Below are 42,735 nucleotides of genomic sequence, written 5' to 3'. Positions count from 1 at the left end.
AACGCGCAAATGCACCTCGGTCAGCAGCTCGTCGCCGCGAAAAGCGCGCTGGTGCATCCGGACCGAGGCGGCGCGCAAATGCGTGCACGTGCTCAGGATCAGCACATCGTCATCCAGCTTGGCAGGGCGGAGATAGCGGATCTGCAAATCGGCGACCGCGTAGGCCCCCTGCCCCGCTTCAATGGCGGCCCGCTGGTCGATTGCCAGCAACCGCAGCATGTCGGACCGGGCGCGTTCGAACCAGCGCAGGTAATTCGCATGATAAACGACGCCGGACAGATCCGTGTCTTCGTAATACGCCCGCACCGCAAAGTGGTGCAGCGGACCATCGAACCGGCCATCATGGGGGGATAGAAGCATCGTCATAGACGCGCGGGCTGTAGCGTAGGGTGGACTCGCTGGGCAACAAAATCGTGCCATTGCAGTCACAGTTTCGTCCAACCGCCGCTGGTGCGGGATCAACGGCGTCGTTTCCTACCCGCGTGCGAGCATCGGACCGAGTGGTTCGCCGCCGAACAGATGGACGTGGAGATGTGGCACTTCCTGCCCGCCATGCGCTCCGACATTCGCCAGCAGCCGGTAGCCGGGTTCGACAAGTCCGTGGGACCTGGCGACCGTGCCGACGGCGCGGACAAACCCGGCGATTTCCTCCGCCGAAGCGTTCGCCGAGAAATCGTCCCAACTGACATAACGCCCCTTGGGGATCACCAACACATGCAATTTCGCTTGCGGGTTGATGTCGGAAAACGCGTAAGCCCAGTCATCTTCGTAGACCTTGGAAGACGGAATTTCCCCGCGCAGGATCTTGGCGAAGATGTTTTCGTCATCATACGGCTCGATGGCGTCTATCGGCATGGTCGGATCCTGTTCATTCGCTGCGCGACGCCTTTTCCTCGAGACCTGAGGTGCCTTCGCGCCGGTCGAGTTCGGCCATGACTTCACCCATGGGCACACCTTTTTCGGCCAGCATCACAGTCAGGTGGAACAGCAGGTCGGCCGCTTCACCGACCAGGTCTTCCCTCGTGCCGGACAGCGCCGCGACGATCGTTTCCACCGCTTCCTCGCCCAGTTTGCGCGCCATGACCGGCAAGCCCCGCGCATGCAGCTGCGCGACGTAGCTTGACCCCGGATCGGCGACCAACCGTTGCTGGATTGTGGTTTCGAGGCGGGTTAGCGTGTCCATTCCGCAGTCATGGATTGTCAGACTTGCGTGGTCAATCCTTGGGAGCGCGATCATTCCTTGGGCGCTTGCTGCGCGCCGTATGCCGGCCAATGATCAGCCCAACTAGCCCCAACCCCATCAGCGCCATGTTGCTTGGTTCCGGAATCTGGATACCGTCCCCGGCAGCGGCCGGAGCGGCCACAAAGATCAGGGCGAGAATCAACAGGCGAAGGGTCATGCGCCCCGTTCGCTGTCACCGGCGTGGTTCGCAACCGCGAAGATCGCGCGCGTCCCGCTTCGGGACCGCGCGTGGGGCAAAGCTTACCTAACCGCGCGCGGGCAATCCGGCAGCGCGCAAGGCGCCGTGCGCTTCGGCGATGGTGTGGGTGCCGAAGTGGAATATCGAGGCCGCCAGCACCGCACTCGCATGGCCCTTGGTGACGCCTTCCACCAGATGATCGAGCGTGCCGACCCCTCCGCTGGCCACCACCGGCACTGACACGGCATCGGCGATGGTGCGGGTCAATTCGAGGTCGTAGCCAGCCTTGGTCCCGTCCCCGTCCATCGATGTGACCAGCAATTCGCCCGCGCCCAGCCCGGCCAGCCTGATCGCATGTTCGACCGCGTCGATCCCGGTCGCCTTCCTGCCGCCATGGGTGAAAATTTCCCACTTGCCCGGCGCAGTCCTGCGGGCATCAATGCTCGCGACGACACATTGGCTGCCAAACCGCTCGGCAATCTCGGCGACAATTTCCGGCCGCGTCACCGCCGCGCTGTTGACCGCAACCTTGTCCGCGCCCGCCAGCAGCAACGCGCGGGCGTCCTCCGCCGTGCGCACGCCGCCGCCGACAGTGAACGGCATGAAGCACACCTCGGCAGTGCGCCGGACGATATCGAGCAATGTCCCGCGTCCTTCATGGGTGGCGGAAATGTCGAGGAAACACAGCTCGTCCGCGCCCGCCGCATCATAGGCCTGCGCCTGCTCGACCGGGTCGCCCGCATCCTTCAGATCGACGAAATTGACGCCCTTGACCACGCGGCCCTCGGCGACATCGAGGCAAGGTATGACGCGGATACGGACGGTCATCGGACGGTCATCACGCCCGTGCCGCCAGCGCCAGCGCCGCCGCCAGATCCAGCCGCCCATCGTATAGCGCGCGCCCGGTGATCACACCTTCGATCCCGTCACGCGCATGAAGCGACAGCATGTGGATATCGTCGAGCCCCTTGACCCCGCCGCTGGCGATGACCGGCATGTCGATTTGCCGGGCTAGTTCCACCGTCGCGTCGATATTGCAGCCCGTCAGCATCCCGTCGCGGCCAATATCAGTGAACAGCAAGCTGGCGACGCCGGCATCCTCGAACCGGCGGGCCATGTCCGCCACCGGTATGTCCGACACGTCGGCCCAACCGGCTGTCGCGACCATCCCGTCCTTGGCGTCGACTGCAACCACGATGCCGCCTTCGAACTCGCGGGCCATGTCCTTCACAAACTGCGGGTCCTTCAGCGCGGCCGTTCCCATCACCACGCGAGCCACGCCGAGCTCGAACCAGCCCTCGACCGCTTCCGGCGTGCGGATACCGCCGCCGAGTTGGACATAGCCGGGAAACGCTTCGATGATCGCTTCGACAGCTTCGCGGTTTTCTGCCCGGCCTGCGAAACTGCCGTCGAGATCGACGACGTGCAAATGCTCTGCCCCGGCCTCGGCGAACAGCATCGCCTGCGCTGCGGCATCATCGCCATATACCGTGGCCCGGTCCATATCGCCCTCGGCCAAGCGAACGACCTGACCCTGTTTAAGGTCGATTGCGGGGAAAACGATCATGCCAAATCTTCCATCAAGCCAAACCTTCCATCAGGGGCGCCAATCCAGAAAGCGTTCGAGCAAGGCCAGGCCGTAGCCCTGGCTCTTCTCGGGATGGAATTGCACCCCGACGATATTGTCGCGCGCCACCGCCGCAACCAGACCGCCACCGTGGTCGGTCATCGCGGCAATATCCCGGCCGCTGTCGGGCACGAAATGATAGGAATGGAGGAAGTAAGCTTCCCCTTCTTCCAACAGGCGCGAATGGCGTTCGTGCGGGGTCAGGGCAACATCGTTCCAGCCCATGTGCGGTACCTTGATATGGGGGTCGGTAATCTCGATCGCGCGGACTTCGCCGGATATCCAGTCGAGCCCGTCGGTCGCGCCGTGTTCCAGCCCGCGGGTGGCGAGCAATTGCATGCCAACGCAAATGCCGAGGAACGGCACTGCGTCTGCCAGCACCCGCGCCTCCAGCGCCTCGACCATGCCGGTGACCGCGCGCAGTCCGCTCGCGCAGGCACCAAAGGAACCGACGCCCGGTAGGACAATCCGGTCTGCGGCACGCACCACGGCGGGATCGGCGGTGACTTTCACTCCGCGGGCGCCCGCAGCTTTCAGCGCGTTGTGGACCGAGTGGAGATTGCCTGCGCCGTAATCGACCAGCGCAATGATCTCAGCCACCGAGTTGGCCCTTGGTGGACGGAACCGCCCCGCCCTTGCGCGGATCAAGTTCGACCGCCTGCCGCATGGCGCGCGCGAAACCCTTGTAGATCGACTCGCAGATATGGTGGTTGTTCTGGCCGTGGATCAATTCGATATGCAGCGTGATCCCGGCCGCCTGGGCCACGGAATGGAACCAGTGTTCGATCAGTTCGGTGTCCCATTCGCCAAGCCGGTCCTGGCTGAACCCGGCGCGCCATACCAGGTAAGGCCGGCCCGAAATATCCAGCGCGACGCGCGCCAGCGTCTCGTCCATCGGCGAATAGACACTGCCGTACCGGCCGATCCCGGCCTTGTCGCCCATTGCTTCGGACAGGGCCTGACCCAGCGCGATGGCGCTGTCTTCGGTGGTGTGATGCTGATCGATATGGAGGTCGCCATCGACATTCATGACCACGTCGATCAGCGAATGACGGGAAAACTGTTCGACCATATGATCGAGAAACCCGATGCCGGTGGATACGTCATAAATACCCGTCCCATCGAGATTTACCTCGATATGGATCTTCGTTTCGGTCGTATTCCGGACAATTTTGGCGGTGCGCATGGATGGGCGCTATACCGGCGGATGGAGTCGGTGCAACCAAAGACCGCCTTGCCGGGGACTGCTTTGCGCCGGTTTTGGTGCTTTGCGTCTTGACCGCAGGGCCTGCCGACGCCACCTAGCAACCAATATGAGCGATGAAGCACCCGACAGCCTGATCCCCTACGATGAAATCGTGCAGGAGGCCCTGCGCGCGGTCGTGGGCAGGGTTCTGGGCGAAATCCAGGCGAACGGCAGCACGCTGCCGGGCAACCATCATTTCTACATTACTTTCAAGACCGGCGCCCCCGGGGTATCCATTCCGCAGCATCTGCGCGAGCGGTTTCCCGACGAGATGACCATTGTCCTGCAAAACAAGTTCTGGGACCTTGGCGTGGACGAAAACGGGTTCACCGTTGGTCTCAGCTTCAACCAGATGCCGGCCAAGCTGGACATCCCGTTTGCGGCGATCACTGCGTTCGTCGATCCGGCGGTCGACTTCGGATTGCAGTTCCAGGCGACCGTCGCCGACATGGCGCCGGAAGTGCATGACGACGCGCAGAACGACGCGCCGGAACCGCTTGCCGGTGAAGCCGTTGAGAACAAGGAAGACGGCTCTAATGTCGTCACGGTCGATTTCGGCCGAAAGAAGTGATCCGATGGGCCCGCATGGCCGGGTGATCGGCGTGAACAGGCGGGCATTCTGATGGCTAGGAAAATCACCAACAAGGCTCCTACCGACCGGTCGGCGAAGGCATTTCGCAAGGCCGCAGACAAGGTGACCAAGTCCGGGAACGAAATTGCCGGACCGAGCCCCAACCCCAGCACCAACCTAATCATCCACGATATCGCGCTCCGGAGCATGGGCCGATTTGTCCGCCTCACGCTGGAAAAAGGACTGCTCTCGCGCCGCTATGACCGGACGCAGGCCAAGGCGATCGTGGAAAACCGTTCCCTGATCCATACGCTTGCCGCGTACGGCGTGACCAAATTGGCCACGCGCTCGCTACCCGGTGCCGCAATTGTCGGCGGGGGATTGATCGCCAAGACCCTGTACGACCGCAGTAAATCGCGCCGATCAGCCCAACGGGCCGGCGACAAGGCGCTGGCCGAACAGGCCGAAGAGTAAGCCGGGCGACAATTCGCCGCAGCACTTGATTTTCCTGCCCATCTCCGCCCATGAGCGGGCATGACCGCTTCATCACCAGACACACTCCATCGCCGCGGGTTGATGTTTATCCTGTCGTCCCCGTCGGGCGCGGGCAAAACTACCATCGCCCGGCGTATCCTGGCGGAGGACGGGCAAATCCGCCTCTCGGTATCGTACACCACCCGGCCGATGCGGCCCGGCGAAGTGCACGGGCGCGATTACTTTTTCGTCGACGCAGATGAATTCAACAGCAAGGTCGAAGCAGGTGAATTTCTCGAATGGGCAGAAGTCTTCGGGCATCTCTACGGCACTCCCAAGGCTGAAATCAAAGCAGGCCTGAAAGCTGGTCACGACTATCTGTTCGATATCGACTGGCAGGGTACGCAGCAATTGTACCAGCGCATGGAAGTCGACGTGGTCCGGGTTTTCCTGTTGCCGCCGAGCATCGAGGAACTTCAGCGGCGCCTGGCTTCACGCGGCACCGACAGCACCCAGGTGGTCGCGGACCGGATGGCCCGCGCGCGCTCCGAAATCAGCCATTGGGACGGTTACGACTATGTCGTGGTCAACGACGATATCAACGCCTGTTTTGACAAGGTCACCGGCATCCTCAATTCCGAACGCATGCGCCGCGCGCGCCAGACAGGGCTGGTGGATTTCGTCCGTGAACTGATGCGCTGAACGGGCCGGGCTGACCGGCCCGCTCGGACGCGAATTACGGCTGCGCGAAGTGGCTCGGCAGGTGCGCGTTGACCACACCGCCGTCGATCGTCAGCGTATCGCCGATCACATAATCGCCGGCCCGGCTGGCAAGGTAGATCGCCCCGGCCGCCATATCTTCCGCATTGCCCACACGCTTCGCCGGAATACCCGTCGCCGCCGCGTCCTCGTGATCGCGCGCGGCGCGGTTCATCGCGCTTGGGAAAGCCCCCGGCGCGATCGAGGTGACGATGATGTTGTCAGGCACCAGCTCTGCCGCCAGCCGCCGTGTCAGGTGGATCACCGCCGCCTTTGACGCTTGGTAGGGATAGGTCAGCCAAGGGTTGATCCGCTGGCCGTCGATGCTGGAGATATTGATGACCTTGGCCGGACGATCGGCGCTCGCCGCTGCTTTCAACAGACCATGGAGCTTCTGGGTCAGGAAGAACGGGGTCTTGACGTTCAGGTCCATCGTCCGGTCCCAGCCGGCTTCGCTGAACTCCGCGAACGGCTGGCCCCATGCCGCGCCGGCGTTGTTGACCAGGATATCCAGATGGTCTTCGCGCTCGGCAATCTGGTCCGCGAGACGCTGGATACCTTCCATGTTCGAAAGATCCCCGGGCAAGCCGATTACCTTGTCACCAAACTCCTCGATCGTGGCATTGATCTCATCAACCTTGCGCGCGGTGATATAAACCTTCGCGCAGCCCGCGGCGAGGAAGCCCTCGACAATCATCTTGCCGATTCCGCGCGAACCACCGGTGACCAATGCGATACGGCCTTCGAGGCTGAAAAGTTCGGTGATGTTCATTATTGTCTCTCCAAAAGCCTCAATAGCCGCTGATCTGGGCGACCCGTTCGGCGTGGTAATACACGTCGCCGAGGAATTCCTGCAGCGCGCGGTCGCGCTTCATATACAGGCCGATGTCATACTCGTCGGTCATGCCGATGCCGCCATGCATCTGGACACCTTCACGAACAGCAAGGCCCGCCGTCTGGCCGACCTTGGCCTTCGCGACCGAAACCATCAGCGCGGCGCTCGGGGCATCGGCATCGAGAAGTTGCTGCGCCTTGATCACCGCTGCGCGGGAAATCTCGACTTCGGAGTAAAGGTGCGCGGCGCGGTGCTGCAGCGCCTGGAATTCGCCGATCAACTTGCCGAACTGCTTGCGCTGCTTGAGGTAATCGACGGTCATGTCCATCGCGCCCCGGGCAACCCCGACGCCCTCCGCAGCGGCGCCGATGCGGCCCGCGTTGAGCATCCGTTCGAGGATTTCGCGCCCGCCATCGACTTCGCCGATGACTGCTCCGCCGTCCAGCTCTACGCCGTCCAGCACCATATGCGTCGCGATCGAACTGTCGACCAGCTTGACCGCGTCCTGGCTGAGGCCGGCGGCGTCCCGGGGCACAGCGAACAGCGTGACCCCTTCCGCGTCGTCATCCGAACCGGAGGTGCGCGCGGCCACGATGATCATGTCCGCACTGGCGCCGTGGATGACGAAATCCTTCTTGCCGGACAGCTTGAAACCGTTGCCAGATTTTTCGGCGCGGGTCGCGATCCGCTCGGGGCGGTGCTTCGCACCTTCGTCGATTGCGACGGCAAAGACGCTCTCGCCGGTGAGAAGGCCTGGCAGGTAGCGCCCGCGCAGATCGTCACTGGCACGGCCAAGCGCGGTAGCCGCCAGCACGGAACTTGTCAGGAATGGCGACGGAGTAAGGTTACGGCCGATTTCCTCGAGCACGATACCGGCTTCGACGTGGCCCATCCCCAGACCGCCATCGTCCTCGGAGACCAGTATTCCGGTGAACCCCATTTCGCCGAACTGCTTCCACAATTCATGGCCGAAACCATCCTTGCAGCCGGTGTCGCGCCAATGGCGCAGCTGGGTCTTGATCGCGCCTTCTTCAGCCATGAACTGGCTGGCGCTGTCGGCCAGCATCGTCTGATCGTCGTCGTAATACAGTGGCATGTCAGTTTCCTCTCCCGTCGTCCCCGCGGCAAGCGGGCCCCCGCGTTTGCGGGCGTGACGACCGATCAATCAATCTTGCTTCAGGCGCCCGGCAAATCCAGGATGCGCTTGGCGATCACGTTCAGCATCACTTCGCTGGTGCCGCCTTCGATAGAGTTGGCCTTGGTCCGCAGCCAGCCGCGCGATGGCTTGCCGCCGCTCGTTTCCTCGCTGTCCCATTCGAGGCTGCGGCTGCCGCCGGCTGACATCATCAATTCGTGGCGACGCTTGTTAAGCTCCGTCCCGACATATTTCATCATGTTCGGCTGTGCGGGATGCGCTTTGCCGACCTTGATTTCGTCGAGGAATTTCTCGCCCATGGCACCGTAAGCCAGTGCATCGATGTCGAACATCGCCAGTTCGGCGCGTAGCATCGGGTCAAGGTCGCCGCCTTCCTTGGCGGCCTGGCGCAGCATTGCCACACCAATGGCGCTGGTGCGGTCACCGCCGCCCGCGCCGGAGATCATCTCGCGTTCGTGGCCAAGCAGATATTTCGCCACATCCCAGCCGCGATTGATTTCACCGACATGCTGCTCCTTGGGCACCTTCACATCGTCGAAGAAGGTTTCGCAGAACGGGCTGTTGCCGCTGATCAGCAAGATCGGCTTGGTGGAAACGCCGGGCGTTGCCATGTCGAACAGCATGAAGGTGATGCCCTGGTACTTGTCTGCCTTGTCCGTGCGGACGAGGCAGAAAATCCAGTCCGCTTCGTCGGCGTAGGAAGTCCAGATCTTCTGGCCGTTGACGACCCAGTGATCTCCCTTGTCTTCGCCGAACGTCTGCATCGATACCAGGTCGGAGCCGGAGCCCGGTTCCGAATAGCCCTGGCACCAGCGGATTTCGCCGCGGGCGATCTCGCCGAGATAATGGACCTTCTGTTCCTCGGTCCCGAATTTCAGAAGTGCGGGGCCGAGCATCCAGATGCCGAAGCTGCTGAGCGGCGGGCGGGCGTTGATACGTGCCATTTCCTCGCGCAGGATCTTGGCTTCTGCGGGTTCGAGGCCGGCACCGCCATACGCCTTGGGCCATGCAGGCACCGTGTAACCCTTGGCCACGCACGCTTCGAACCAGGATTTCTGCGCTTCGCTCTTGAATTTAGCGTTGCGGCCGCCCCAATAGACGTCTTCTTCGTCGCGTACCGGCTGCCGCATTTCTTCGGGGCAATTCGCCTCCAGCCATGTGCGGGTTTCGCTGCGGAATGTTTCCAGATCAGCCATTGTTCGGGGTCCTCTGCAAATGGGAATCGCGGGCGCCATCTGCGCCTTATTGCCCCCGAAACTAGGGTGATTCGCCCTCTTTACGCAAGCGTAAGCTGATTGTTTAACACACAAGCCACGTTGCCGTAGCGTCATAACGCGCTCGTTGACCTGATCGTCGTTCCGCCTAAGCTGGCGGGGCGTCTTGGAGAGGACCGAAACCCATGCTTGCCCCTACCAGAACCATGCCGGTTACCGCCGCTTGACTGCCGCTGCCGACCCTCGTTCGGCTCCTCTGCCGATGCGCCTGAAGCTCGTCCACGGCTTCGGCGCGATGGCGTTCGGAGTTAAGGACAACGGCTTTTCGGTTTTCCTGCTGCTGTATTACAACCAGGTGCTGGGCATGGATGCCAGCACCGTCAGCCTAGCACTGTTCCTGGCGTTGCTGGTCGATGCTGTAATCGATCCGATCCTCGGCAATCTGGGCGACCGGACCTACACCCGCTGGGGCCGCCGCCTGCCGTGGCTGTACGCCTCCGCATTGCCGCTAGCGGTGGTCTGGGTTGTCCTGTGGTCCCCGCCCACACAGGCCGCACCAAGCTTTGCGGGTCTGCTCGGCATCGCCATCATGGTGCGGCTGCTGCTGTCCGCCTGCGAAGTTCCTTCGGTGGCCCTCGTTCCCGAACTGACCAGCGATTACGACGAACGAACGACGCTGTTCCGCTATCGCTACCTGTTCGGCTGGATCGGCGGGCTCGGCATGATGCTGCTGGCCTACACCGTATTCCTGCCAGGCGACGCGATGTTGCAGCGGGAGGGATATTTCGCGTTCGGCCTGTTCGGTGCGGCAGTGATCTTCGTATCCGTTGTCGGCTCCGCGCTTGGCCAGCATAGCCGCGTCGCCCGGCTTCCGGCGCAGAAACCGCCGCCATTTTCGGTCGGCATCGCGTTCGCCGAAATCAAGGAAGCTTTTTCAGAGCGCGCCTTCCTGATTCTCGCGGCGGGCGCGATGGGGGCTTACGTCAGCCAGGGCATGACCTTTTCCATGACCCTGTATCTCTACAATTTCGTCTGGCAGTTTTCCGAAACCGCGTTCATCGTCTACCCTCTGGTGCTGTTCGCCAGCGTGGTGATCGTGTTCCTGATCCTGGGTCCGTTGCATCGCCGGTACGGCAAGCCTACCACCGCCGTATTCTCCACCATGTTCGCCCTGCTGTTCTGGACCATTCCATACCTGCTGAGGATTGCGGGGATCTGGCCGGAAATCGGGGGAACGCAGTCGACCGCGCTGGTCTATGTCTTCGTGCTGGTCAGCAATGTCTTCGGGGTGATGGTAATGGTATCGGGATCCTCCATGGTCGCCGAGATCGTCGAGGCGTTTCAGGAACGGACCGGCCGCCGGGCGGAGGGATCGTTCTATTCCGGCCACTGGTTCATCCAGAAATGCGCGACCGGCCTTGGCATTTTCCTTGCCGGGCTGATGGTCGATTTGGCAGGTATCCCGGCCAATGCGAAACCGGGCCAAGTGGCCGAGAGCGTGCTCGACAACTTCACCTTGCTGTATATCGGCGCGTCGGTGGTGCTGGCGCTGTTTTCGGCCTATTGGCTGGGAAAATTCCCGATCAACCGGGCCGATCACGAAGCCCGCCTTACCGCCCTTGAAGTGGCCGCCCGAAACGAATTGGCCAGCGGCACGCCCAACCCGTAACAATCTTTCAGTTTTCAAAAGGACCAAAGCACATGGATTTCGATCTTACCGACCGGCAAACGCATTGGCGCGACCAGGTACGCCACTTCATCGAAACGCATGTTCGGCCCCGCCACGGGGAATACATCCAGCAAAAGGCTGAAGGCGAACGCTGGAAAGTCCTGCCGGTAATCGAAGAAGAGAAAGCCCGCGCCAAGGCGCAGGGCATCTGGAACCTGTTCATGCCCCCGCAGGCTGGCCGGAGCCACGTCGACGATACGTTCGAATTCGTCGGCCCGGGCCTGACCAATCTTGAATACGCCCTTTGCGCGGAAGAGATGGGCCGCATCGGCTGGGCCAGCGAAGTCTTCAATTGCTCCGCACCCGACACCGGCAACATGGAAGTGTTCCACCGCTACGGCACCCGCGATCAGAAGGACCGCTATCTTGCGCCCCTGATGAACGGCGAAATCCGCAGTGCATTCCTGATGACCGAGCCGGAAGTCGCATCGTCCGACGCGACCAACATCGAATGCTCGATCGTTCGCGAAGGCGACGAATATGTGATCAACGGCCGCAAATGGTGGTCGTCGGGTGCAGGCGATCCGCGCTGCAAGGTCGCGATCGTGATGGGCAAGACCGATTTCGAGGCCAAGCGTCACCAGCAGCAGAGCATGATCCTGATGGACCTGGACGCCGAAGGCGTGGTGATCGAACGCCACCTGCCGGTGTTCGGATATGACGATGCGCCGCATGGCCACATGGAAATCGCGCTCAACAATGTTCGCGTTCCCGCCAGCAACATGCTGCTGGGCGAAGGTCGCGGGTTCGAGATCGCGCAGGGCCGCCTCGGGCCTGGCCGCATCCATCACTGCATGCGCACCATCGGCGTGGCGGAAGAAGCGATCGCCAAGATGGCCAAGCGCCTGCAATCCCGCGTGGCCTTCGGCAAGACGCTCTACGAACATTCGATCTGGGAACAGCGCATTGCCCAGGCCCGTATCGATATCGAGATGACGAGGCTCCTTTGCCTCAAGGCGGCGGACATGATGGACAAGGTCGGCAACAAGGCCGCGGCGCAGGAAATCGCGATGATCAAAGTGCAAGCTCCCAGTATGGCGCTGCGGATCATCGACGATGCGATCCAGGCCCATGGCGGCGGCGGCGTGTCGGACGATTTCGGCCTTGCCGAAGCGTGGGCACACCAGCGCACGCTGCGCCTCGCCGATGGTCCCGACGAGGTTCACTGCCGCGCCATTGCCCGGATGGAATTCGCCCGCCATGCGCCTAAGCCCGGCGATGACGGCTTCAGCTCCGGTGACGTCGGGGTTTCCCGGTAATCCCCCCGCGAACTGCACGGATGTGATCATACGATGAAAGCTGCAATACTCGATCAGGCGGGCAAACCGCTGGTCATCGGCGAGGTGGATATCGCGGCGCCGGGCCCGCATGAAGTGCTGATCCGGACGGCCGCCTGCGGGCTGTGCCATTCGGACCTGCATTTCATCGACGGCGCTTACCCTCATGCCATGCCCGCCATCCCGGGGCATGAGGCGGCGGGCGTGGTGATCAGCGTAGGTAGCGAGGTGCGCACCGTTCTGCCCGGCGATCACGTGGTAACCTGCCTCAGCGCGTTCTGCGGCCACTGCGAATTCTGCGTCACCGGGCGCATGGCGCTGTGCCTTGGCGGGGACACGCGGCGGCAGAAATTTGGCGGCGCGCGGCTGACTCGCGGGGCCGACAAGGAAGTCGTCAACCAGATGCTCAACCTGTCGGCCTTCGCCGAGAAGATGCTGGTTCACGAACACGCCTGTGTGTCGATCGACAAGGACATGCCGATGGACCGGGCCGCATTGCTCGGATGCGCGGTTACCACGGGCGCCGGGGCGATTTTCAACGCCTGCAAGCTGGTTCCGGGCGAAACCGTTGCCATCATCGGCTGCGGCGGGGTCGGCCTCGCTGCGATCAACGCGGCGCGGATCGCTGGTGCGGGCCAAGTCATTGCTGTCGATCCGGTGCCGGAAAAGCGCGAACTGGCCAAGGTCCTGGGCGCGACCCACGTCGTTGACGCGATGGCGGATGACGCGGCGAAGCAGATTATCGCGATCAGCAGCGGCGGCGTCCATCACGCCATTGAAGCGGTCGGGCGGCAGGCCTCGGCCGATCTGGCGGTCGCTGTCCTGCGGCGCGGCGGGACGGCGACGATCCTCGGCATGATGCCGCTGGATTGCAAGGTCGGCCTCGGGGCAATGGATTTGCTCGGCGGCAAGAAACTGCAAGGCGCGATTATGGGCATGAACCATTTCCCCGTCGACCTGCCGCGCCTGGTGGATTTCTACCTGCGCGGGCTGCTCGATCTCGACACATTGATCGCCGAGCGGATCACGCTCGACCAGATCAACGAAGGTTTCGACAAGATGCGTGCCGGAACCTCCGCACGCTCCGTCATTATCTTCGACACGTAAGGAAAACGCCGCGATGGATTACGAGAAGGAGATGGTCGGCACCGTCGCCGTGCCCGAAAAGGACCGGCTCGACGAAGCGAAACTGACCGAGTGGATGGAAGCCAATGTCGCCGGCTTTGCCGGGCCGATGACCCTGACCAAGTTCAAAGGCGGCCAATCGAATCCGACGTACCGCATAGACACGCCGGGCCAGAGCTATGTGCTGCGCCGCCAGCCATTCGGTAACCTGCTACCCTCCGCCCATGCGGTGGACCGCGAATACACCGCCATGGCGGCCCTGCACCCCACCGGATTCCCCGTCCCCCAACCTTATGGCCTTTGCGAGGACACCGACGTCCTGGGTTCGAAATTCTTCGTCATGAGCCTCGCCGACGGGCGCTCGCTATGGGACGGAGCCTTGCCGAATTCCCGGCCGGACGAGCGCCGGGCGATTTACCACTCGATGATCGACACGATTGCCGATCTGCACTTGCAAAAACCGGATGAAATCGGCCTCTCGGACTTCGGCAAGCCGACCGATTACTGCGCGCGTCAGATCGCCCGATGGTCCAAGCAGTACAAGTTGTCGGAAACCGAAACCATTCCGGAAATGGACCGTCTGATCGAGTGGTTGCCGACCACTATCCCCGCGCAGCACGGCAACAGCATCGCTCACGGTGATTACCGGCTCGACAATTTGATCTTCCACAAGACGGAAGCGAGGATCATCGCGGTGCTCGATTGGGAACTGTCGACCCTGGGCGATCCGATTGCCGATTTTTCCTACCTGATGCTCAACTGGATCAGCCCACCCGACGGACGTGCCGGGATCGGCGGCCTGGACCACGCCGCGCTAGGCATCCCGACCATGGAAGAAGCAGTGACGCGTTATGTCACGCGGACCGGTTTCCCGGTCCCGCCGATGGACTGGTATTTCGCCTTCAACCTATTTCGGCTGGCCGGGATCATCCAGGGTATCAAGAAACGCGTGATCGACGGGACGGCCTCCAGCGCCCATGCGCGGGAAATGTCCGACCGTGTGCTGCCGCTGGTCCAACGCGCCTATGAATACGCGCAGAAAGCCGGCCTGGAATAGCTCCCTAGAAATCCCGCGCCCACGTGACCGCGACGCCGGCATCGTCGGGCGCGGAGGCATAGTGGCCCGGATCCTTGCGGTAGAACACACTGGCGGCGGACCGTCCGTTCCACAGCGTACCGTGCCATGAAAGCTCGCTGATCATCTCGGTTCCGTCTGGCGATAGCGACACGCGGCGCAGGCCGAAGCCAGGAGTTTCGGTGGTGTAATCATAGCTGACCGGCAGGTTGAGATTCAATCCGCCGCTGGTCACCCGGAGCGGCTGCGACACCCTCACCCCGATCGAATCGCCGAACTGGAACGCATCGCGGCGAACCATGTCGATCGACCATGCCCGGCTGGCAAACCGCGAACCGTCGGCCACGAAACCGCTCGACCGCGCGCGGGTGAAGCCCTGCCTGAATTCGCCGCCCAGCCGCCACTGCGGCGCGATATCGATCCCTACGCGGGTGTCCACGAACAACGAATCCGCACCGGTAGCGCCCAACGCATCATGGAAATACGCGCCGAGCACGGTGTCGTTTTCGTCCATCCAGGTGAGGCTCAGAGCCGCTTCGACCGGACCGATGCGGCGATCGGCGGCGAGACCAAAGCTCCGGATTTCTCGCGTGCTGCCGCGGGGCATGTCCGGAATGCCGCGCTTGCCGGGCCGGGCAAACAGGGCCTCACCCGTTTCCGCGCTGGCGGTGAAGCCCCACGCTCCGAACTGCTTGCGGATTGCTGCCGACGTGTCGCTGCGGTGCAGAAAACCGGTATCGCCGCCTGCGCTGCTCGCGATCATGAAGGCTGGGCGGCTGTGGCCCTGCATCTGGACCACCAGCCCTTCCGCACCTTCCGAAAAGGCGAAGCCCAGCTTGGTATCGGGCGCTATCTGCAGCGCGACCCGGGCGGCCAGAACCTGCGCCATGCGCGCGTCCTCCGGTGACAGGCGAAGCGGGTTCGGCTGGGCCGCATCGTTGCCGACCGTGAATGCCATCGACACGGCACCACCGCCGCCCGACATCCGCCGGCTCCGTGTATCCACGGCCCCCTGCAACCGGGGACGGTTCGCGGCGCCGCCAAGTCCGCGGCCGATATCGTAAGTGTAGGCGCGGTTGTACCCGTCGGTGATAATCGCATTCAGCGCGACATTGTCGAGCGCGCCGCCCATCGCGGGGGAGGCAAATCCGGTTTCCTGCCCCAGCACGAGCGATGCGCTGCTGCCGGCCAGACGGGTGGTTCCCTGCGGTGACAGCGCCCTGCCGATGTCCAGGATGCCGCGGCCAAAGGTCGTGTCGGTGCCGGTTGCACCTACGTCACGCGCGGTGGTCAGCAGGATTTCCACGATCTGGGCCCCGGTCAGGTTGGGAAATGCCTGTGCCAGCAGCGCAACAGCGCCCGAAATCTGCGGGGCTGCGAAGCTGGTGCCGGAAAATACCGTCACGAACTGCGTACCGCTTGGATCCGTCGTGATCTTGATGTCGCCGTTTTCGTAGGCGCAGCAGATCCCCTGTCCGCGGGCCGACAGGAACGACGCGGCACCGTTGCCCGCGCGGTTGCTGAAGGGAGAGAAATTGCCGTTCTCGTCGACCGATCCGGCGATGATCACGTTGTTGCCGCCCGCCGCGAGCAGATCGGTGGCGAACGGGTCAGGCTGGTTCGGGTCGATCCCCGCATCGGTGCTGTCCCCGTCATTCCCGGCGGCCACGATTATCACCACCCCGGCCGCCGCCGCCCGGGCGACAGCGTTGTTCAGCGTAGCGCTCGAACTGCCTCCGCCCAGGCTCAAATTGATGACCTTGGCTCCAGCCGCGACAGCGAGGTCGACCCCTTGCGCGATGTCGCGGTCGAAGAACAGGCATCCGTCCAGCGTCTCGTCCGTGTCCGTTGCGCAGCTGCCCGGATCATCGGCGCGCAGAGCCATGATGGTCGCTTCATAGGCGATACCGACGACCCCGAGGCCGTTGAAACCGGCAGCGGCAACCAGCGCGACATTGGTGCCGTGGTCATCCTCGGCTTGGAAGCCGCGGGTGCCCGCCACGTCAGCGGAACTGGCGCTGATCCGTCCGGCGAATTCGGGGTTGGTCGCATCGATCCCGGTGTCGATGATCGCAATCGTCGAGCCCCGCCCGGAAATACCGGCAGTCCACGCGCTGACCGCGCCGTGAAACTCCGGCCCGTCGGAACGCCGGGTTTCGGCTGTGTTGAAGTTGGTCGGCGGCGGAGTGGGGGTTGGTGTCGGAGCGGGAGTGGGAGTCGGTGTCGGGACCGGCGAGGGTGTCGGGGTCGGGGCCGGCTGCGGCAGTGGGCGGCTGGCGATGCCACCGCCCGATCCCCCGCACGCGGTCAATATCGTCAGCGCAGCCAGTGCAGAGCCAATTCTCAGGCGCGCAGCAGGGCGAATTGAAGTAGTAATGCCGGACATATATCGACCCTTCTGAATGCGCCCACCGGTACGCTTCAAATCGTAACCGGAGCATGAACGCCGTGCAACGAAAGCCCGCACCCGGATAAAACTTCACGGCTGTGCTGCACTTGCCCGCGCGGGCCGGTGCGGCTAGCAGCCGGAGGCACCAGACCATATAACCGGGAACCCCGCAGATGCCCCACGCTCTTGAATCCGCCGTTGAAGCCGCATGGGAACGCCGAGCCGAGGTAACCCCGGCCAGCCATGACGTGGCCGAGGCGGTCAATGCGGTGCTGGAAATGCTCGACAACGGCAGCGCGCGTGTGGCGGAACCGGACGGCGCCGGTGGCTGGAAGGTCAACCAATGGCTCAAGAAAGCGGTCCTTCTGTCTTTCCGCCTGAACGATAACGTAGTGATCGACCACGGCGCGGCAGGCGCGCCCGCGTTCGACAAGGTGCCGTCAAAATTCGCCGGTTGGGGCGAGAACCGCTTCCGCGATGCGGGCTTCCGCGTGGTTCCCGGCGCGGTCGCGCGCCGCGGCAGCTTTATCGGCCGGAATGCCGTGCTGATGCCCAGCTTCGTCAACATCGGCGCTTACGTCGATGAAGGCGCGATGATCGACACCTGGGCGACCGTCGGCAGCTGCGCGCAGATCGGCAAGAACGTACATATATCCGGCGGGGCAGGCATCGGCGGAGTGCTGGAACCGCTGCAGGCCGGACCCGTGGTGATCGAAGACGGTGCCTTCATCGGCGCGCGTTCCGAAGTGGCCGAGGGTGTCATTGTCGGCACTGGCGCGGTGCTTTCGATGGGTGTGTATCTCGGCGCCTCGACTAAGATCGTCGACCGCGCCACGGGCGAAGTCCATATTGGCCGCGTTCCGCCCTATGCGGTGGTCGTACCGGGCGCTTTACCGGGCAAGCCGCTGCCGGATGGGAGCATGGGGCCCTCGCTCTACTGCGCGGTGATCGTCAAGACCGTCGACGCGCAGACCCGCGCCAAAACCGGGATCAACGAACTCCTGCGCGACTGATAGGGTGTGAAGGAAGCGGAACCTTGTGATAAGATACCCGTTGAGCAGCGTATGGACAGGCCGCTTTTTCGGCCAACTGACTATGGGGATATGATCTGATGGAACGCCGTGGGGAAGAAACACATCTGGACACCGATGAAGCGCGGGGCGGAGAATCCACCGGTGTAATGCGCTGGGTCTTGGGTATCAGCCTGTTGCTGGCCATTGGACTTCTTTCGGCCATCTGGATATTTGGCGCATGGAGCCAGGATGACGTCGAAAGTCAGGCTACCGTCAGCGGAACGCAGCGGGCCATGGAAGACGGCGCCTCCGATACGGACAGCATTATCATCGACAATGCGGACGAGATCGACGCCGTAGAAGCTGAACAGGTAGCGCCGGGCCGGCTCGAGAACGAAACCGCGCCTGAATAAATTTGACGGTATCCGCGATGAGCAAATCCAATTCCTACCGCTCTGGACAGCATGTCACCTGGAACTGGGGCAATGGCACCGCCAAGGGGCAAATTGCCGAACGGTTCGAACGCAAGGTCACCCGCACCCTCAAGGGCAGCGAGGTGACCCGCGACGGATCGGACGACAACCCCGCCTACCTGATCAGACAGGAGGACGGGGACGAGGTGCTGAAGCTGGGTTCCGAAATAAGCGCCGCCTAAAACTCGTTGCCTACTCCGGCACTGGTGTCTCGATCGGAGCCATGTCGGTTACGCTCGCCGCATAGGCTTCGGCGCCGCGCATCACCCGCATCATGTTTCGAAACGATATCTTCTCCAGATCGGCCTGCGAATAACCGCGCCGCGCAAGTTCGGTGAACAGTGCGGGGTATCCCGATACGTCCTCCATGCCGGTTAGCATAATGGGGATACCGTCATAATCGCCGCCGATCGCAACATGGCCGATACCCGCGATCATGCGGATTCGGTCGATATGGTCAGCCATGTCCGAAACTGTGCTTCCGGGTAGCGGACGCGCAGCATCCCAATCGGCAAGTCCGTCTGTCACCTTGTCAGGCGCGCCCGGCCAAAGGGCAGCCAATCGGGCTTCTTCGCCCGCGCGGTCTGCAAAATGTTGGCGCACTTCCTCCTTCACGAAGGCCGGATAGGCGACCACCATCACCACACCGCCATTTCCCGGTAAACGCCGCAGCACGCTGTCGGGCACGTTGCGTGCATGGCTGTTGACTCCGCGCGCGCCCGAATGGCTGAAGATGACCGGAGCTTTTCCCACATCCAGCGCATCCTGCATCGTCTTCTCGCTGACATGACTGAGATCGACCAGCATGCCCATCCGGTTCATCTCACGGACCAGATCTTTCCCGAAACCCGTCAAGCCATTATGTGATGGCGCATCGGTGGCGCTGTCTGCCCACGGGGTATTCTTTGAATGCGTCAGCGTCAGGTACCGGGCGCCCAACGCATACATCTGGCGCAGCACACCAAGGCTGGAACCGATCGAATGGCCGCCTTCCATCCCGATCAGGCTGGCGATCTTGCCCTGCGCCATCGCCGCCTCAACCTGGTCGGCGGTCACCGCCAGCGCCATGTCATCGGGATAGCGCGCGATCAGCCGCTTCGTGACATCGATCTGCTCCAGAGTCGTCTGCACCGCCACCGGCTCGGCCAGATTGGCGGAAACATAGACCGACCAGAACTGCGCCCCGACCTTGCCCTGCCGCAGCCGGGCGAGATCGGTATGCATCGCCCGGTCGGCTGGATGATCGGGCGCATTGACCCGCGTATCGGTAAAGTCGAAATCCGCGATGACATTGCGGTACCTGTCGCGCAATTCGCCCGGCACATCATTGTGCCCGTCCCACACCGGCACAGCCTCCAGCGCGGCTGCGGCGACCTCCTCCGGCGTCTGCGCGGCGGCGGGTCCGGTGTGCAGCGCGAAGAGCGCAAGCGGCAGGAAGGCGGCGCAGTATTTCATGGTTGTGGTTCCCCGAGGTTGCCGGGAGATGATGCACGATTTTTCTGGGAATGCCAGCGCGGTTCCCCCTTTTAAAGTTCGTGCTGCACATCGAAAAGCGGCTTCGTTGTGTCTCGCACTCGGCGCTGCCATTCTATCGGCAAAGGTGTAGATGGAACGGTGAAAAGGAATTCCGTGATGATGCAGGCAAAATGGAATGGGCAGATCATTGCCCGGTCAGACGATACGGTGGTGGTTGAGGGCAACCATTACTTTCCCCGCGATGCAGTCGAGGACGGCGTGCTGGAGGACAGCGCGACCACGTCCTTCTGCCCGTGGAAGGGTACGGCGAGCTATTACTCGGTCGAAGCAGGCGGCGCGGTGAATGCCGATGCCGCGTGGTATTACCCCGACCCGAAGGCGAAGGCGGCGCACATCAAGGGCCGCGTCGCGTTCTGGAAGGGTGTGGAAGTCACCGAGGGATGATCCGGCCCGCCGCCAAACGGACCGCCGCCATCCGGACCGCAGCCATAGTGCTGCTGGCGGTGTTCTATGGGGTGGCGGGCTATTTCCATCTGGCAACCCCGCCTCCGTTCCTGACGATCACCCCGGTGTGGGTGCCGTGGCCGGAAGCGGTGGTGCTGTGGACCGGGATTGCCGAACTGCTCGGCGCGGCGGGGTTGATCCAGCCATGGTCCAAAAAACTGCGGCGGGCGGCGGGGATCGGGCTGGCGCTGTATGCGCTGTGCGTGTGGCCCGCCAACATGAACCATTTTGCGATGGATATGGCGCGCGAGGATGGCGGAGCCGGTCTCGCCTATCATATTCCCCGGATGATCGCGCAGCCGCTGATCATCTGGCTGTCCCTATGGGCGAGCGGAGCGACCGACTGGCCGTTCCGCCCGCGCAAGGTCTAGAGGCGCAGCGGGTCACGCCGCGCCCATAAAAATCAGGTGAGGTGCTTGGAAACAGCAGCCGTCATCTTGAACATGGAAATCTGGTCCTTGCCGATGACCGGGGCCAGCTTGGCATCAGGATTGATCTGGCGCTTGTCCTTGCTGTCCTGCAGGTCGTGGGCCTTGATGTATTCCCAGATCTTGGACGTGACCTGTGCGCGGGTCATCGGGCCCTTGCCGATTACATTCTCGAGATCGCCCGAGAGAGTTACGGGTTTCTGTAGTGCATTGTTCTTGCCAGCCATTTTATATTCCTTTCATGTTGGCGTATTCAACCTGCTATCCGGCAAATCATCCGTACCGGCGTATCAGATATCCTCCTCATCCCACGCTTCGTCTTCCACTTCATGCCGGGCGTAGGTCCCGGTAAGCACGGCTGCGCCGATGACATGGCCACGCATGACCGCCACCAGCTCATCCCTCGTCGCCCCGGGCATCAGGGTCAGCGGGAGATCGAGAGCGTAGATCTGAAACACATAATCATGGGCCGCGTCCCCCGCCGGAGGGTCAGGCAGCAACCATTCCGAATTCTTCTGGGCGTTCTTGCCCACCCGCGGCGGCACTTCTCCTTCCAGCAGCTTGCCCTTCTGGCCGGGCAGCCCCCAGACCAGCCAATGGCAGGCCGGAACATCGCCGGGCGCATCGGGATCTTCGACGATCAGGACGAGTTCCTGCGTCCCTGGCGGAGGGGCGTTCCATTCCAAGGGAGGCGCAACCGCGTCTTCTTCCTGCGCGGTGAAGCTGGGGTCCATCTCGCCGCCGTCGGCAAAGGCCGGGCTGCTCAAAGCGAAGCCCGCGCGCCCAAGTTCCCGTTCCCCGGCCAGGTCCGCAACCGTCAGCCTGCCATGTCCATCCCGGACATTCGTGAGCGAGGGTGCAAGCCAGTCAGGTACGGATTGAGGCATCGAGGTCATTCTCCTTTGGCGGACTGCTCTAGGACGATTGGGGCCAAGCGGCGAGTGTCCAAGGCGTAAAATTCAGGGTTTTCCACTGGACCGAGCCGAAAATGGGCCGAATTTACGTATCTTTCTATCCGTAAAGCTGAAAAATGGGTGTGCGGGCTTGCTCACGACTCGTTCACGGGGGATCGGCAAGGCTACGGAATTGACCGGAGATTGCCGGTCGGGTCGCACATTGGCGGGGAGCAAACGGACTATGCGCATGGGTCGCACTTCATTCACTATCGGGCTGGTTGCAGCGTTGAGCGCGTGCGGCGGGGGAGGTTCCTCGAGCCCCGGTCCGGTCGCTGGCGGAGGCGGCGCCACACCTACGCCGACCCCCACGCCGACGACTGCAGCGTGCTCGCTGGCAAACCGGCAGCAGTTCGTGCGGGACGTGCTGAACGAATGGTACTTGTTCCCGGCCGAACTCGACACCAGCGTCAACCCAGGCAGCTTCACCGACCTCCAGAGCTATATCGACGCACTGGTCGCACCGGCGCGCGCCAATTCGAAAGATCGGTTCTTCACCTACATCACTTCAATCGCGGAAGAAGACGCGTTCTTCAATTCCGGCTCCAGTGCGGGGTTCGGTATTCGTCTGGGGTATGACACTTCTGCCAACCGCGTGTTCGTGATCGAGGCGTTCGAAGGCGGTCCGGGCCTGCCTGCCGGTTTCGACCGCGGGGTGGAGTTGCTGTCGGTCGGCACCAGCGCATCGAACCTCCAGACGATTTCCTCCCTGATGTCATCCGGTGGTCCGCAAGCGGTGATCAACGCGCTGGGGGATGCAACCCCCGGCCTGACCCGTGTGTTCAGCATCCGGGAAGCCAGCGGCACCACCCGCCAAGTCACCGTGGCGAAAGCGAATTTCGCGCTCGACCCGGTATCGAACCGTTACGGCGCGAAGATTATCAACGATGGCGGCAAGCAGGTCGGATATCTCAACCTGCGCACCTTTATCAACACTGCCGATCCCGACCTGCGTACCGCATTCAGCAATTTCCGCGCCCAAGGCGTGACCGAGGTTATCGTCGATTTCCGCTATAATGGCGGCGGTCTGGTCAGCACCGCCGGATTGATGGGCGACCTCCTCGGCGCTGCCAACGTCGGCCAGGTGTTCAGCTACACCACTCTGCGCCCATCCAAGGCGTCGATGAACGAAACCCGACCTTTCGGCGCCCAACCGGAGGCCATCGCCGCGACCAAGATCGCCTTCATCGGTCGTGGCGGCACAGCTTCGGCCAGCGAACTCGTGACCAATGCGTTCATTCCCTACCTCGGCAACAATATGGCGCTGGTCGGCGCCAACACCTTCGGCAAGCCGGTCGGACAGTTCGGTTTCGATGTGGACGCTTGCGACGACCGACTGCGGGCGGTTACCTTCCGCACGGAAAACGCCAACAGGCAGGGCGATTACTACACCGGCCTCGCATCCGTAGTCCCCAACACCTGCCGCGCGAACGACGATATCAGCGTCCAATTGGGCGATCCGGCGGAAGCGTCGATTGCCGCAGCGCTCGAATTTCTCGCCGGACGGGCCTGTAGCCCAATCGCCGGAACTCCTGGCGTCCAGGGCACCCAGTCTCTCGCGCCCGCGCGTACTTTGCTCCAGCCGGACATCCCGACTCCCGCTCAGCGCGAAGTGCCGGGCCTGTTTTAAATTCGCCAGGCGTGGCGTAGAACAAGGATGCGATGACCGACAAGTTTACCAGCTTCGCCGAATTCTGGCCGTTCTATTTGCGGGAACACAGCAAGCCGCGGACCCGCGCGCTGCATTATATCGGCACTACGTTGGTCGCGGTGGTAGCCGTCTACGCGCTGGTGACAGGGCGATACTGGTGGTTTGCGGCGATGCCTGTGGCAGGCTATTTCTTCGCGTGGCTGGCACATTTCACGGTCGAGAAAAATCGGCCGGCGACGTTCACCTATCCGCTCTGGTCGCTCGCGGCAGATTTCAGGATGTGGTGGCTGTGGCTCACGGGCCGGATAGGCAAGGAATTGCGCGGGGCCGGGATTACCGGACGCGAATCGGAGCGTGGGACGGAGCGATAGCTGGCGCCCGGACTATTCGGCGGGTTCGGTGGCTTCGATAGCTGCGGCAGCAGTTGCGCGCTGCTGCGCGGCAAGCGCTTCGGCTTCACGGCGTTCGGCACGGGCCTTGTCGGCAATCTTGCGCTCACGGTCGGTTTCGCGGGCGCGGTCAGCCATTTCCCGCCATGCAGATTCGGATCGAAGCGCGCGTTCCCGGACATTGTCGAGTGTGGCAGCCTTGGCTTCCTTGGCGGCAGCTTCGGCGCGTTCCTGGTAAAATTCGAAAGACTGGCTCATTCGGTACTTCCCGGGAATTTTGTGGTGTGGATTAGTCGGCGTGAAACCGGGGGCAGCGGCGCTATGCCGTCGCCCCCGGCTCCAACTGAATCCGATCAGGCGTTCGTCAGATTGACCGCGGAGGTCTTTCCGTTACGGCCGGTTTCCAGCTCGTAATTTACGCGTTGTTCTTTATCGAGCGTCTGCATTCCTGCAGCGTGCACAGCAGTAATATGGACGAAGGCGTCATCGCCGCCGTCTTCTGGCTGGATAAAGCCGAAGCCCTTGTCGGTATTGAAGAACTTGACTGTTCCGGTAGGCATAGTTGTTTCCCTTCGAGAAACGGAGTGTTCCCGCGCGCAGAATTGCAACGCAGAAGTGCTTTAGGTCGTTTCGAAAGAGGAAGTCGTCGCTGTTGGCCGAATGTTTCCAGGCGGCCGGTATCGTCGAAGTCCGTCGTGTTTTCGACGTCAGCCCAAGTGTTCTAGCACATAAGGCCGGAAAAACATAATTTTAAAAGTAATTGGGCATTTGAACCCTTCGATCTGCGATCTTATGCTGGATCTGACGATGGTTGCGGTGAACAAGGAATGGACAAATGGACGGCATCGATACGGCAATTCCTTCGGCCGTCGGGCGCTGCCTGTGCGGCGCGGTCCGGATAGAACTGGCGGAAGTCCGCCCTGAGGTCGAGGTGTGCCACTGTACCATGTGCCTGCAATGGGGCGGAGGCCCGTTCATGGGCGTGAGCGCGGGATCGTTCGATATCACCGGCCAGGACCGGATTACCGCCCATCGTTCGTCCGAGTGGGCGGAACGGGCATTCTGCCAGGCGTGCGGCAGTAACCTGTACTACCGCTTCATCCCGGCAGACCATTACAGCTTCTGCGCTGGCCTGTTCGACTTCGGCGATACCGTGACCATGACCAAACAGATTTTCGTGGACGAAAAGCCGCCCTTCTATGATTTCGCGCAGGACACGCCCATGCAAACTGCAACCGAAGTCATCGCGGAAGCTGCGTCGGCGGGCTATTCTTTCCCCGAACAGGCGGACAAAACATGACAGACCCGGCCAATGGCGATGAAGATTATATCTATGACGAGGCCAGCGGCGAGTGGATGCCCGCCAGCGAAGTGGCAGCGGCAGCGGATGACAGTTCCGGGCAGCCCGAAGTGCGGGACGCGGTTGGCAATGTCCTGGCGGACGGCGACCAGGTGACGCTGATCAAGGACCTGACCGTCAAGGGCGCAGGCCAGACGCTGAAACAGGGGACGCTGATCAAGTCCATTCGACTGACCGGAGACGCGCAGGAAATCGACTGCAAGTTCCCGGGCATCAAGGGCCTGGTGCTGCGCGCCGAGTTTGTCCGCAAACGCTAAGACCAAACAAAAACGGGGCCGCCCGCAGGCAGCCCCGTTCTTTCAATTCGATCCATCCGCCAATCAGCTCGGCATTACGACCGTGTCGATTACGTGAATCACGCCGTTCGACGCGTCCACGTCGGTCGCGGTCACTGTCGACATGTTACCAGCCGCATCGGTCAGCACGACGTTTTCGCCATCGACTTTGGCAGTGAGCATCGCGCCGTTGACCGTCGTCAGTTCAGCGGTTCCGCCATTGTCCGAAATCATCTTGGTCAGCGCTTCAGCGTTCACGTCACCCGACACCACGTGATAAGTCAGAATGTCGGCGAGCGCCTGCTTGTTTTCCGGCTTCGTCAGATCTTCCAGCGTACCGGCGGGAAGCTTGGCGAAGGCCGCGTCATTCGGGGCGAACACGGTGAAGGGACCCGGGCCCGAGAGCGTCGCGCCGAGATCAGCCGCGTTTACTGCAGTTACCAGGGTCGAGAAATCGGGATTGCTCGACGCAACATCGACGATCGTGCCGGATTCGGCAGCGGTCATGTCGTCCGCCATTGCCGTTTCGTCAGCCATCGTGTCTGTTTCAGCAGGTTCCTGCGCGCAAGCGGCGAGCGAGAGTGCTGCGGCGGAAGCGAGCATCAGGGAAATATTTCTCATGGGGGATAACCTCGTTTAAATTTAACAGGATGTGCGATTACATTCACGTATCGCAAAAGAAGATACGTGTTCGATGGCAGAACGGATGCACCACGGGGATGTTCCCCTAAACTTCGCTGGCGGCGACGTTAGAGCAGCATATTGCGGTAAATTGTGCTTGAAGCGGGCTGGTCCCAGGAGTTGGATACCGCAGATGCTTCAGGGGTTTTCGGGGCCGCTGAACGGTTCCCTGTCAGTCCAGCCGCAGCCCTCCCGCATCTCCCCGTCGATGCTCAGCGTGACTGTGAACGGATAGACCCGGTCGGACATTCCGTCGCTACACTCGCCCGGGGTCACCGTCATGTCGAACGCCGCTTCACCCAGTTTTCCTGACAGTCCCAGGCCGTGGTTGCCGGCAAAACGCTTTATCGCAATGGTTTCTCCGTCGATGTTTTCCGGCGTGGAATAGGTCAGCATGGTACCCTCGACCTGGCCCCCCCAAAACGGTTCGGTGCCCGTGAAGCGGATCACTTCGTCCTTTGCGATGCCGTCGAACTTCGGCGCGGCAGCCTGCTCCGGACCGTTCTGACACGCTGCCAGCACCACAAGGGTCATACAGGCGACTAAGGTGCACCGGATCATCTTCATGACTGCTACTTCTTCGCCTTGTGCTCGGCAATCAGCGCATCGATCTGCGCAATCCGCTGCCGTTCGGGCGTATCCCTCGCCAGCCCTTTCAAGCGGCACGTCGCCCACAGGCTCTTGCGTTCCGATTCGAGGTTCTTGAGGTAGAGATCAGCCATTGTCGAGGTCCATTTCGCCGTCCGGATAAAGCCGAAGAGCCGGTCCCGCAAGGTACCTTACTGAACCACCGTGTCGAACGTGACCGAAAATTCGGGGATCGCTGTGCCGTCGGAAGCCGCCATGGTCCCCAGGGTTGTTACTCGGACGCCGCGGATCGCGGGGTCGGGCGTCGTGACCGGTGTATAGGTGTAGGGGTCCAGTCCGGAGGGTTGGTTCGAAAAGCGCACCCGGTTGGCCGGGTTGAAGGTGCCGAGCCCGCTGGAAGTGGGCCCGTTGGTGAACGTCACCGGCGCGCCGTTGTTGTAGGTGATCCCCGCCGGCAGCTGGTCCTTGATCACGATGCTGCCGGAATCGACCGTCCCGTCCCCCACATTGCGGACCGTGATGCGGTAGCGGATGAGCGCACCCGGGATCGCCTTGGGATTGACCGCGCCGTTCACCGGATCGGATATGAGCTGCGAGGTCTTCACCACTTCCAGTATGCCGCGGATGCCGTCGCGGCTGTTGGTCAGGGTGCAGCGGATGACATCGCCGAACCCCGGCATGAAGGCCGCGTTGACACTTGTCGGGAGGACCGTCGGCGATCCGGTGTACGCGTTGATGCAGGCGAGCGAGGGCGAATACCGCGCCAGATTTGTGGACCCGACGGCCAGCTCGTCCAGCCGGTGGACCTCCCCGCCGACCAGTTGGGTGAGCGGGATGGCGCCGTTCGTGACGGTGGTGCCCGTCCCGCTGGTGGTAGTGCTGGCGACGACCGTATTACCTTGCCGGATACGCAGGCTGAACTGGTCGGTCGCGAAGATCCTGCCGCCCGCGCCGAGCGCCTTGGTCAGCGAGACATGGGGATACGCCGCATTGGTAAAGCGGCAGGTGATCTCGTCCCCGTAGGCCAGCGGCGCCATCGGATAACTGCTGGTGACCACTCCGTTGGGCAGCGGGGTGGGCGAGGATGTGCTCTTGTTGGTGCAGGTCAGCGCCCCGCGGTACCGGCTCAAAGGGCTGGCACTGCCGGGCGCCATCGATTCGGCGAGCGTCACCGTTATGCCCGAGGCGGTCGCGACCAGTGCTGCGGTGAACGGCCCGTTGCCGGTGCCGCTCGTCGTGCCGCTGGCCAGCACTGTCCCGCTGGACGTCGAGCGGATCGAGAAATTGAACTGGTCGGTCGGATCGATCCGTGCGCCCTGGATGATCTTGTCGAGCTTGATCGAGGCGAAGCGCACCGCCAGCATCACGCCCTGCAATCCGCCAGCGCGCAGCACCACGGTGACCTGGCTCGGCCGGTTGGTCCCGGCAATATGCGCGCCGATCAGCGAGGGCTGCCCGCCCCCGGCGGAGCGCATGGTGTTGGTGCCGATGCCGGTCAGCACCGGATAGCGGTTGCCCGATTGCGGCGCGACGGTGTCGAGCAATTCCCATACCCCGCCGTTGGTGGTGTAGTTCAGGTATTCGGCGTTGTCGGTCGATTCCCCGTCGGCGACGACGAAGGCGAAATCGTTGATCGAGGCGACGCCGGGTGGCGGGATGATGGTGATGTTCCGCAGCAGCGCGGTGACCGTGCTGCCCTCGTTCCGAGTGTAGAGGATCGGCCGCCCCGGGATGTTGAGGAACGAGCTGTTCCCCACCGCAGCACCGGTCCAGCTCGGCGCGATCTGGGCGATCAGGCCGGACGCTGCGGTGCTGGTCACGCGCATGTTGAACGTCAGGCGGGACCCGTCATCCAGGTCGAAGGAGAAATTCTGCCCCGCCGTGCTGCGGGCGGTGGTGTCGTTGTAGGTCGTGAAGTCGAGCCAGCAGTAACTTTCCCACCCCGCCGGAGCCGCGCCGGGGGTGGCGGCGCGTCCGCACACCGCCGCGTTAGCCGCGCCCGATGCCCCGAGGCCCAGCAGGACTGCGCAGCAAATGGCCGCCCAACGGGCCAGTTTTCGGCTAAATTGCAGCACCCAGTCCACCAGTTACCTCTCGAATGACACGTAGAGATACCGGCAAATGGTTAACAAATTTTGGCCCCCGCAGGCAACGAACGACCGCCGCCCGCCGGAGCAATGGTTAATCAGGGGTGCAGGACATCAGGCGGGCAGGACATCAGGCATGCGCCGTGTCCGCCTGCCCTCCCCGCGTCAATACACCGAGCACTACCGCCACCAGCAGCAACGCGGGCACATCGCCCAGCAAGTGGCCCATGTGCATGGGATTGCTGAAGGACTGGACCGCCATGATCACCGCATGGACCACGCTGGACCAGTTGGTGAACTGGATCAGCGAGCCATGCGCCGCCGGATTGGCCGCCGCGCGGATCAGGAACACCCCGAGCGTCAGGTAGACCCCCACGATCATCATGTAATATTGCGAGGAATGCGGCACCCCTTCGTGCCACGCCCAGCCCGAGGGCCAGATCACCGCCAGCGGATAGATCAGGCAGAACACCGCGCCGAACGCCGCCAGTGCAACCTGCAGATATGTATATTTCCCCACCATTTCACGCTCCTTCAAAGAGGCGGCCCCGGATGGAAGCTACGCCTGTTTGAGGACAACGGCAAACTCCCCGCCCTTGGCCCGCTCCGACCCCGCCGAACCAAGCCGCCAGCCGCCGCCAGGGTTACAAAGGTGACACGTCCAACATTTGCTGTCCGCCCCCGAAACCCGCGTGTTCCTGCGGGGTTGAGGGGTGCCGGGTGACAGTTTCGCCCCATGGAAGAATTAAAATCCTGTAACGCCGCGCTATGCGATAATTTCCTACAGCGCGCGGGCAGATGAGAGGTCCGTTTCATGCCGCCGCGCTATCACGCCGCCGCGATGTAGGAAAACTGCTTCGGCGCGGGGCACCGGCGATCCCCCCCAATGCGCGTTTGCTTTTCCCTAAATTATTACGGATACATCGGACCGATGCAGCCCGACGCCTTAACATTGCTCGACAACCCGCTGATGCTGCTGATCGTGATGGCGGTCGGCGCGGCGATCGGTATCGGGGTGGACCGGCTGGTCGAAGGGCAGAAACGCGCCGAGCGCCGTGCCTATTGGAAAGGGCGCAACACCAGACCCGGCAGCAAGAAGGTCGTTTCGATCATCGGCGCGAAGCCGGACCGCGCCGCGCCTGAGGTCGATCTGGCCGCCGACCAGCTGCGCCACGTAATGCGCGCCAAATTCACCGCCCGCCCGCTCCTCAACAAGGGCGAGCAGCGGCTGCTGACCGTGCTGGACAAGGCGCTGGCGGAGGGCAGCCCCGGCTGGCGCGCGATGGGGCAGGTCAGCCTGGGCGAAATCCTCGCCAGCACGGACAAGGACGCCTATTTCGCGGTCAATTCCAAGCGGGTGGACCTGCTGATCGTGGACGCCGAATGCAAACCGCTCCACGCGGTCGAGTTCCAGGGCAAGGGCCACCACACGGGCGAAAACACCGCCGCCCGCGACGCGGTAAAGCGGGAGGCCCTCCGCCGCGCCGGCATCGGCTATGTCGAAGTGGTCAGCGGCGATACCCCGGCAGAAGTGCGTGAGATGGTGCGCAAGCTGGTGGGGCGGGTTGGGGTTTAGAACAGCGCTGGCTTAGGTTTTCTGAACACAAAACGCGGACCACGAACTCAAATTAGCCAGCTTCGCTGAAAATTGCCGAGATTTCAGAACCTTCGATCTTCGTGAGTTTTTCGCCGTCAACAAGCCATTCGTCCCCGCCTAGTCTCAATGGATGAATTGGAGCATTGGCGAAAGCGTTGTGTATGACCACACTTCGGCGATCTGACCACTGCCACGGTTTTACACCATCGAATAACAAGACAGCACTCACGTGCCGCTTGCGAGCGCGTCCTCCCTCATTGAACAAACCATCTGAATTCCGCGCCCATTTGGGCTCTTCTCAATAGCAGCGTCGGGCCCGATCGAAAACGAGACAAATTCTGACCCGTAAGTTGCTGCCAAATAGTCATCTTCGGTATCACACATGCTTCGCGCATTTAGAGCGATCACGTAGGGAATTTTCAGATTTCGGTACTTCGAGGCTTTTTTTCAAGACCACGACGTATCTCCATACCAGGAGTGCTGATTGAAACATCGCCCATTTCTACAGCGATTGGCCGGTGACTGCGAGAGCTTGCTTCTAACCCACGACGAGCGATTGCTTTGAGTTGGACCAACGCGCCTTTGTCGCGATATTCAAATAAATCATTTTCATCTGGGTTATTCGCAATCCACTGCAATAGCGCGTCGGCTAGGCGCTTTTTATTGATCGACTCGAATGGAGCTTCGATCTTTTCCAGGATCAAAAGATGATTATTAATTGGTAGAGAATTGATTGCGTCCTTTATTTCTGCAGTAAGCTTTTCCTTACCCTTGTTTATATCGGCGGAAAAGTTAGGCGAAATCGCCTCAACTATGAATTCTCGACCCACTTTATCGCGTAAGTGGAAATCAGGATTTCCCTTCTGTCCTTCAAAACTAGGCTCGACAGCAATAATTTCGCAACCTGATTTCGAAAAAAACTGAAAGAGGAAAAGTTCAAAGAATGCCGATTGATGTTGACCGTCGTCTGCACTTTGAAAATCGCCGAGCCAATGGCTGAAGTTTCCCGCAGGATAGTCAGCCAACCAATCCTCAACCGTCCTTCGAGCGATTGCGGCCTCCTCTCTTGCCGACGCATTGAGGTACGAATAGCGGCTCTCGCCTGCCCGAGGTGGGCCTTCACGAACTCTCTCACCTTTCGTAAAAATTTCCATAAAAATTCTGACCCATCTTCCTCGTACAAATTGAAAGTTCTAGAATTAGTGTGGTGCCTCATTCCAGTTCCAAGCTCTTACTGCCGGATTGGGAAGATCAAAAACAGTCCAAAGCCATACAACGGCTAATTACTATTGATTTATAAACTGCATCGCTGCCCGAGTTCGGCGATGTGCGACTAAATGCCAGCGAAGCTGCAGATCCCCTATCCCCCTGCCTCCACATCGTGCATCCTCATCGCATGAACAAACCCAACCCCATACTCGCCCCAACCTCCCACACCCGAGCCACGCTGCTGCCATTGCTCTTCGCCGCAACGCTGGCGGGGTGTGTCGGCGCGGCGTCTCCCGCGCCCACTCCGCCAACACTCGCGCCGCAGGAGGCGTTTTTTGAGGCGCTCGCTTCGCATTGCGGGAAGGCTTACGAAGGCGCGATGGTGTCCGATCAGGCGGCGGATGCGGATATGCGCGGGCGGCCCATGGTGATGCATGTGCGCGAATGCAGCGATACGCGGATCGCGGTGCCGTTCCATGTCGGGAACGCCGATGGCAGCTGGGACCGCTCGCGCACCTGGCTGGTCACGCGCACCGACACCGGCCTGCGGCTGAAGCACGATCACCGGCACGAAGACGGCACGGCGGATGCGGTGACATTCTATGGCGGGGACACCGCAGCGCCGGGCACCGCGCAGGCGCAGGAATTTCCCGTCGATGGGGAAAGCATCGCGATGTTCCGGGCGAACGATCTGACCGCCTCCGTCACCAATGTCTGGCGGGTGGAGGTGGACCCGGCGGGCACGGCGGACGGGCGCTATGCCTATCAGTTGCAGCGCGAGGGCCGGTTGTTCCGCGTCGAATTCGACCTCACCCGCCCTGTGCCTGCGCCCCCCGCGCCGTGGGGCCACGAATAGCGGCCGGCACGGCGTGAGGGGCGGAGGTTCAATCTAGGGGTTCAGGCCCTCAATCGTGTTCGCGGCCCCCGGCGCCGATATACAGCTCGTTGCCGCCTTCGCGGTATTTCTCGCTCATTTCGCGCATGCCTTCTTCCGCTGCGGCCTTGCTGGCGGCGGCGGTGTCCGCGCCCCATTTTTCTGCGGCCAGGAAGCCGTCGGCGGTCTGGTTCTGCTTGGCGGCGAAATCGCGCACTTCCTGGCTGATCTGCATCGAACAGAACTTCGGCCCGCACATCGAACAGAAATGCGCCGATTTCGCGCCTTCCGCCGGCAGGGTCTGGTCGTGATATTCCTCCGCCGTGTCGGGATCGAGGCTGAGGTTGAACTGGTCGCGCCAGCGGAATTCGAACCGCGCCCGGCTGAGCGCATCGTCGCGCATCTGTGATGCGGGATGCCCCTTGGCCAGATCCGCCGCATGGGCCGCCAGCTTGTAGGTGATCACGCCGACCTTCACGTCGTTGCGGTCCGGCAGGCCGAGATGTTCCTTGGGCGTGACGTAGCAGAGCATCGCGGTGCCGTACCACCCGATCTGCGCCGCGCCGATGCCGCTGGTGATGTGGTCGTAACCCGGCGCGATGTCCGTCACGAGGGGTCCGAGGGTGTAGAACGGAGCCTCGCCGCAGACCTGCAGCTGTTTCTCCATATTCTCCTTGATCTTGTGCATGGGCACGTGGCCCGGCCCTTCGATCATCACCTGCACGTCGGATTTCCAGGCGCGGTGGGTGAGTTCGCCCAGCGTGTACAGCTCCGCGAACTGCGCTTCGTCGTTGGCGTCCGCGATGCTGCCGGGGCGCAGGCCATCACCCAGGCTGTAGGCAATGTCATAGGCCTTCATGATCTCGGTAATGTCGTCGAAATGTTCGTAGAGGAACGATTCCTTGTGATGCGCGAGGCACCATTTCGCCATGATCGAACCGCCGCGGCTGACGATGCCGGTGACCCGCTTGGCCGCCATCGGGACATAGGGCAGGCGCACGCCCGCGTGGATGGTGAAGTAATCGACGCCCTGTTCCGCCTGTTCGATCAGCGTGTCGCGGAAAATCTCCCACGTCAGGTCCTCCGCCACGCCGCCGACCTTCTCCAGCGCCTGGTAGATCGGCACGGTGCCGATGGGGACGGGGCTGTTGCGGATGATCCATTCGCGGGTGTCATGGATGTTGCGGCCCGTCGAAAGGTCCATCACCGTGTCCGCGCCCCAGCGGATCGACCAGACCATCTTGTCGACTTCGGACGCGACATCGGAGGCAACCGCGCTGTTGCCGATATTGGCGTTGATCTTGACGAGGAAATTGCGCCCGATCGCCATCGGTTCGCATTCCGGGTGGTTGACGTTGGACGGGATGATCGCCCGCCCGCGCGCCACTTCGTCGCGGACGAATTCGGGGGTCACATTGAGCGGGATGGCGGCGCCGAAGCTTTCCCCGCCGGACGATGCTTCGCGCGCCATTTCGCGGCCGAGATTTTCCCGCGCGGCGACATATTCCATCTCCGGCGTGATGATGCCGCGCCGGGCATAGTGCATCTGGCTGAGGTTGTGTCCGGCCTTGGCGCGCAGCGGGCGGCGCAGTGCGGTGGGGAACGGAGGCACTCCGCCGCTGCGGTCGGGGCCAAGCTGGCCGTTATCTTCCGGCTTCACGTCACGCGGGGTGTATTCCTCCACATCGCCGCGATCGAGCTGCCACTGGCGGCGCAGCGGGGCGAGGCCGGCCTGGATGTCGATCTGGACAGCGGGATCGGTATAGGGGCCGGAGGTGTCATAGACCCGCAGCGGCGGTTCGCCGCTCGACGGCTCCAGATCGATCTCGCGCATGGCCACGTTGAAGGGACCGATATGGACCTTGCGGCTGCCGCGGATAGGACCGGTGGTGACCCCGATTTCGAGCTTGGAATTGATATCGGCCATGCGCTTTGCTCCTTGTCGGCGGAGTAAGCGGGGATACGGCTTTCTGGCGAGAACCGGCCCACTCCCTCCGCCCGTCTTAACGGGTTCAGGTTCGACGGGTCGGGCGCTGCGAAACGCCCCTCTCAGCCAAGCGGCTCCCCGGGGTATGGATCCGTGTTACGCGTTTCGGGCCCTGATGGGAAGGGGCGGGAAACGACCCGCGATCAGGAAACGATGCTTTGCCGCCCGGTCGTCAGGACCGCAATCGCGGCAAACAGCGCCGCCGCGGTACCCGCCGCGCCTGCCGCGAAGACCATGTCCATGCCCACACCCATCGCCACGGCGTTGAGCACGACGGCCGCCAGCCCGCTCAGGATCGCCAGTCCGGCGATGACCCGCGCCGCAATCGGCCCCTTGAGCAAGGCCATCCCGAGCACGATCGCGGCGATCCCGAACAGGAACTTGCCCGCGAAATAGAAGAAGAACGCCCCGGCCAGCACCGCCTGGAAGGCTGCTGCGGAGGCGTCGCCCGCTTCCTGCAGCGGGCCGAACATGGCGAGGCCGATGCCGACCTGGATCACATTGAATATGCCGCCCAGCGCAATCGAGGCCCACACCACCGGCGCACTCGCACGGCGCGCCAGCGCAACCATGGCAAACACGGCCATGACCATGAAACCGACCGCTTCGATAGTCCAGATGATCGAGGTCGCAATGCCGAGGCCCGCGCTGCTGTTGACCATGTACAGCGCCTGCGTCACCACGATCACGAGCAAGGCAAGGGCGGCCATCTGGCCGGCGCTGCGAGCGGAAATTTCCATTATTGATTCCTCTGGTTGCGCCCCCAGGGTAGTAACCGCCTCGTCAACCAGTTCGGACCGGTCCCCGGAAAGTTACCGGATTTTCCCGCGCGGTCTAACGGCTGGCGATCCAGTCGTCGATCTTCTTCTCCAGCACCGGCATCGGGAGCGCACCCGTGCCGAGCACCTGGGCGTGGAATTCCTTGATGTCGAAATCGTTCCCCATCGCGGCCTCGGCCTTCTTGCGCAGGCGCTGGATCGTCAGCGCCCCGACCTTGTACGCCAGCGCCTGCGACGGAATGGCGATGTACCGTTCCACTTCGGCGGTTGCGTCGGTCAGGCCCATCGACGAATTGTCGGTCATGTACTTGATCGCCTGATCGCGGGTCCACCCCTTGGAATGGAGCCCGGTATCGACGACCAGCCGCATGGCGCGCAGCATCTCGTCATCCAGCGTACCCTGCCGCTGGTAGGGGTCTTCGAACAGGCCCATCTCGTAACCCAGCGTTTCGGCATAGAGGGCCCAGCCTTCGACATAGGCGGTGTTCCCGCCGAACCGCATGAACGCCGGCAGCGCTTCGTTTTCCTGCGCGAGGCTGATCTGGAAATGGTGCCCCGGGGCGCCCTCGTGCAGATACAGCGTGGTGATCCCCGGCGTCGTGCGGCTGGGCAGGTCATAGGCGTTGAAGTAGAATATCCCGGGACGCGAACCGTCCGGCGTGCCCGACTGGTACGAACCGCCCGCCTCGAATTTCTCGCGGAATTCCTCGTAAGGCCGGATTTCCAGCTTGGATTCCGGCACCAGCGAGAAGAACTCCGGCACCTTCGCATCGACGATCTTGCCGATGTCGTAATAGGACTGCGTCAACGCTTCGCGGCTGGCCGACTTGAACTGCGGGTCGGTCCGGATGTAATCGAAGAATTCCTTCAGCGTGCCCTTGAAACCGACCTCGTCCTTAACCTCGAGCATCCCCTTCTGGATGCGGTCAACCTCGGACAGGCCGAGATTGTGGAGGTAATCGGCGGTCAGCGGCAGGGTGGTCGTGTTTTCGATCATCTGGGCATAGAGTTTTTCGCCGCCCTTCATCTGGCCGAGGCCGACCGTGGTCCGCGCGGCAGGCAGATATTCATCGCGCAGGAAATCGCGCATCCGCCGGTTCGAAGCATACACTTCGCCCGTGACCTTGCGATATTCCGCCGTCAACCGGGCCTTGTCTGCGGCCGAAAAAGTCTCGGGCATCGTCTTGATCGGAGCCCAGTAGGGCGATTCCTCGATCGGCATCGCCAACTGCGTATCGAGTTGTTCGATCACGTTGCGGATCGTCAGGCTGGTTTCGAGGACGCCCGACTTCATCCCTTCGCGGAACTTGCCGATCGCGCGGTCGCCGATCGCTATGTAGTCTGCGTGGCGGCTCAGATTGTTGTCGTAATCCTCGACGGTCTTGAACGGCGCTGCGCTCTGTCCGCTGGCGAAGGTCGGGTAGAACGTGTGGAAGCCGCTGAAATGGTTCACCGGGCGCACTTCGGTCAGCGCGCGGATTTCGTCGGTATTGCCTTTCAGCGATTGTTCCTGGTTGTACCGGAAAACGTCGTAGGCGATCCGGTCGGTTTCGCTCAGCTTCTCGCGGTCGATCCCCTCCAGCGCGGCGAGGTTGGCGCGGGTGTTGGCGATATCCTGCTGGACATATTCCTCGGTCAGGAAATCACCCATGCGGTCGGCATAACGCATGTCGCCGCGGAACAGCGCGCTGATCGGATTGAGCTTGAGATCGGCTTCGTCGGCCGCAGCAAAGATGGCGAACAGAGCGTCATGCTCGGCGGCCTCGGCGTCGAGGCCGGCCTGGACCTGCTGCGCCGCTGGCGGGATCGCAGCCTGGGCCGCGCGCGCTGCGTCGGCAAGAGTTGGCTCCGCGGTCGTGGCGCAGGCGCCGAGCGAGAGTGCAGCGGTCGACATCAAGGCAAGACGGTAGATTTTCATGGAGTTCCCTTACGAATGCATGACGAATGCAGGCGAGCCGCGGTGCCACTACACCATGCCATCCTGCCAGAACCTGAACTGCTCACAGCGATAGAAGCAGCCCGCGGGCGCATCTGCCGTGGTTCGATGAAACGGGTCAATCGGTCGACCGGCGGCGCGATTATTCGATTACCCGGCCGCGGACCATTACCCAGCCGACATTTTCCAGCACCGTCGCATCTTCCAGCGGGTTGCCTTTGACCGCGATGATGTCGGCGGAATAGCCCGGCGCGATCCGGCCGATTTCCCCGGCCATGTCGAGCGCTTCGGCCGCCACTGTGGTGGCGCTGGCGAGCGCCTGCCGACTGGACATGCCCTGCCCCATCATCAGGCGGAACTCCTGCCCGTTGCGGCCGTGGTCGAACACGCCCGCGTCGGTTCCGAAGGCGATTTTTACGCCGCCGCGCAGCGCCCGGCCCATGAACACTTTCGCAGTTTCGGACACGGCGCGAACCTTGTCTTCCACCACCGGCGTATAGATTCCCTGGCCCAGTCGCTCGCTGATCCCCTGGAACGCCATCAGCGTCGGGATCAGGATCGTCCCGTTTTCCTTCATCGCCTTGATCGCGCCGTCATCCAGGTACGTGCCGTGTTCGATCGTATCGATCCCGGCCTTCGCAGCAGCCTCGATGCCGCGCGCGCCGTGGGCATGGGCCATGACCTTCAGCCCGAGCGAATGGGCGGTGTCGGCGATGCTCTTCATTTCGGCGTCGCTGAAATGCGCTTCCAGCCCGCGCCCCTGCTGGCTGAGCACCCCGCCGGTCGCGGTGATCTTGATGATATCCGCCCCGTTCTGGCTGGCCCGGCGGACTTTCTCCGCGCATTCGACCGCGCCGGTGCAGGTGTATCCGCTGTTCAGGGCAGCGTTCACTTCCGGCCTGAAGCCCGAATAATCGCCGTGGCCGCCGACGATGGACAGCGCCGGCCCCGCTGCAACGATGCGCGGCCCGGCCAGAATACCCTCGGCTGTGCCGCGCCGCAGGCTGTAGGCGGTTTGCTGCGCGCTGCCCGCTTCGCGCACCGTGGTGAACCCGGCCAGCGCGGTCAGCCGGGCGTTCTTGGCGCCGAGCACCACCCCCCATTCGTCCGGTTCGACCGCTTCCTTCCAGAAATCGCCGCCGGGATCGCCGGTCAGGTGGACGTGCAGATCGATCAGTCCAGGCAATACCGTCTGGTCGGGCAGATGGACCATCACGGCGCCTTCGGGAACATCCGTGAAGCCGTCCTCGATGCTGACGATCCGTCCGTCCGTGACGATGATTGTCGCTGGCCCGCTGGCGTCGCCCGATGCGTCGGTAATGACTGACCCGGCATGGATGTACGTCGTCTCCGCATACGCCGCCTGGGCGGTGAAGGCGGCGCCAACGGCGGCAGCACCGGTGAGCAATCGGGTGAGCGTTTTCATGGTCCTGGATCCCCTTTGCGCTGTCATGCCGCGAATGGAGGCTACGGACAAGGGGACCGGTTGCACTGGTAACCACTTTCGCTATGGTTCCTTTGGTAAACACGTTCGTCACAAGAGGAAATTCCCGCATGAACCGCAAGCTTCTGCTCGCTGCCACGCTGCTTGGCTCGGTATCCATTGCCGCCACCGCCGCTGCCCGTCCGATGACCCCAGAAGATGTCGCGAAGCTGGAATCGGTCGGCACGATCAGCGTTTCCCCCGATGGCAGCCGGATCGCCTACACCACGGCCAGCCTGCCCGATGTGACCGAAGGCGAAGACAACGGTTCCACTACCCAGCAGCTGAAAATGGCGTTCGGGCCGGACCAGGCGCGCGAATTCCTGCCCGCCGATATCGAGGTCCGCAGCGTGGACTTCACGCCCGACGGGCGGATGGTCAGTTTCCTGTGGGCCGCGGAAGATGAAAAGCGCAGCGTCTGGGGCATTCCCGTCGATGGCGGCGGCCACCGCAAGCTGGCCGGCGTGGACGGCGCGAACGTGACCTCCTACGCTTTCTCTCCCGATGGCGGCACCGTCTACATGCTGGCCGGTGCCGAGGAAGACAAGCAGCGCGAAACTCAGAGCAAGGCCGGGTTCAACGCGGTCGTCTATGAGGAGGAAGCGCGCTTCAACCGCGTGTTCTCCGCGGCGATCGGCAGCGAAGTGGACGCCGAGCCAAAGGGGATCACCGTCCCGGGATACGTCAGCTCCTTCGAAGTGACGCCGGACGGTTCCAAGGCAATCATCCAGAGCGCGCCGACGCCGTCAGTTGATGACAGCTACACCTCCGCCCGGGTGCAGGTCCTCGACCTCGCCAGCGGCAAAGTCAGCCGCGTCATCGAAACACCCGGGAAGCTGGGCGATGTGGAGATCAGCCCAGGCGGCGATGTGCTGTCGATGATCGCAGCGGTAGACAAGAACGATCCGGCGGCGACCACGCTGTATCTCGCCGATATCGCGACCGGCGCGCTGACCGCGCTCAACAAAGACGCACCCGAAGCGGCAATCGACGCCGAATGGCTGCCAGACGAGCGCCTTGCAGCGATCATCCACAAGGGCGCGCAGAGCGTTCTGCGGTTTTACGGCGATGCGGTGGAGGAAGTCGACACCGGCGGGCTGATCCTGACCGCCATCGAAGCGGGCGGCGGCACCATCGCGGTCGAGGCTCACTCGCCCGCACATCCGCCGGAACTGTTCGTGCTGAATGACGGCGCCTTCAACCGTTGGACGCAGCACAATCCGTGGCTGTCGGAAATCGACATGGGGACGCAGCGCACCTTCACGTATACCGCCCGCGACGGACGGCAAATCGAGGGCGTGCTGATCGAACCGGTCGGCGGTGTTCCCGCTGGCGGCGCGCCCACCATCCTCAACGTTCATGGCGGTCCGGAAGCCCACGAATCCAACGGCTGGCAGACCGCCTACAGCAAGCCGGGCCAGGTGGCCGCGGGCAAGGGTTACGCGGTGTTCCTGCCCAATTATCGCGGCTCGACCGCCTACGGCACGGCGTTTGCGAAAGAACACCAGGGCGACTACGCGGGCAAGGAATTCGACGATCTGGTCGACGGCAAGCGCGCCTTGGCGGCGGAGGGGATCACCGATCCGCTGCGCACCGGGATCACCGGCGGTTCCTATGGCGGGTTCGCCAGCGCCTGGGGCGCGACGCGCTATTCGGAGGAATATGCCGCGAGCGTCATGTTCGTCGGGATTTCCAACAATATCAGCAAATTCGGCACCACCGACATCCCCAACGAGATGTATCTGGTGCACGAACTCAAATGGCCATGGGAAGAATGGGAGCGCCTGCTCCAGCGCAGCCCGATCTATTACGCCGGACAGGCCGAAACCCCGCTGCTGATCATGCACGGGGCGGAAGATACCCGCGTTTCCCCGACGCAGAGCTACGAGCTGTACCGCAATATCAAGGTGCGCAAGCCCGACACGCCGGTGCGGCTGGTGCTGTATCCCGGCGAAGGGCACGGCAACCAGAAGGCTGCGGCGCGCTACGATTACAATTTGCGGATGATGCGCTGGTTCGACACTTACCTGATGACCGGTGACCGCGACGCGGAAATGCCCGGACCGCGCCCGCAACTCGCCGAAGGTGCAAAGGGGGCCAAGGCCGCCATGGTGGACGACGCCGAGTAATCGGTCACGCCGGTAAATCCCCTCCGGGCACCGCGCCCGGAGGGATCCAGCTTAAAACGTGTAACCAATCCCGACCGCGCCGAAGAACTGGTCCGCGCTGCCGCGCTCGCTGGTGTAGGGCGTGTTCTTCGCATCACCGAGCAGCCGCGAATAGCCGCCGATCAGCACCGCTGAAATCCCGCCGTTCTGCAGATTCCCGTCGAGATCGATAGCCAGCAGCAGGTTGGTGCCGACCGAATTGAATCCGGCATCCGCCTGATACTGGTCCAGTCCGGACGCCGCGCTCTGCGCTGCATCCACGGTGTAGTAATAGGAATTGAAATCGTCGTCGGCATATTCCGCGCTGACCGACAGCGCCGCCGCCATGCCGCGGTTGAGCGGGGTGAAATACGACACGCCCGGTTCGAGCACCATGCCGCCATGAGCGCCGGCCACGTCCCACCGCGCATCGACGCCGAAGCTGAGACTGTCGTACGGATTGAGCAGCGCCGGTTTGCTGATCCCGGCCGAGACACCCACTTCCCACGCACGGTCGAGTTCACCGGCCAGTTCGACAACCTCGTCCTCGATCCGGCTGGCGCGGTCGCTGCGCATCCGAAATGAAGGTCCGAAACTGAAGTTTACCGGACTGCCGGGCGCGTCGTCGATCACATCGAGCGCGAGGCCGGCCGGGCGCGGCGAAATGCCGATACCCGCGACCTTGCCCTGCACGATCGGCGCGGGAAATAGCACGTAATCGTCGGAGCCCGAATAACTCGGACCCAGTCCGGCACCGACACCGAGGCTGATCCAGTTGTCGTCGTAAACCGTTTCCTCGGGAGCCTCTGGCGGGCCGACCGGCGGAGGCGAATCCTGCGCCGCAGCACCCGAAGCGGCGGCGGCAAGGCAGATGGCTGCGCTGGCGAGCGCAGCAGACGTGAAACGGCGATGCATAAAGGTTTTCCTTGAGCTGTTGGCCCCTTAACGCGGCGCGGCGACCGATGTTCCGGTGGCCGATGTTCCGAAGGGCGGCGCCAGCGCCGGAACTAACCCATGCCCTGCCACTGCTTGATCGCGTCGAGCGGCCACACCAGCATCAGGACGTTCAGCGTCAGATTGTCCCGGATCATCCATGCAGTGAAAATCTCGAAGAACACCGCGATGCCCGCGCTCACCTTCCACGGCACCCGCGCCGCAAACACGAACCCGATGATCATCCAGCCGATATCCGCCAGAGAGTTGATCATGCTGTCCCCGACATAGCCCCAACTGATGGTGACCTCACGGTAGCGGTTGATGATGAAGGGGGTGTTCTCGAAAATCTCCCATGCCGCCTCGATCACCACCGCGATCGGCAGTGCCCAGCGCTCGGGCTTTCCACCGAATATCCCCCACTTTGTCCACAGCAGCCATGCGAAGAAATAGAAGATCAGGCCGTGGATGAAATGGCTTGGAGAATACCAGTCGCTGAGGTGCTGGCTGTTCTCCGACGATTGCACCACCCCGTGCCACAGTTTCACCGTGCCGCAGGCGCAGATCGGCGGACGGTCCATCGCCAGCAGGATAGCGGCAACCGCCAGCATCAGCAGGACGGTAGCAACGATGGCCGCGCGGTGCGGCAGGAGGCGGTGGGTCATTCGCCCTTTTGGCACGGCTTTTTCGATGCGCAAGTTGATTGCTACCCGTCCCAATGGCGCTTACTGCGTATCGCCAATGGTCGCGCGCACGAAACCCTCTCCGGCAGACACACGAACAGAGATCGCGATTGTCGGCGGCGGTCTGGCAGGCGGTCTGATTGCGCTCGCGCTGCGGCGACTTCGTCCGGAAATTCCGGTCATGCTGATCGAACAGGGCGAGGTGCTTGGCGGCAACCACCGGTGGAGCTGGTTTGCGAGCGATCTGGCAGCGCCAGAAAGCGCGGCGCTAATGGCCGGTTTCCGCACCGCCGAATGGCAAGGGTACGAGGTCCGCTTCCCCGCCTACGCG

At 62.6% G+C, this 42,735-nt stretch carries 49 protein-coding genes and 1 riboswitch (1 of these 50 cut by a window edge); of the genes, 20 read left to right on the top strand and 29 right to left on the bottom strand.

Annotation, left to right across the window (positions count from 1 at the left end):
* The 8 genes from GRI65_RS14415 to hisB all read right to left on the bottom strand — a co-directional run.
* Window positions 1–366 (bottom strand): YbgC/FadM family acyl-CoA thioesterase (locus GRI65_RS14415; protein WP_269816335.1); only part of this gene is annotated, 366 nt, incomplete at its 3' end.
* Window positions 367–474: 108 nt separating this feature from the next.
* Window positions 475–855 (bottom strand): histidine triad nucleotide-binding protein, encoded by a 381-nt coding sequence (locus GRI65_RS14410; protein ID WP_160757284.1) that lies wholly within the window; start codon window positions 853–855, stop codon window positions 475–477.
* Window positions 856–868: 13 nt separating this feature from the next.
* The gene (locus GRI65_RS14405; protein ID WP_160757283.1) at window positions 869–1,183 is read right to left on the bottom strand and encodes a phosphoribosyl-ATP diphosphatase; all 315 of its coding nucleotides are present in this window, start codon (window positions 1,181–1,183) and stop codon (window positions 869–871) included.
* A 31-nt stretch (window positions 1,184–1,214) separates the two neighbouring features.
* Entirely contained in the window at window positions 1,215–1,400 is a 186-nt protein-coding gene (locus GRI65_RS14400) for a PEP-CTERM sorting domain-containing protein (protein WP_160757282.1), read from the bottom strand.
* 87 nt (window positions 1,401–1,487) lie between these two features.
* Window positions 1,488–2,249, bottom strand: coding sequence for an imidazole glycerol phosphate synthase subunit HisF (gene hisF, locus GRI65_RS14395; RefSeq protein WP_160757281.1), 762 nt, complete (start codon window positions 2,247–2,249; stop codon window positions 1,488–1,490).
* Between the two features lie 10 nt (window positions 2,250–2,259).
* The gene (hisA, locus tag GRI65_RS14390) at window positions 2,260–2,988 is read right to left on the bottom strand and encodes a 1-(5-phosphoribosyl)-5-[(5-phosphoribosylamino)methylideneamino]imidazole-4-carboxamide isomerase (protein WP_160757280.1); all 729 of its coding nucleotides are present in this window, start codon (window positions 2,986–2,988) and stop codon (window positions 2,260–2,262) included.
* 30 nt (window positions 2,989–3,018) lie between these two features.
* The gene (gene hisH / locus GRI65_RS14385) at window positions 3,019–3,648 is read right to left on the bottom strand and encodes an imidazole glycerol phosphate synthase subunit HisH (protein ID WP_160757279.1); all 630 of its coding nucleotides are present in this window, start codon (window positions 3,646–3,648) and stop codon (window positions 3,019–3,021) included.
* Complete coding sequence (gene hisB / locus GRI65_RS14380; protein ID WP_160757278.1) at window positions 3,641–4,234, bottom strand: imidazoleglycerol-phosphate dehydratase HisB; 594 nt, start codon at window positions 4,232–4,234, stop codon at window positions 3,641–3,643. The genes hisH and hisB overlap by 8 nt, the downstream gene beginning before the upstream one ends.
* A gap of 127 nt (window positions 4,235–4,361) precedes the next feature.
* Here hisB and GRI65_RS14375 point away from each other — a divergent pair, with 127 nt between their 5' ends.
* The 3 genes from GRI65_RS14375 to gmk are packed head-to-tail and all read left to right on the top strand — an operon-like array spanning window position 4,362 to window position 6,041.
* Complete coding sequence (locus GRI65_RS14375) at window positions 4,362–4,865, top strand: SspB family protein (RefSeq protein WP_160757277.1); 504 nt, start codon at window positions 4,362–4,364, stop codon at window positions 4,863–4,865.
* A 51-nt stretch (window positions 4,866–4,916) separates the two neighbouring features.
* Window positions 4,917–5,339, top strand: coding sequence for a hypothetical protein (locus GRI65_RS14370; RefSeq protein ID WP_160757276.1), 423 nt, complete (start codon window positions 4,917–4,919; stop codon window positions 5,337–5,339).
* A gap of 60 nt (window positions 5,340–5,399) precedes the next feature.
* Window positions 5,400–6,041 (top strand): guanylate kinase, encoded by a 642-nt coding sequence (gmk, locus tag GRI65_RS14365; protein WP_232844194.1) that lies wholly within the window; start codon window positions 5,400–5,402, stop codon window positions 6,039–6,041.
* A 34-nt stretch (window positions 6,042–6,075) separates the two neighbouring features.
* Here the strand turns inward: gmk and GRI65_RS14360 are convergent, their stop codons facing one another.
* The 3 genes from GRI65_RS14360 to GRI65_RS14350 all read right to left on the bottom strand — a co-directional run bounded on the left by GRI65_RS14360 (window position 6,076) and on the right by GRI65_RS14350 (window position 9,285).
* On the bottom strand, window positions 6,076–6,870 hold the full coding sequence (locus GRI65_RS14360; RefSeq protein WP_160757275.1) for an SDR family NAD(P)-dependent oxidoreductase: 795 nt from the start codon (window positions 6,868–6,870) through the stop codon (window positions 6,076–6,078).
* Window positions 6,871–6,889: 19 nt separating this feature from the next.
* Entirely contained in the window at window positions 6,890–8,029 is a 1,140-nt protein-coding gene (locus tag GRI65_RS14355; protein ID WP_160757274.1) for an acyl-CoA dehydrogenase family protein, read from the bottom strand.
* An 80-nt stretch (window positions 8,030–8,109) separates the two neighbouring features.
* Window positions 8,110–9,285 (bottom strand): acyl-CoA dehydrogenase family protein, encoded by a 1,176-nt coding sequence (locus GRI65_RS14350; protein ID WP_160757273.1) that lies wholly within the window; start codon window positions 9,283–9,285, stop codon window positions 8,110–8,112.
* Window positions 9,286–9,565: 280 nt separating this feature from the next.
* Between GRI65_RS14350 and GRI65_RS14345 the strand changes: the two genes are divergently transcribed.
* Genes GRI65_RS14345 through GRI65_RS14330 form a run of 4 tightly spaced genes read left to right on the top strand, consistent with a single transcriptional unit; the run spans window position 9,566 to window position 14,491 of the window.
* Window positions 9,566–10,972, top strand: coding sequence for an MFS transporter (locus GRI65_RS14345; protein WP_160757272.1), 1,407 nt, complete (start codon window positions 9,566–9,568; stop codon window positions 10,970–10,972).
* Window positions 10,973–11,004: 32 nt separating this feature from the next.
* Window positions 11,005–12,291, top strand: coding sequence for an acyl-CoA dehydrogenase family protein (locus tag GRI65_RS14340; RefSeq protein ID WP_160757271.1), 1,287 nt, complete (start codon window positions 11,005–11,007; stop codon window positions 12,289–12,291).
* Between the two features lie 33 nt (window positions 12,292–12,324).
* Entirely contained in the window at window positions 12,325–13,416 is a 1,092-nt protein-coding gene (locus GRI65_RS14335; RefSeq protein ID WP_160757270.1) for a Zn-dependent alcohol dehydrogenase, read from the top strand.
* A 13-nt stretch (window positions 13,417–13,429) separates the two neighbouring features.
* Window positions 13,430–14,491: a phosphotransferase family protein gene (locus GRI65_RS14330; RefSeq protein ID WP_160757269.1), complete on the top strand. Its 1,062-nt coding sequence runs from the start codon at window positions 13,430–13,432 to the stop codon at window positions 14,489–14,491.
* A 4-nt stretch (window positions 14,492–14,495) separates the two neighbouring features.
* Here GRI65_RS14330 and GRI65_RS14325 read toward each other — a convergent pair whose 3' ends face one another.
* On the bottom strand, window positions 14,496–16,895 hold the full coding sequence (locus tag GRI65_RS14325; protein WP_160757268.1) for a S8 family peptidase: 2,400 nt from the start codon (window positions 16,893–16,895) through the stop codon (window positions 14,496–14,498).
* Between the two features lie 176 nt (window positions 16,896–17,071).
* Here GRI65_RS14325 and dapD point away from each other — a divergent pair, with 176 nt between their 5' ends.
* The 3 genes from dapD to GRI65_RS14315 all read left to right on the top strand — a co-directional run bounded on the left by dapD (window position 17,072) and on the right by GRI65_RS14315 (window position 18,566).
* Window positions 17,072–17,911 (top strand): 2,3,4,5-tetrahydropyridine-2,6-dicarboxylate N-succinyltransferase, encoded by an 840-nt coding sequence (gene dapD / locus GRI65_RS14320; protein WP_160757267.1) that lies wholly within the window; start codon window positions 17,072–17,074, stop codon window positions 17,909–17,911.
* A 98-nt stretch (window positions 17,912–18,009) separates the two neighbouring features.
* Entirely contained in the window at window positions 18,010–18,324 is a 315-nt protein-coding gene (locus GRI65_RS15170) for a hypothetical protein (RefSeq protein WP_202391354.1), read from the top strand.
* 17 nt (window positions 18,325–18,341) lie between these two features.
* Window positions 18,342–18,566 (top strand): hypervirulence associated TUDOR domain-containing protein, encoded by a 225-nt coding sequence (locus tag GRI65_RS14315; protein WP_160757266.1) that lies wholly within the window; start codon window positions 18,342–18,344, stop codon window positions 18,564–18,566.
* A 10-nt stretch (window positions 18,567–18,576) separates the two neighbouring features.
* Here the strand turns inward: GRI65_RS14315 and GRI65_RS14310 are convergent, their stop codons facing one another.
* Window positions 18,577–19,839: a dipeptidase gene (locus GRI65_RS14310; RefSeq protein WP_160757265.1), complete on the bottom strand. Its 1,263-nt coding sequence runs from the start codon at window positions 19,837–19,839 to the stop codon at window positions 18,577–18,579.
* 177 nt (window positions 19,840–20,016) lie between these two features.
* Between GRI65_RS14310 and GRI65_RS14305 the strand changes: the two genes are divergently transcribed.
* Both GRI65_RS14305 and GRI65_RS14300 read left to right on the top strand, forming a co-directional pair.
* Complete coding sequence (locus GRI65_RS14305) at window positions 20,017–20,304, top strand: DUF427 domain-containing protein (protein ID WP_160757264.1); 288 nt, start codon at window positions 20,017–20,019, stop codon at window positions 20,302–20,304.
* Window positions 20,301–20,735: a DoxX family protein gene (locus GRI65_RS14300; RefSeq protein ID WP_160757263.1), complete on the top strand. Its 435-nt coding sequence runs from the start codon at window positions 20,301–20,303 to the stop codon at window positions 20,733–20,735. The genes GRI65_RS14305 and GRI65_RS14300 overlap by 4 nt, the downstream gene beginning before the upstream one ends.
* Window positions 20,736–20,767: 32 nt before the next feature.
* Here GRI65_RS14300 and GRI65_RS14295 read toward each other — a convergent pair whose 3' ends face one another.
* Together GRI65_RS14295 and GRI65_RS14290 are read right to left on the bottom strand one after the other, a co-directional pair.
* Entirely contained in the window at window positions 20,768–21,019 is a 252-nt protein-coding gene (locus tag GRI65_RS14295) for an SWIB/MDM2 domain-containing protein (RefSeq protein WP_160757262.1), read from the bottom strand.
* Between the two features lie 63 nt (window positions 21,020–21,082).
* Window positions 21,083–21,679, bottom strand: a complete 597-nt coding sequence (locus GRI65_RS14290; RefSeq protein ID WP_160757261.1) for a YbhB/YbcL family Raf kinase inhibitor-like protein — start codon at window positions 21,677–21,679, stop codon at window positions 21,083–21,085.
* Window positions 21,680–21,935: 256 nt separating this feature from the next.
* Between GRI65_RS14290 and GRI65_RS14285 the strand changes: the two genes are divergently transcribed.
* Window positions 21,936–23,375, top strand: a complete 1,440-nt coding sequence (locus tag GRI65_RS14285) for a S41 family peptidase (RefSeq protein ID WP_332872667.1) — start codon at window positions 21,936–21,938, stop codon at window positions 23,373–23,375.
* 32 nt (window positions 23,376–23,407) lie between these two features.
* Window positions 23,408–23,767, top strand: a complete 360-nt coding sequence (locus GRI65_RS14280; protein WP_160757259.1) for an Mpo1-like protein — start codon at window positions 23,408–23,410, stop codon at window positions 23,765–23,767.
* Window positions 23,768–23,779: 12 nt separating this feature from the next.
* Here GRI65_RS14280 and GRI65_RS14275 read toward each other — a convergent pair whose 3' ends face one another.
* Both GRI65_RS14275 and GRI65_RS14270 read right to left on the bottom strand, forming a co-directional pair.
* Window positions 23,780–24,043, bottom strand: coding sequence for a hypothetical protein (locus GRI65_RS14275; protein WP_202391353.1), 264 nt, complete (start codon window positions 24,041–24,043; stop codon window positions 23,780–23,782).
* Window positions 24,044–24,138: 95 nt separating this feature from the next.
* A complete protein-coding gene (locus GRI65_RS14270; RefSeq protein WP_160601458.1) occupies window positions 24,139–24,345 on the bottom strand; it encodes a cold-shock protein in 207 nt (68 codons plus the stop codon).
* Window positions 24,346–24,620: 275 nt separating this feature from the next.
* Here GRI65_RS14270 and GRI65_RS14265 point away from each other — a divergent pair, with 275 nt between their 5' ends.
* Window positions 24,621–25,085: a GFA family protein gene (locus GRI65_RS14265; RefSeq protein WP_160757258.1), complete on the top strand. Its 465-nt coding sequence runs from the start codon at window positions 24,621–24,623 to the stop codon at window positions 25,083–25,085.
* Entirely contained in the window at window positions 25,082–25,402 is a 321-nt protein-coding gene (locus GRI65_RS14260; RefSeq protein WP_160757257.1) for an alkylphosphonate utilization protein, read from the top strand. Before GRI65_RS14265 ends, GRI65_RS14260 begins: the two co-directional genes overlap by 4 nt.
* 63 nt (window positions 25,403–25,465) lie before the next feature.
* On the opposite strand, the gene GRI65_RS14255 is transcribed toward GRI65_RS14260, so the two are convergent.
* The 5 genes from GRI65_RS14255 to GRI65_RS14240 all read right to left on the bottom strand — a co-directional run bounded on the left by GRI65_RS14255 (window position 25,466) and on the right by GRI65_RS14240 (window position 29,299).
* Window positions 25,466–26,041: a fasciclin domain-containing protein gene (locus GRI65_RS14255; protein ID WP_202391352.1), complete on the bottom strand. Its 576-nt coding sequence runs from the start codon at window positions 26,039–26,041 to the stop codon at window positions 25,466–25,468.
* Window positions 26,042–26,239: 198 nt separating this feature from the next.
* The gene (locus GRI65_RS14250) at window positions 26,240–26,668 is read right to left on the bottom strand and encodes a COG3650 family protein (protein ID WP_160757256.1); all 429 of its coding nucleotides are present in this window, start codon (window positions 26,666–26,668) and stop codon (window positions 26,240–26,242) included.
* Window positions 26,669–26,673: 5 nt separating this feature from the next.
* Complete coding sequence (locus GRI65_RS15165) at window positions 26,674–26,823, bottom strand: hypothetical protein (RefSeq protein WP_202391351.1); 150 nt, start codon at window positions 26,821–26,823, stop codon at window positions 26,674–26,676.
* A 57-nt stretch (window positions 26,824–26,880) separates the two neighbouring features.
* Window positions 26,881–28,764 (bottom strand): CshA/CshB family fibrillar adhesin-related protein, encoded by a 1,884-nt coding sequence (locus GRI65_RS14245; protein ID WP_160757255.1) that lies wholly within the window; start codon window positions 28,762–28,764, stop codon window positions 26,881–26,883.
* 142 nt (window positions 28,765–28,906) lie between these two features.
* Entirely contained in the window at window positions 28,907–29,299 is a 393-nt protein-coding gene (locus GRI65_RS14240; protein WP_160757254.1) for a DUF6632 domain-containing protein, read from the bottom strand.
* A gap of 408 nt (window positions 29,300–29,707) precedes the next feature.
* Between GRI65_RS14240 and GRI65_RS14235 the strand changes: the two genes are divergently transcribed.
* Window positions 29,708–30,352, top strand: coding sequence for a DUF2726 domain-containing protein (locus GRI65_RS14235; protein ID WP_202391350.1), 645 nt, complete (start codon window positions 29,708–29,710; stop codon window positions 30,350–30,352).
* A gap of 440 nt (window positions 30,353–30,792) precedes the next feature.
* Here the strand turns inward: GRI65_RS14235 and GRI65_RS14230 are convergent, their stop codons facing one another.
* Window positions 30,793–31,527, bottom strand: coding sequence for a hypothetical protein (locus GRI65_RS14230; RefSeq protein WP_160757252.1), 735 nt, complete (start codon window positions 31,525–31,527; stop codon window positions 30,793–30,795).
* A gap of 242 nt (window positions 31,528–31,769) precedes the next feature.
* Between GRI65_RS14230 and GRI65_RS14225 the strand changes: the two genes are divergently transcribed.
* The gene (locus tag GRI65_RS14225) at window positions 31,770–32,438 is read left to right on the top strand and encodes a hypothetical protein (protein WP_160757251.1); all 669 of its coding nucleotides are present in this window, start codon (window positions 31,770–31,772) and stop codon (window positions 32,436–32,438) included.
* 49 nt (window positions 32,439–32,487) lie between these two features.
* Here GRI65_RS14225 and thiC read toward each other — a convergent pair whose 3' ends face one another.
* The 4 genes from thiC to GRI65_RS14205 form a co-directional block, all read right to left on the bottom strand.
* The gene (gene thiC, locus GRI65_RS14220) at window positions 32,488–34,383 is read right to left on the bottom strand and encodes a phosphomethylpyrimidine synthase ThiC (protein WP_160757250.1); all 1,896 of its coding nucleotides are present in this window, start codon (window positions 34,381–34,383) and stop codon (window positions 32,488–32,490) included.
* A gap of 43 nt (window positions 34,384–34,426) precedes the next feature.
* Window positions 34,427–34,534, bottom strand: a riboswitch (TPP riboswitch).
* Between the two features lie 52 nt (window positions 34,535–34,586).
* A complete protein-coding gene (locus GRI65_RS14215) occupies window positions 34,587–35,183 on the bottom strand; it encodes a hypothetical protein (RefSeq protein WP_160757249.1) in 597 nt (198 codons plus the stop codon).
* A gap of 94 nt (window positions 35,184–35,277) precedes the next feature.
* On the bottom strand, window positions 35,278–37,140 hold the full coding sequence (locus GRI65_RS14210) for a DUF885 domain-containing protein (protein WP_160757248.1): 1,863 nt from the start codon (window positions 37,138–37,140) through the stop codon (window positions 35,278–35,280).
* A 160-nt stretch (window positions 37,141–37,300) separates the two neighbouring features.
* Window positions 37,301–38,584 (bottom strand): metal-dependent hydrolase family protein, encoded by a 1,284-nt coding sequence (locus GRI65_RS14205; RefSeq protein ID WP_160757247.1) that lies wholly within the window; start codon window positions 38,582–38,584, stop codon window positions 37,301–37,303.
* Between the two features lie 128 nt (window positions 38,585–38,712).
* Between GRI65_RS14205 and GRI65_RS14200 the strand changes: the two genes are divergently transcribed.
* Entirely contained in the window at window positions 38,713–40,770 is a 2,058-nt protein-coding gene (locus tag GRI65_RS14200; protein ID WP_160757246.1) for an alpha/beta hydrolase family protein, read from the top strand.
* Between the two features lie 51 nt (window positions 40,771–40,821).
* Here GRI65_RS14200 and GRI65_RS14195 read toward each other — a convergent pair whose 3' ends face one another.
* Together GRI65_RS14195 and GRI65_RS14190 are read right to left on the bottom strand one after the other, a co-directional pair.
* On the bottom strand, window positions 40,822–41,703 hold the full coding sequence (locus GRI65_RS14195; protein ID WP_160757245.1) for a MipA/OmpV family protein: 882 nt from the start codon (window positions 41,701–41,703) through the stop codon (window positions 40,822–40,824).
* A 92-nt stretch (window positions 41,704–41,795) separates the two neighbouring features.
* Complete coding sequence (locus tag GRI65_RS14190) at window positions 41,796–42,386, bottom strand: DUF2585 domain-containing protein (protein ID WP_160757244.1); 591 nt, start codon at window positions 42,384–42,386, stop codon at window positions 41,796–41,798.
* Window positions 42,387–42,411: 25 nt separating this feature from the next.
* On the opposite strand from GRI65_RS14190, the gene crtY reads away from it, so the two are divergent.
* A protein-coding gene (gene crtY, locus GRI65_RS14185) for a lycopene beta-cyclase CrtY (protein ID WP_232844193.1) crosses the window boundary here: on the top strand, window positions 42,412–42,735 show its beginning. It continues 963 nt past the right edge of the window; 324 of the gene's 1,287 nt are visible here — the first part of the coding sequence; its start codon is at window positions 42,412–42,414; the stop codon falls past the right edge of the window.

This window comes from Allopontixanthobacter sediminis (genome assembly GCF_009828115.1).
In the GTDB taxonomy this organism is placed as follows: domain Bacteria; phylum Pseudomonadota; class Alphaproteobacteria; order Sphingomonadales; family Sphingomonadaceae; genus Allopontixanthobacter; species Allopontixanthobacter sediminis.
Note: the sequence above shows the minus strand (reverse complement) of the source record. Positions and strands in the feature narration are given on the sequence as shown.

What these genes read in the sequence shown, in the direction of transcription:
- GRI65_RS14410 (WP_160757284.1), bottom strand. Translation starts at nt 855, where the DNA reads ATGCCGATAGACGCCATCGAGCCGTATGATGACGAAAACATCTTCGCC.
- GRI65_RS14405 (WP_160757283.1), bottom strand. Translation starts at nt 1,183, where the DNA reads ATGGACACGCTAACCCGCCTCGAAACCACAATCCAGCAACGGTTGGTC.
- GRI65_RS14400 (WP_160757282.1), bottom strand. Translation starts at nt 1,400, where the DNA reads ATGACCCTTCGCCTGTTGATTCTCGCCCTGATCTTTGTGGCCGCTCCG.
- hisF (WP_160757281.1), bottom strand. Translation starts at nt 2,249, where the DNA reads ATGACCGTCCGTATCCGCGTCATACCTTGCCTCGATGTCGCCGAGGGC.
- hisA (WP_160757280.1), bottom strand. Translation starts at nt 2,988, where the DNA reads ATGATCGTTTTCCCCGCAATCGACCTTAAACAGGGTCAGGTCGTTCGC.
- hisB (WP_160757278.1), bottom strand. Translation starts at nt 4,234, where the DNA reads ATGCGCACCGCCAAAATTGTCCGGAATACGACCGAAACGAAGATCCAT.
- GRI65_RS14375 (WP_160757277.1), top strand. Translation starts at nt 4,362, where the DNA reads ATGAGCGATGAAGCACCCGACAGCCTGATCCCCTACGATGAAATCGTG.
- GRI65_RS14370 (WP_160757276.1), top strand. Translation starts at nt 4,917, where the DNA reads ATGGCTAGGAAAATCACCAACAAGGCTCCTACCGACCGGTCGGCGAAG.
- gmk (WP_232844194.1), top strand. Translation starts at nt 5,400, where the DNA reads ATGACCGCTTCATCACCAGACACACTCCATCGCCGCGGGTTGATGTTT.
- GRI65_RS14360 (WP_160757275.1), bottom strand. Translation starts at nt 6,870, where the DNA reads ATGAACATCACCGAACTTTTCAGCCTCGAAGGCCGTATCGCATTGGTC.
- GRI65_RS14355 (WP_160757274.1), bottom strand. Translation starts at nt 8,029, where the DNA reads ATGCCACTGTATTACGACGACGATCAGACGATGCTGGCCGACAGCGCC.
- GRI65_RS14350 (WP_160757273.1), bottom strand. Translation starts at nt 9,285, where the DNA reads ATGGCTGATCTGGAAACATTCCGCAGCGAAACCCGCACATGGCTGGAG.
- GRI65_RS14345 (WP_160757272.1), top strand. Translation starts at nt 9,566, where the DNA reads ATGCGCCTGAAGCTCGTCCACGGCTTCGGCGCGATGGCGTTCGGAGTT.
- GRI65_RS14340 (WP_160757271.1), top strand. Translation starts at nt 11,005, where the DNA reads ATGGATTTCGATCTTACCGACCGGCAAACGCATTGGCGCGACCAGGTA.
- GRI65_RS14335 (WP_160757270.1), top strand. Translation starts at nt 12,325, where the DNA reads ATGAAAGCTGCAATACTCGATCAGGCGGGCAAACCGCTGGTCATCGGC.
- GRI65_RS14330 (WP_160757269.1), top strand. Translation starts at nt 13,430, where the DNA reads ATGGATTACGAGAAGGAGATGGTCGGCACCGTCGCCGTGCCCGAAAAG.
- GRI65_RS14325 (WP_160757268.1), bottom strand. Translation starts at nt 16,895, where the DNA reads ATGTCCGGCATTACTACTTCAATTCGCCCTGCTGCGCGCCTGAGAATT.
- dapD (WP_160757267.1), top strand. Translation starts at nt 17,072, where the DNA reads ATGCCCCACGCTCTTGAATCCGCCGTTGAAGCCGCATGGGAACGCCGA.
- GRI65_RS15170 (WP_202391354.1), top strand. Translation starts at nt 18,010, where the DNA reads ATGGAACGCCGTGGGGAAGAAACACATCTGGACACCGATGAAGCGCGG.
- GRI65_RS14315 (WP_160757266.1), top strand. Translation starts at nt 18,342, where the DNA reads ATGAGCAAATCCAATTCCTACCGCTCTGGACAGCATGTCACCTGGAAC.
- GRI65_RS14310 (WP_160757265.1), bottom strand. Translation starts at nt 19,839, where the DNA reads ATGAAATACTGCGCCGCCTTCCTGCCGCTTGCGCTCTTCGCGCTGCAC.
- GRI65_RS14305 (WP_160757264.1), top strand. Translation starts at nt 20,017, where the DNA reads ATGATGCAGGCAAAATGGAATGGGCAGATCATTGCCCGGTCAGACGAT.
- GRI65_RS14300 (WP_160757263.1), top strand. Translation starts at nt 20,301, where the DNA reads ATGATCCGGCCCGCCGCCAAACGGACCGCCGCCATCCGGACCGCAGCC.
- GRI65_RS14295 (WP_160757262.1), bottom strand. Translation starts at nt 21,019, where the DNA reads ATGGCTGGCAAGAACAATGCACTACAGAAACCCGTAACTCTCTCGGGC.
- GRI65_RS14290 (WP_160757261.1), bottom strand. Translation starts at nt 21,679, where the DNA reads ATGCCTCAATCCGTACCTGACTGGCTTGCACCCTCGCTCACGAATGTC.
- GRI65_RS14285 (WP_332872667.1), top strand. Translation starts at nt 21,936, where the DNA reads ATGGGTCGCACTTCATTCACTATCGGGCTGGTTGCAGCGTTGAGCGCG.
- GRI65_RS14280 (WP_160757259.1), top strand. Translation starts at nt 23,408, where the DNA reads ATGACCGACAAGTTTACCAGCTTCGCCGAATTCTGGCCGTTCTATTTG.
- GRI65_RS14275 (WP_202391353.1), bottom strand. Translation starts at nt 24,043, where the DNA reads ATGAGCCAGTCTTTCGAATTTTACCAGGAACGCGCCGAAGCTGCCGCC.
- GRI65_RS14270 (WP_160601458.1), bottom strand. Translation starts at nt 24,345, where the DNA reads ATGCCTACCGGAACAGTCAAGTTCTTCAATACCGACAAGGGCTTCGGC.
- GRI65_RS14265 (WP_160757258.1), top strand. Translation starts at nt 24,621, where the DNA reads ATGGACGGCATCGATACGGCAATTCCTTCGGCCGTCGGGCGCTGCCTG.
- GRI65_RS14260 (WP_160757257.1), top strand. Translation starts at nt 25,082, where the DNA reads ATGACAGACCCGGCCAATGGCGATGAAGATTATATCTATGACGAGGCC.
- GRI65_RS14255 (WP_202391352.1), bottom strand. Translation starts at nt 26,041, where the DNA reads ATGAGAAATATTTCCCTGATGCTCGCTTCCGCCGCAGCACTCTCGCTC.
- GRI65_RS14250 (WP_160757256.1), bottom strand. Translation starts at nt 26,668, where the DNA reads ATGAAGATGATCCGGTGCACCTTAGTCGCCTGTATGACCCTTGTGGTG.
- GRI65_RS15165 (WP_202391351.1), bottom strand. Translation starts at nt 26,823, where the DNA reads ATGGCTGATCTCTACCTCAAGAACCTCGAATCGGAACGCAAGAGCCTG.
- GRI65_RS14240 (WP_160757254.1), bottom strand. Translation starts at nt 29,299, where the DNA reads ATGGTGGGGAAATATACATATCTGCAGGTTGCACTGGCGGCGTTCGGC.
- GRI65_RS14235 (WP_202391350.1), top strand. Translation starts at nt 29,708, where the DNA reads ATGCAGCCCGACGCCTTAACATTGCTCGACAACCCGCTGATGCTGCTG.
- GRI65_RS14230 (WP_160757252.1), bottom strand. Translation starts at nt 31,527, where the DNA reads ATGGAAATTTTTACGAAAGGTGAGAGAGTTCGTGAAGGCCCACCTCGG.
- GRI65_RS14225 (WP_160757251.1), top strand. Translation starts at nt 31,770, where the DNA reads ATGAACAAACCCAACCCCATACTCGCCCCAACCTCCCACACCCGAGCC.
- thiC (WP_160757250.1), bottom strand. Translation starts at nt 34,383, where the DNA reads ATGGCCGATATCAATTCCAAGCTCGAAATCGGGGTCACCACCGGTCCT.
- GRI65_RS14215 (WP_160757249.1), bottom strand. Translation starts at nt 35,183, where the DNA reads ATGGAAATTTCCGCTCGCAGCGCCGGCCAGATGGCCGCCCTTGCCTTG.
- GRI65_RS14210 (WP_160757248.1), bottom strand. Translation starts at nt 37,140, where the DNA reads ATGAAAATCTACCGTCTTGCCTTGATGTCGACCGCTGCACTCTCGCTC.
- GRI65_RS14205 (WP_160757247.1), bottom strand. Translation starts at nt 38,584, where the DNA reads ATGAAAACGCTCACCCGATTGCTCACCGGTGCTGCCGCCGTTGGCGCC.
- GRI65_RS14200 (WP_160757246.1), top strand. Translation starts at nt 38,713, where the DNA reads ATGAACCGCAAGCTTCTGCTCGCTGCCACGCTGCTTGGCTCGGTATCC.
- GRI65_RS14195 (WP_160757245.1), bottom strand. Translation starts at nt 41,703, where the DNA reads ATGCATCGCCGTTTCACGTCTGCTGCGCTCGCCAGCGCAGCCATCTGC.
- GRI65_RS14190 (WP_160757244.1), bottom strand. Translation starts at nt 42,386, where the DNA reads ATGACCCACCGCCTCCTGCCGCACCGCGCGGCCATCGTTGCTACCGTC.